This is a genomic window from Methanolobus sp. WCC1, assembly GCF_045690315.1.
Classification (GTDB): domain Archaea; phylum Halobacteriota; class Methanosarcinia; order Methanosarcinales; family Methanosarcinaceae; genus Methanolobus; species Methanolobus tindarius.
Window position 1 is genome coordinate 2,072,104 of sequence record NZ_CP146979.1, and the last position, 57,671, is coordinate 2,129,774.

General features: G+C 40.8%; 36 protein-coding genes (1 of these 36 running past the window's edge). 12 read left to right on the forward strand and 24 right to left on the reverse strand.

Annotation, left to right across the window (positions count from 1 at the left end; translation table 11 throughout):
• The first annotated feature begins 82 nt into the window (after window positions 1–82).
• Together V7O61_RS09930 and htpX are read left to right on the forward strand one after the other, a co-directional pair.
• A complete protein-coding gene (locus V7O61_RS09930; RefSeq protein WP_023846160.1) occupies window positions 83–2,920 on the forward strand; it encodes a methyl-accepting chemotaxis protein in 2,838 nt (945 codons plus the stop codon).
• 215 nt (window positions 2,921–3,135) lie between these two features.
• On the forward strand, window positions 3,136–3,996 hold the full coding sequence (gene htpX / locus V7O61_RS09935) for a zinc metalloprotease HtpX (RefSeq protein ID WP_407281929.1): 861 nt from the start codon (window positions 3,136–3,138) through the stop codon (window positions 3,994–3,996).
• 30 nt (window positions 3,997–4,026) lie between these two features.
• Here htpX and V7O61_RS09940 read toward each other — a convergent pair whose 3' ends face one another.
• Window positions 4,027–4,461: a DUF488 family protein gene (locus V7O61_RS09940; RefSeq protein ID WP_407281928.1), complete on the reverse strand. Its 435-nt coding sequence runs from the start codon at window positions 4,459–4,461 to the stop codon at window positions 4,027–4,029.
• Between the two features lie 352 nt (window positions 4,462–4,813).
• Between V7O61_RS09940 and aroA the strand changes: the two genes are divergently transcribed.
• Window positions 4,814–6,091: a 3-phosphoshikimate 1-carboxyvinyltransferase gene (aroA, locus tag V7O61_RS09945; RefSeq protein ID WP_288067980.1), complete on the forward strand. Its 1,278-nt coding sequence runs from the start codon at window positions 4,814–4,816 to the stop codon at window positions 6,089–6,091.
• A 120-nt stretch (window positions 6,092–6,211) separates the two neighbouring features.
• On the opposite strand, the gene V7O61_RS09950 is transcribed toward aroA, so the two are convergent.
• The 23 genes from V7O61_RS09950 to V7O61_RS10060 form a co-directional block, all read right to left on the reverse strand.
• Window positions 6,212–6,793, reverse strand: coding sequence for a hypothetical protein (locus V7O61_RS09950; protein ID WP_407281927.1), 582 nt, complete (start codon window positions 6,791–6,793; stop codon window positions 6,212–6,214).
• 46 nt (window positions 6,794–6,839) lie between these two features.
• Window positions 6,840–7,394 carry an XTP/dITP diphosphatase gene (locus tag V7O61_RS09955; protein WP_407281926.1) on the reverse strand — a complete coding sequence of 185 codons (555 nt, stop codon included), beginning with the start codon at window positions 7,392–7,394 and terminating at the stop codon, window positions 6,840–6,842.
• Window positions 7,387–7,959, reverse strand: a complete 573-nt coding sequence (locus V7O61_RS09960) for a Kae1-associated kinase Bud32 (RefSeq protein ID WP_407281925.1) — start codon at window positions 7,957–7,959, stop codon at window positions 7,387–7,389. Before V7O61_RS09960 ends, V7O61_RS09955 begins: the two co-directional genes overlap by 8 nt.
• Window positions 7,956–8,975 (reverse strand): bifunctional N(6)-L-threonylcarbamoyladenine synthase/serine/threonine protein kinase, encoded by a 1,020-nt coding sequence (locus tag V7O61_RS09965; RefSeq protein ID WP_288067986.1) that lies wholly within the window; start codon window positions 8,973–8,975, stop codon window positions 7,956–7,958. Before V7O61_RS09965 ends, V7O61_RS09960 begins: the two co-directional genes overlap by 4 nt.
• Window positions 8,976–9,013: 38 nt before the next feature.
• Window positions 9,014–13,345 (reverse strand): PGF-pre-PGF domain-containing protein, encoded by a 4,332-nt coding sequence (locus V7O61_RS09970; protein ID WP_407281924.1) that lies wholly within the window; start codon window positions 13,343–13,345, stop codon window positions 9,014–9,016.
• Between the two features lie 119 nt (window positions 13,346–13,464).
• Window positions 13,465–19,782, reverse strand: a complete 6,318-nt coding sequence (locus V7O61_RS09975; protein WP_407281922.1) for a putative Ig domain-containing protein — start codon at window positions 19,780–19,782, stop codon at window positions 13,465–13,467.
• A 214-nt stretch (window positions 19,783–19,996) separates the two neighbouring features.
• On the reverse strand, window positions 19,997–24,301 hold the full coding sequence (locus V7O61_RS09980) for a cobaltochelatase subunit CobN (protein ID WP_407281921.1): 4,305 nt from the start codon (window positions 24,299–24,301) through the stop codon (window positions 19,997–19,999).
• 323 nt (window positions 24,302–24,624) lie between these two features.
• A complete protein-coding gene (locus V7O61_RS09985; protein ID WP_407281920.1) occupies window positions 24,625–30,630 on the reverse strand; it encodes a cobaltochelatase subunit CobN in 6,006 nt (2,001 codons plus the stop codon).
• A 138-nt stretch (window positions 30,631–30,768) separates the two neighbouring features.
• Complete coding sequence (locus tag V7O61_RS09990; RefSeq protein ID WP_407281919.1) at window positions 30,769–36,987, reverse strand: cobaltochelatase subunit CobN; 6,219 nt, start codon at window positions 36,985–36,987, stop codon at window positions 30,769–30,771.
• Between the two features lie 116 nt (window positions 36,988–37,103).
• Window positions 37,104–37,496 (reverse strand): DUF2149 domain-containing protein, encoded by a 393-nt coding sequence (locus tag V7O61_RS09995; RefSeq protein WP_023846147.1) that lies wholly within the window; start codon window positions 37,494–37,496, stop codon window positions 37,104–37,106.
• Window positions 37,493–38,116, reverse strand: a complete 624-nt coding sequence (locus V7O61_RS10000; RefSeq protein WP_023846146.1) for a MotA/TolQ/ExbB proton channel family protein — start codon at window positions 38,114–38,116, stop codon at window positions 37,493–37,495. The genes V7O61_RS09995 and V7O61_RS10000 overlap by 4 nt, the downstream gene beginning before the upstream one ends.
• Before the next feature lie 2 nt (window positions 38,117–38,118).
• Window positions 38,119–38,793 carry a DUF2162 domain-containing protein gene (locus V7O61_RS10005; protein ID WP_023846145.1) on the reverse strand — a complete coding sequence of 225 codons (675 nt, stop codon included), beginning with the start codon at window positions 38,791–38,793 and terminating at the stop codon, window positions 38,119–38,121.
• Between the two features lie 461 nt (window positions 38,794–39,254).
• The gene (locus V7O61_RS10010; protein ID WP_023846144.1) at window positions 39,255–39,404 is read right to left on the reverse strand and encodes a 30S ribosomal protein S27ae; all 150 of its coding nucleotides are present in this window, start codon (window positions 39,402–39,404) and stop codon (window positions 39,255–39,257) included.
• 2 nt (window positions 39,405–39,406) lie between these two features.
• Window positions 39,407–39,751: a 30S ribosomal protein S24e gene (locus tag V7O61_RS10015; RefSeq protein WP_023846143.1), complete on the reverse strand. Its 345-nt coding sequence runs from the start codon at window positions 39,749–39,751 to the stop codon at window positions 39,407–39,409.
• Window positions 39,732–40,325: a GTP-dependent dephospho-CoA kinase family protein gene (locus tag V7O61_RS10020; protein WP_023846142.1), complete on the reverse strand. Its 594-nt coding sequence runs from the start codon at window positions 40,323–40,325 to the stop codon at window positions 39,732–39,734. The genes V7O61_RS10015 and V7O61_RS10020 overlap by 20 nt, the downstream gene beginning before the upstream one ends.
• Window positions 40,326–40,511, reverse strand: a complete 186-nt coding sequence (gene spt4, locus V7O61_RS10025; RefSeq protein ID WP_023846141.1) for a transcription elongation factor subunit Spt4 — start codon at window positions 40,509–40,511, stop codon at window positions 40,326–40,328.
• Window positions 40,512–40,531: 20 nt separating this feature from the next.
• Window positions 40,532–41,095, reverse strand: coding sequence for a DNA-directed RNA polymerase (locus V7O61_RS10030; RefSeq protein ID WP_023846140.1), 564 nt, complete (start codon window positions 41,093–41,095; stop codon window positions 40,532–40,534).
• A 69-nt stretch (window positions 41,096–41,164) separates the two neighbouring features.
• Window positions 41,165–41,533, reverse strand: a complete 369-nt coding sequence (locus V7O61_RS10035; protein ID WP_023846139.1) for a PIN domain-containing protein — start codon at window positions 41,531–41,533, stop codon at window positions 41,165–41,167.
• Window positions 41,530–42,756 carry a translation initiation factor IF-2 subunit gamma gene (locus V7O61_RS10040; protein ID WP_023846138.1) on the reverse strand — a complete coding sequence of 409 codons (1,227 nt, stop codon included), beginning with the start codon at window positions 42,754–42,756 and terminating at the stop codon, window positions 41,530–41,532. The genes V7O61_RS10035 and V7O61_RS10040 overlap by 4 nt, the downstream gene beginning before the upstream one ends.
• Window positions 42,757–42,990: 234 nt before the next feature.
• Entirely contained in the window at window positions 42,991–43,746 is a 756-nt protein-coding gene (locus V7O61_RS10045; RefSeq protein ID WP_023846137.1) for an ATPase domain-containing protein, read from the reverse strand.
• Between the two features lie 146 nt (window positions 43,747–43,892).
• On the reverse strand, window positions 43,893–45,050 hold the full coding sequence (locus V7O61_RS10050) for a formate--phosphoribosylaminoimidazolecarboxamide ligase family protein (RefSeq protein ID WP_023846136.1): 1,158 nt from the start codon (window positions 45,048–45,050) through the stop codon (window positions 43,893–43,895).
• Between the two features lie 85 nt (window positions 45,051–45,135).
• A complete protein-coding gene (locus tag V7O61_RS10055) occupies window positions 45,136–45,741 on the reverse strand; it encodes a stage II sporulation protein M (RefSeq protein WP_407281917.1) in 606 nt (201 codons plus the stop codon).
• Between the two features lie 3 nt (window positions 45,742–45,744).
• The gene (locus V7O61_RS10060; RefSeq protein WP_407281916.1) at window positions 45,745–46,593 is read right to left on the reverse strand and encodes a DUF63 family protein; all 849 of its coding nucleotides are present in this window, start codon (window positions 46,591–46,593) and stop codon (window positions 45,745–45,747) included.
• A gap of 237 nt (window positions 46,594–46,830) precedes the next feature.
• On the opposite strand from V7O61_RS10060, the gene V7O61_RS10065 reads away from it, so the two are divergent.
• From V7O61_RS10065 to V7O61_RS10105, 9 genes are all read left to right on the forward strand, one after another.
• On the forward strand, window positions 46,831–47,865 hold the full coding sequence (locus tag V7O61_RS10065; RefSeq protein ID WP_407281915.1) for an NAD(P)-dependent glycerol-1-phosphate dehydrogenase: 1,035 nt from the start codon (window positions 46,831–46,833) through the stop codon (window positions 47,863–47,865).
• A gap of 41 nt (window positions 47,866–47,906) precedes the next feature.
• Window positions 47,907–48,353: a UPF0179 family protein gene (locus V7O61_RS10070; RefSeq protein WP_023846132.1), complete on the forward strand. Its 447-nt coding sequence runs from the start codon at window positions 47,907–47,909 to the stop codon at window positions 48,351–48,353.
• Window positions 48,354–48,465: 112 nt separating this feature from the next.
• Window positions 48,466–49,089: a DUF2150 family protein gene (locus V7O61_RS10075; RefSeq protein WP_023846131.1), complete on the forward strand. Its 624-nt coding sequence runs from the start codon at window positions 48,466–48,468 to the stop codon at window positions 49,087–49,089.
• 109 nt (window positions 49,090–49,198) lie between these two features.
• Window positions 49,199–50,617: a coenzyme F430 synthase gene (gene cfbE, locus V7O61_RS10080; protein WP_407281914.1), complete on the forward strand. Its 1,419-nt coding sequence runs from the start codon at window positions 49,199–49,201 to the stop codon at window positions 50,615–50,617.
• 158 nt (window positions 50,618–50,775) lie between these two features.
• The gene (gene cfbD / locus V7O61_RS10085) at window positions 50,776–51,906 is read left to right on the forward strand and encodes a Ni-sirohydrochlorin a,c-diamide reductive cyclase catalytic subunit (RefSeq protein WP_407281913.1); all 1,131 of its coding nucleotides are present in this window, start codon (window positions 50,776–50,778) and stop codon (window positions 51,904–51,906) included.
• Window positions 51,903–52,697, forward strand: coding sequence for a Ni-sirohydrochlorin a,c-diamide reductive cyclase ATP-dependent reductase subunit (gene cfbC / locus V7O61_RS10090; RefSeq protein ID WP_407283406.1), 795 nt, complete (start codon window positions 51,903–51,905; stop codon window positions 52,695–52,697). Before cfbD ends, cfbC begins: the two co-directional genes overlap by 4 nt.
• 12 nt (window positions 52,698–52,709) lie before the next feature.
• On the forward strand, window positions 52,710–54,176 hold the full coding sequence (gene cfbB / locus V7O61_RS10095; RefSeq protein ID WP_407281912.1) for a Ni-sirohydrochlorin a,c-diamide synthase: 1,467 nt from the start codon (window positions 52,710–52,712) through the stop codon (window positions 54,174–54,176).
• Window positions 54,177–54,324: 148 nt separating this feature from the next.
• Window positions 54,325–55,998: an alpha-glucan family phosphorylase gene (gene glgP, locus V7O61_RS10100; protein ID WP_023846126.1), complete on the forward strand. Its 1,674-nt coding sequence runs from the start codon at window positions 54,325–54,327 to the stop codon at window positions 55,996–55,998.
• A 236-nt stretch (window positions 55,999–56,234) separates the two neighbouring features.
• Window positions 56,235–57,671 carry the 5' portion of an S-layer protein domain-containing protein gene (locus tag V7O61_RS10105; RefSeq protein WP_407281910.1) on the forward strand. Its footprint extends 5,874 nt past the window's final position, so only the first 1,437 of its 7,311 coding nucleotides appear in the window; the start codon lies at window positions 56,235–56,237; its stop codon lies beyond the right edge, outside the window.

A 57,671-nucleotide genomic window follows, 5' to 3' on the forward strand; every position in this document is an offset into this window, starting at 1 on the left:
AAAAGTATCTGTTCAAAATATACAGTATAAACAGTGATTCCCGCAATTCTACAGAATTTACCGGTAACAAGGTGACTATACCATGTTTGGCACAAATAAAGTGATTAAAGAGATTCCTGATGTGCTGGCTTCTATTAAAAATGGAAATACTGAAGCCAGAATACCTTTGCAAGGCAGTGATACAGATAAAGCCGCTGCTGAAGAACTAAATGCTTTTATTGATGAAGCAATCCAATGGAAAACTGCAGCATTGGAGCAGGAACAGATTAGAAGTGAAATGCAGGAGATTCTGGCTAAAGCGCTTGAAGGACATCTTGATGCACGTATTGGAACTGCAAAATCCTGTACTGATGCACAGGACATTACAGGATGCTTTAACAGCCTGATGGATGCTGTTGTGGAACCGCTTCTTGCCGCGTCCAAATACGTACAAAGGATATCAATGGGAGACATTCCACCTCGAATCGAGAGGGAATACAAAGGCACTTTCAATGATTTCAAGAATAACCTCAACCTCTGCGTGGATGCTATTAATGCCCTTATTGAGGATTCTGAAAAACTTGCCCAGGCAGGTATTGAAGGTGTTATGGATCTGCGTGCGGATTCATCCAGGCACGAAGGAGACTTCAAAAGAATTATAGAATCACAGAACACCCTCCTGGATTCAATCGCAGAACCACTTAATGAAGGAACAGACGTACTTCTGAAACTTGCAGTTAATGACTTTGAAACTGAAGCTACCGGACAATACAACGGAGTGTTCAAGGATAACATATATGCTGTAAATGAAGTGCGCAACAGGCTTCTCAACATCCAGCGCACCTTTGAATATATGGTTGCAGGAAATTTCAACGATCTTGATAAATACAAATCTGTTGGAAAACGCTCAGAAAATGACAAACTTCTTCCTTATACCATTGCAATGATGGAGAATGTGAAGGGAATGACTGATGAGTTCATTGAACTTGGACATGCTGCTGAAAATGGAAACCTTCGCTACAGAGCAAATGCGGATAATTTCAGGGGATTGTTCAATGAAGCAATAACCACAGTAAACCACGCATTTGATTCTGTTATTGATCCGCTGAACATGACAGCAGATTATATTGAACAGATATCAAAGGGAGAAATACCTGAAAAGATTACTGATGAATACCTGGGAGACTTCAATCACATAAAAGACAATATCAACGAATGCATCGATGGTCTTGGTGGTCTTGTAGAGAGTAATGAGATACTGCAGTTGATGGTCGATAATGATCATACGCGAAAGGTAGAGGGAGATTACCAGGGAATCTATGATGAAGTTGCGACTGCTACTAACGGTGTAAGGGACAGAATATTGACAGTCATGGGCGTTAACAAGAGGATAGCTCAGGGTGACCTGAGTGATCTTGAAGGACTCAAAGAAGTGGGTAAACGTTCAGAGAATGATGAGCTTATTCCATGTTATATTGCAATGATGAGCAATATTGAAAACCTGGGTAATGAATTTGTCAAACTTGGAAATGAAGCAAAGAATGGTAATCTTGAATACAGGTCTGATTCCTCACAATACAATGGTGCATACAAAGATGCAATTGATGCTGTGAATGAAGCAATCGATGCTCTTGTCACACCAATGAACGAAGCCATACGCCTGGTTAACGAATATAGTAAAGGTCTCCTTGGTGCAAGGTTTGAACTTGAGGCAAGAGGTGATTTCAAAGACTTTGCCGATGCCCTCAACATTTTTGGTGATAAGCTCCAGGGCCTGATTGAAGAGTCAAGTGAAGTTCTTGCAGCTATTTCAAATAATGATCTCTCAAAACCGCTTACCCTTGTTGCTGAAGGAGACGTCAGGAAACTGACAGACGGAATAGAAAATGCCAGAAGATCATTAAATAACGTGGTATCACTTGTACATAACAGTTCTATGAATGTGGCTTCCACTGCCGAGGAAATGTCTGCCTCCGTAGAAGAAATGACATCTTCTGCGTATCAGATAGAAGATACAGTTTCTGAGATAGCAAAAGGTGCTCAAAGCCAGGCCTCAAAAACAGAAGAGGTCTCAAGAGCCATGATAGATATGACGATGACAGTACAGGAAGTAGCTACTAATTCCAGTAAGGCTGCTGAAAATGCCAAGAGTTCAAATGAACTCATGGAAAACCTCAGGACTACTACAAAAGACCTGCTGCAGAAAATGGAAAATATTAAACACACTTCCGGCGAGTCATCTGATGTTATCATGGAGCTTGCAGGAAAATCCAAGCAGATTGGAGAAATTGTCAATCTGATAACCAATATTGCAGACCAGACAAACCTGCTTGCACTTAATGCTGCAATTGAAGCTGCACGTGCAGGAGAACATGGCAGAGGATTTGCCGTGGTTGCAGATGAAGTACGTAAACTTGCAGAGGATTCAGGTAATGCGGCAAAGCAGATATCAACACTTATAGCGGAAATACAGGAAGGAACTGATAATGCTGTTGTATCTATCCAGCAGGGTTCAGAAGAGGTTACAAATGGAGCAGAAGCTCTGAATACCGTTGCAATTGATATTGAACAGGTAGTTGAATCCGGCGGAATGATCGCAAATATGGTACAGGATATTGCTGCTGCCGCACAGGAACAATCAGCTTCCATTGAAGAAATAACCTCTTCTATTCAAGAGGTGAGTGCCATTTCAGAGGAATCGGCAGCCAGTACGCAGGAAGCTTCAGCGTCTGTCCAGGAACAGAATTCAACCATGCAGGAACTTTCAAGATCTGCAGACGAGCTGTCATGTCTTTCCAATGATATGAAATCGGTTGTTGACAAGTTCATCCTTGATGTAACTCTGGGTGTTGGCAGTGTAAGTTCTGCAAGTATTGCCTGTGCAGATGGAAGTGGAAACGAGGAACCTAAAGATCGTGATGAGAAACCCGCACTGGTCTGAAGTCCCAGGGATTTTGCCTTAAAAGGCAAATTTCCACTTTATTTTATTTATGTGTAATCCGGATTTATTCAAAAAAAGAGTTCTTTTGTACCTGTTTTCTGTTTTTTGTGAAATTATATCATAGGAAAAAGTATCCGGATGTAGAGATACCTTTTTATAGAAGAACAAACAACAATTTTGCACTTAGAAATGACATCATATCTAAGAGGAAAATTATGGGAAATATGCTAAAAACCACTTTATTACTGGCATCTCTTACCGGTTTACTGGTTATTGTAGGCCAGTTGCTTGGTGGAACATCAGGAATGATAATCGCATTCATATTTGCGATCATCATGAACTTTGGAAGCTACTGGTATAGTGATAAAATTGTCCTGAAAATGTATCATGCTCAGGAAGTCACTGCAGCCGAAGCTCCGCAATTATATGGAATTGTACAGAAACTTGCTATGCGTGCAGACCTGCCAATGCCAAAAGTATATATTGTGAACACTTCAATGCCAAATGCATTTGCAACAGGCAGAGATCCACAGCATGCCGCAGTCGCTGCAACCACCGGAATACTTGACCTGTTAGATGCAGAAGAGCTTGAAGGTGTACTGGCGCATGAACTTGCACACGTAAAACACAGAGACACGCTTATCAGTGCGGTTGCAGCAACCATTGCCGGTGTTATCACAATGATAGCAACCTGGGTCAAATGGGCAGCCATATTCGGCGGCTTTGGAGGAAGAGACAGCGAAGGTGGCGGGAATATTATAGGATTCCTTGCACTTGCTATCGTAGCACCAGTTGCAGCAACGGTTATCCAGCTTGCAATCTCAAGATCAAGGGAATTTTCAGCCGATGAGGAGGGAGCTCGTATCTCTCAGAAACCATGGGCTCTTGCCAGTGCCCTTGAGAAACTGGAATACGGAAGCAATAACTATCGTCCAAGAAGAAACGATGTGCAGGCATCTGAGACCACTGCACACATGTTCATCGTAAACCCGCTAAAAGGACACTCGCTGATGAACCTGTTCAGGACGCACCCAACTACGGAAGAACGTATCAGGCGTCTGCATGCAATGCAGTAATCGAAAAGATAGTATTAAATTAACATAGAGTTAGAAGTTAAAGAGGCTTGTCTGCCCCTGTTCAACAAGGTGGATAACCTCAATTCCTTTTTCTTCAAGCTTATTTGAAAGGTAGTGCCTGTGACAACCTTTTGGGCTTTTTTCAGCACACATAAGAACTATCCTCCCGTTTTCAGAATTCACCTTACTGATAAGAGAAATCAGTTTTTTCAGGCTGCTCTGGAATGCTTCTGTGTCCATATACTCCACATATGTGGTTTCACGCATGCCGCCAACGCCTTCACAATGATAATAAAGAATACTGTTCTTTGGAAGTATGTCTTCCAGTGATTCCCGATCATATACCTTGAAAGTTGACTGTGGATACTTTCTTATATCGACCAGATGAGTTATCCTGTTCTCTGCCAGCATGAAGATAAACTCATCAAGCTGTCGGTTTCCGTATCCTATGGTATAGCACTTCATTTTTAGCACCATGATGTGTAATGCACAATATATTATATGCCGATGTCCAATTATTAGTTCTGAGATTTTGCGGCATATAATAAAAAGAAAGCGGAAGAGATGACAAATTCATTCTATAACAGAAGCTGTTTTAAGTTATCTGAAACGATTTTTCTAACAAAAGAGGAACAGCAATTCTTATCACATCGATAAGAATATCATTAAGAAAGTCATCTTGTCACAGGAAGCTAGGGTAAAACTCATATTTACATTAAGCTAATTGAAATTAATATCTGAATATAGGAATACAGGGAATGAGATATTAAGATATTAACTATTACACTTATAGTAATCCGAGATCAAAGAGGATAAAATGAAAGTATCTGTCAGCACTTCAAAAGTAAATGGTGAAGTCTTCGCACCACCATCAAAAAGCTATACTCATCGTGCAATTACAATTGCCGCACTCTCCGATGACTGTGTGATTCACCGCCCCCTTATGTCAGCCGATACGCTTGCAAGTATCCGTGCATCAGAAGCATTAGGAGCAATTATTGAGAAATACGAGGATAGAATTCACGTAAAAGGAGTGAGTGGTAAGCCTCACGTGCCAAATAACGTTATTGATGTGGCAAACTCGGGAACAACACTGCGTTTTATGACAGCAGTATCAGCACTTACAACTGGAGTTACCGTACTTACAGGTGACAGTTCTATCAGAAACAGGCCAAACCAGCCCCTCCTTGATGTCCTCAATAAACTTGGCGTGGAGGCATATTCCACAAGAGGAAACGGCTGTGCACCTATTGTAGTGCGCGGAGGACTTAAAGGCGCCATTACTACAATTGATGGTTCCATCAGTTCACAGTTCATATCAGCACTTCTCATTGCCTGTCCACTGAACACACAGAGCACAACACTCTCCATCAAAGGTGAGATGAAATCAAGACCATATGTTGACGTTACAATGGAACTCATCGAACAGGCAGGTGCAGAGATCCTCGTTGAAGAAGGAAACACTATCAAATTCATCATTCCTGCAAACCAGAAGTACAACCTGAAAGAATACACAGTTCCGGGAGATTTCTCTTCAGCTTCATACCTGCTTGCAGCCGCCGCTGTAACAGGGTCAACTGTTACCGTGAAAAATCTCTTCCCATCAAAACAGGGAGATGTTGAAATTATCGATGTCCTCGAACGCATGGGTGCTAAAATATCCTGGGACAAAGAAAGCGGTGTAGCAGAGATAACAGGCAACGGCCTTAAGGCAACAGTATTCGACGCAGGTGCAACACCTGACCTTGTACCAACAATTGCAGTTCTGGCTGCATGTGCCGAAGGAACAACAGTTATCGAAAATGCGGAACATGTCCGTTACAAGGAGACCGACAGGCTGCACGCAATGGCACTTGAACTTACCAAGATGGGCATTTCAGTACGTGAAGAACCAGACCAGCTTATAATCACAGGCGGCACACTGAGAGGAGCCGACCTCCACGGATGGCATGACCACAGAATAATAATGGCACTCACCATTGCCGGAATGGTTGCCGGAGATACTGTTATAGATACTGCTGAAGCCGTGGACATTTCGTTCCCTAACTTCTTTGAGGTTATGAAAGAACTGGGTGCAGCAGTAGAACTTATCTGAGTTTCAGATTTTACTTACAAAACAGAATCAACATGACATTTTCATGTTGATCTGAACATTTTTCTATTTTTACAAAGCCCAATTTTAAATTATATGTAAATAAATAATACCTCACTAATTCTAAAAATGTGAAATTGTACATTTTCCATCGTCAAATACCAGTTCAAAATTAAAAGTACCTGATATCGGACCTCCAATCACGATTCCTGCAGACTCGGTATTTGCATCAGGCAGCCATAAACCGGTAGAATTATCCAGCTTGCCTTTTTTGAAAATGATGGTTTCACCATCAATGTGATACAGATTCCTGGCACCATTATCATACTGACAGATTATGGTGTTATTCTCAACAATCCATGAATTATCACTGAGATTACCATTTAAATTAGAGTCCGGATCCACGCCAAATGACAGAAAGCTGACATCGGGCAATGAAAGTTCAATGCTGCATATAGAACCTTCCAGCGAGTTCGTTTCCTGAACATTTCTGGCATATCCGTCCTGTATGGACACTATTTCCAGTACAGCAGAATTAATCTGCTTGCTGTCCTTAGCTCCTGAATAAACAGGAGCCATATTATTCCATGAGAAAGCCATAAGGAAAATAACAGCACCCGTTATGGCAAGATAGAATACCATCTTTAAAGGAACTGTGTCAATACCTCTGGTATCCCTAAAAAAAGAACTTTTTTTAACCCCCACGTTTTTCACATTCCTGTATTCTTAATCAAATTAACAAAATTGGCAGTTAGCTTTGAGAATCCAGCCACTCTACAAACTTATCCAGAGCACGCCTGCGGTGTGAAACTGTGTTCTTGAATTCATCACCAAGTTCTCCGAATGTTTTTCCATTGTAATCGAATATCGGATCATAGCCAAAACCACCTGTTCCAAGTTCCTCAAAAGCAATCTTACCTTCCACAGTTCCTGTAAATGTAAATGGTTCAGCTCCCGGTTCACAGTATCCTATCACCGACTTGAATACAGCAGACCTATCGGTTTCACCTTCCATGATTTTAAGAACCCTTGGGTTTCCAAGATTCTTTTCCACAAATGCAGAATAAGGTCCTGGAAAACCATTAAGCACATTGATGAAGAGTCCTGAGTCATCCACCATTACAGGAAGTCCGAGTTTATCAGATGCCCATCTGGCACCATAGGCTGCAATTGGTTCGAGGTCATCTTCCTGGAGTTCCGGGTAACCATCTGTATTCTGTATAACCTCAAAGCCCTTGGTGGCAAGTATATCCTTAACTTCCCTGAACTTACCCTTATTACCAGTAACAAAAACTATCTTACGCATATCTTCCCCTCTTCTCTATTTCTTTCACTCTTTCAAGCACTTCATCAGCCTGCCCGAATTCTTTCCTGTAGCCACGGCAGAATGCCTCTATAAGTTTTTCATGGCCTCTGTGCGTACTTTCAAACGTCCTGAAAAGGACATGCACATCAACACCACGTGCTTCGATACTGCCTTCAAAAAAGGATAAACCGAAATCAATCATGTAAATTTTATCGTTGAAAAGTATAAGATTGGACGTTGTCAAATCACCGTGTACAATTCCGGCTGAGTGCAATTCCGCAACAAGAACACCTATCTGCTCGCTGAGCTTCTCATCGATAACATGTTTCAATGCAACTCCATCGATGTACTGCATTTTTATTGTGGAATTCTCAATATCATAAATGATAGGAGTTGGAACACCGGCCCTTCTTGCTTCAGATATCAGCCTTGCTTCCGCTTTTGTCCTCTCCTTCCTGATGCGCTCATCAAGATCTTTCAGGCGATAGTTCTTCGGAACTCTTTCCTTGATAAGAACTCCTTCCTCAACCCTGACGACAGCCTCGGCACCATTGGTCAGATTCATGACTGCATCCCCTCCTCTAAATCCCTTGGAATCCATGTTACATCAACATCATCCGGCCTGAAGTTCGGATTTACATGTGAGTTCTCAACGTCAATCACATTGCCTGAATCATACATCAGGAGTCCGAGATAAGCTATCATGGCTCCGTTATCACCCATGAACCTCTTTTCAGGAACATAGAAATTGGCACCGCGTTCGTTACACATGATATCAAGCATTTCCCTGAGTCTCATGTTAGCACCGACACCGCCTGCAAGAAGCACTTCGTTCTTTCCTGTATGAGCAAGTGCACGTTCGGTAACCTCAACCACCATTGCAAAAGCGGTTTCCTGGAATGAATAACACACATCTTCCATGGAATTATCTTTGAGTGCTGCGGTTGCTGCAGTTGAGAGTCCTGAAAATGATAGGTCCATTCCTTTTACAACATAGGGAAGGGAAATGTAATTAGAGGCATTTCTGGCAAATTGCTCTATCTGTGGGCCACCAGGATGTCCAAGACCTGCACTGCGTGCAAATTTATCAAAAGCATTTCCAAGTCCGATATCAAGTGTCTCGCCAAATACCCTGTATCGCCCCATCCTGTAAGCCAGTACCTGTGAATTTGCACCACTTACATAGAGTGTAACCGGATCAGTTGCCGGTGTTTTCCAGCGGCCAACTTCAACATGGGCAAGACAGTGATTTACGCCTACAAGAGGAACATCAAGACTTATTGCAAGCATCCTGGCAGCAGTTGCCACAGTACGCAGACAAGCCCCAAGTCCCGGGCCCTGAGAGAATGAGATCGCATCGATATCTGATGCATCTAGTCCTTTCTGCTTTGCTTCCTCAAGTACTCCTTTTACCACATAGGAAGCATACTTTGCGTGGTGCTGGGCAGCTTCTCTTGGGTGTATTCCACCAGTAGGAGGTTTATACATATCGGAAACCTCCGCAATAACATCTTTCTCATTTACGATGGCAGCACTGAGGTTCCACGCAGTGCCCTCAATGCCAAGCACTGTTCCTTTCAACTTGATATCTCCGGCGCTAAATGGGATGGAGTTGAATATTAATTTTGCTGTTTCCTGATGAATACGAATGCAAATGTAAGTATCAACAATGTCAGAGTAGTGGAAAACGCTGGTGTGTCTTTATCCTCAGTATTGTTTTCCTCATAAAATACCGGTTCACCCTCTTCATCGTCGTCCGGTGATGCAGCTTCGGTTTGATGGTTTATTGTCTCCTGTTCTTCAGCTGAAATAACAGGAATATCTGCAGTTACAGCAAACGGCGAGAATCCCGGAGTACTTGCCTCAAAGTAATAATAATCTGCGTTTTCTCCTGTCTGCTCAGTCTCAAGTCTGCTCCAGACATCATCACTATAGCGATTAAGGGCAATAGTACCAATGTTAACATCATTATCATCAACCCAGTCTTTACTGACCATGAAACCTATTACCGGATCCTTGATGTTGCTTTCTGTAGCATAGCCGGTCTTTCCAACCCAGATATTCATGTTCTTGTATACTAAACCTGAAGCAGCTGTGTCCACAAGTGCAGATGTATTTTTCAAGATCTCTATTGTCACACTTATCTTACCTGCATTCTTCAGTGAGGTGTAGCGTACATAATCAATCTCATTCTGATCTTTAGTAAAATCATAATCTACAAGATCATCCTTTCCTGCATAGACTGAAAGTACATCCTTGAATTCAATGTTATCCACATCTTCACCAGTAGAACCACCTCCACCGCCTCCTCCTCCGCCACCGGAAGAAGTGCTTGTGGAGCTAGTACTTGTTGCAGCACTTGTTCTTACTGAGGTGTTATACCATTCACCGGTATTTTCTACATAGTCAACTGCACGAAGACTATAATTATAGAGAGTGCTGGCACTAAGTCCCGTATCTGCCATTTCAGAACCGGAATAATTTCCAAGAAGTGAACCGCTTCTCCATACTTCCACATGATCAGTATCATCTGAAGAGTTCCAGTCAAGTGTGATACTTGATGAAGTACTGGAATTTGAAACACTGCTTATTACAGGTGCTGTATTGTCCTCCAGTGGAGCATAAATGCTCAGGTGAGTTATATTTGTAGTAACTGTATGCGCTGTAGTATTGGCAATACTCCTGTAAGGAATCCATATTCCCTCATCAGGATCATACCAGCCAACTGTGAGTTTAGCTGTGTTATTTACACGATATGGATCATATCCAAGTGTCAGGGAAACGTTTCTGCCAAACTGGTATGAATAATTCAGGTCGAACTCATTGTAGACCCTTATATCAAGCACTGTACCGGTAAGATATGAACCATTTCCGGGTTGGGTACCTCTAATTGCAGAAGCAGAAATATTTCCGGGATTTGCGGATGTACCGCTTATGTTGAAATTGAACACCGGATTGCTCACATTGGTGTCAATTCCCGGAACTGTCACAGTAATCTGATCACCTGAACTGGTGTCGGTGGTCTGCCCTAAACTGAGATATACTGTGGTATTTGATACAAAGTACTCATTCTGGGAATTATTGTAAATTGCACTTACATTTACTGTATTTGTCCCGTTTAAAAGAGGAACATTACTTACATTGAACATTCCGTTAGAAACAGGCTCTGAATTATTTGTCAGGGCACCGTTAACATAAACAGAAACATTACTTGCAACTCCAACTGTTCCGTTTAGGGTAAAACTGTCATCAGGCAGATAGTAAATCGAACCTGATGCAGGGGAATCAATCTCTGCTGATTCGGTAAACACAGTAAAGTTTACAGTTGTCAAGTTCACGAAACCTGTTATATCCTCAGCATACACCGTGATATTGTGGGTATTTTCTGAAAGTACTGTGCTTGCATTCAGTGAATATCCGGACTGGCTTGTGGAATTTGTTCCGTTGTCAATCCTGTACCAGAAATCACACCACTTATTGTTGCTGGCATTTATCTGAACAATATTATCCTGTATCACTGAATTTTCCACCGGGCTCTGGACAGTGAGTATATTGTCCTCAATACTGACATAGAACCTCCATCCGTAATTCAGTTCTTCATCGAGATCAGTAAGCGCAGTAACGGACACATTGTGGAATCCTTCGGAATATGACTGGGACTGGTTCTGGACCTTGTATCCACCAAAAATAGCTTCCAGTGAATATGATACAGAGGAGCCGTCAATCTGCATTTCTATGGAACTTGAATTTATTCCGTCCACATGTGTCAGATTTATGTAAACATCAGTGCTTGCATTCGTTGTATAAGAATTGTGTTCAGGATACATGTAGATATTACTAAGCTCACCATAAGAAATTACAAGTGAGAAATTCTGCGGACCCTGTGGGACGTTTGTTCCGTTAACGATTATTGTATAAGTGCCTGCAACCGGTTCAAGAAGTTCAATACCTTCTACATTATTCACAGTATCGGGAGCATCGTTTCCATAATATGTGCCATCCGGAGCTTCCACAATAAGATCAAGATTATTAACCAGTTGCATCTCAACAAGAGAATCACCCGGATAATCCGTCCATACAAGTGTTACCCTCACCGGCCTGGAAGTGTGGAGTATATCATAACTCACATTCCAGGATTCACTGTAATTGAGAGGGATATAATCATAATATCTCATGACAACAGGAGAATGCGGATATATTGAGTTCTCAATGTCAACACGTCCCCATCCCTGGGAATAATCCGGTCTTCCACTGACCTCCTGATAATCCCCGGTCCCGTATTGTCCCGGTGTTATGTTGCATGCACCGTTTATTATTGTAGCTTTCAGCAATGAAGCGCTAGGACTACTGAGGTTTTCAACTTCAGTGTAATATTCCCTGACAAGGGCTGCTGAACCTGCTGTAATTGGTGTTGACATACTGGTCCCACCCATATACAGATAATTGCTGTTAATAAGACCCCAACCGGTTCCTGTGGCAACACTTGATCTGGTGGACGCAATAAATGTACCCGGAGCAACTACATCCGGTTTTATCCTGCCATCGTCAGTTGGGCCACGACTGCTGAAAGCAGCAATTCCGTCACTGTCCGATGCCATGTAATCATCGGATATCGGGGATGCAGGATAAAAATTAGGCCATGCAAGCCCCCATTTTGTATAAGGGGGTACTGAGAATGTAGCTCCTCTTTCATTTTCAGATGCACCCACTGTAAGACAGTTCTTGGCAGTTGCCGGTGAACCAATTGAATCAGGATCTATTACTCCATCTGAATCAGAATCAATTCCTTCATTTCCGGCTGAGAAAAGTATCAGCATATCCTGATGATCCCACATGAACTGGTCTACGGCTTCTGAATACTCTGTGTATAATCCTTTTGTGTCAGAACCCCAGCTATTAGTGTGTATCCTTGCACTTTCATTATAGGCCATCTGGAACAATTCCTCCAGGCCACCCGAAGGCAGGTACAATCCATCTGAAGTACTTCCCAAAGCCTGCATTACAAGTTTTGCTTCAGGCGCCATTCCTGCATACTGTCCTCCTGAAAGACTCCCGTTTCCAAGCACCGAACCTGAAACATGAGTCCCGTGCCCGGATGCAAGATCTGCAGCTCCGTCTTCTGCAATATCAAATATTGCAAGTATCCTTCCCCGCAGGTCAGCATGCATGGACTCATTATCAACTCCCACATCTATTCCTGTATCCGCAACCGCAATTACCTGCCCGCTTCCATTGAGCCCGTGTGTATCATGAACTACATCTGTAGTAATTATTCCTGTAGCAATGTCATTGTCAAAAGTCGGCTGGACATATTCTTCTATCCAGCTTATTCCTGAGATAACGGCTATAGAATCAATCTGAGAATCTGATACCTGAACCCTGATTGTTTTTCCGTAGCCACCAAGAACCTCAACTCCGAGAGATTCGAGTGATTCAACTACATTTACATATTCATCTGCAGAAAAAAGAGAAATATAATATATCTTGTTTTCTTCAGTTTCAGCTGAATATAATCCTTGTTCTAAGCTACTACCTGATTCAATTTCCGGGTCGTATTTGTAGGTGGACTTGTATTCACCTATCCATTTTACAAAAGCCAGTTCATTAACCTGAGCCATTGAACTTGCATTCATCCTGACAACAAATGCATTATTCGGAACATATGTGTAAAGCTCTGCACCTGTTGAGATTATGTCCTGTTTCCATTGATCTCTTACAGGACCGGAAAACTGTACAATGTAATATGCATAGGTATTTTCAGAAGAAACAGAATTCAGTGAAAGAAAAGCATAATTGTCCTCATCCGTATATGTAGTGTTTACGTGCCCGGCTTTTAAAAAAAGCGTATCACTGTTTGTCAGATAAGAATTATTTGTCCCTGCAGATGCAGAAAATGATGTAATAAGAAGTATCAGGACTAAACTTGTCAGGATCGTGTTTTTACTGCGCATAAGCTATCCTCAGGTAATATTCAGAATAAAGAGATATAGCCATAAATATATTTATATGTACTGTACAATAAAATATATAGGCATATTTAGAAACAGGTCAGGTAAATAAAAAAATAAAATTACTGCTTCCTTCTGAGGAAGCAGACAAATACAAGAATCAAGCAGGAAATGAAGCCTGAAAGTGCATTCAAACTGGTCTCCGGTTCGATTTCTGTTGAAATACCAGATTCATGTTCGCTAACATCACTCACAGAAGATTGTGTTTCAATTTCATCCAGAGTACTCTCAAGCATCATAGTTTCGCCTGTAATCACAAATGAAGAGAATCCTGATGTGCTGGCCTCGAAGTACAGGTAGTTATCATCAGAGTCAGTCTGCCAGGTTGAGAGTTTGCTCCAGCCTCCATCATACCTGTTAAGGACTATAGAATCCGGATCAATATCATTTTCATCTATCCATTCTCTGTCAACCCTGAATCCAATAACAGGATTTGCAATATTATCTTCAGTTGCATACCCTACCTTTCCAACCCAGATGTTTATGTTCCTGTAAATTTCTCCTGAAGGAAGTGAGCTGACAAATGCCGACTTGTCTACCAGCACCTCTATGGTCGCGGAGATAGTTCCTGAATTTTTAAGTGACTCATAACTGACATACCGGATATCGTTACCATCCCTGTAGAATTCAAAAATAACATCACCTGTTCCTACAAACACAGAGCTGACATCCTTTACTGCGATGTTCTCGTACTCTTCACCGGAGGTGCCACCACCGCCTCCTCCTCCGCCACCGCCGGCGGCAGAGCTTGTAGTAACCACACTGGTTGTAGCATTAGTTACTGTGATTGAAACATTGAGATAGTCGTAATAGTGACTGTCAGTAACTGTGAAATTAGCATAATAGTTTCCAGTCTGGTTTACTGATGGTGTCCAGTTAAACAAAAGACTTGTAGCATTAAACTCTGCTCCATCAGGCAAACTTTCGTTTGAATACACAAGAGTATCATTGTCAATATCAGTTGCATTCAGGGTAAACTGAAGAGCAGTGGATACCTGAACGGTCTGTGATGCTGCTGACTGGAACTGCGGAGGAGCATTCACATCTAACACTTCAATGTTGATAGTTTCAGAATCTTTAAGACCATTTGAAACAGCAGTGAAATTAATGCTGTAATTTCCTGCATCTGTGTAACCTGTTGTCCATTCAAACATTCCTGTGACAGTATCAAATACCGCATCATCCGGCAAGCCGCTTGCAGAATAGACAATTGAGTCTCCGTCTGCATCTGTTGCTGAGACAGTAAATGTTAGAGTTTCATTCTCATTTACAGGCTTGTTACCGATGCTTGCAAGTTCAGGTGGCCTGTCAACATTATTCACAGTAATTATCATTGACTGTAAATCTGTTGAACCTGTGGTTGTCGCTGTAAATTCAATGTGATATGTACCTGAATCATTATAACCTGTCATCCAATAGAATTCACCGGACTCATCATCAAAAGACGAATTAGCCGGAAGAGTGGATGCAGAGTAGCCTACATCATCACCATCAGGATCATTTCCAGCAACTATGAACTCAACAATTTCACTTTCATTTACCGTGACATCCTCAATGGTATCAAGTTCCACAGACCTGTCAACATTGAGAACCGTAATTGTGATGGTTTCTGAATCAGTGAGAATGTTTGACATAGCAATGAATGTCACATCATAGGAACCCGCTGCATCGTAATCCGGTGTCCAGGTAAACTGTCTGCTTGCAGCATTAAAGCTTGCATCGCCTGGTACATCCTCTGCCATATATGTAATAGAATTGCCGTCGGGGTCGCTTGCAGATATAGTAAAGCTTATAGGCTCATTTTCGTTGACTGATACGTCACCTATTGAACTTAATACAGGTGCCCTGTCGACATTATTTACTGTGATTGTAATAGTTTCAGTATCTTCAAGACCATTGGCAGATGCTGTGAATTCAACGGTGTATTCTTTCGAATCGTCATAAGAAGGAGTCCATATGAATTCACCACTTGATGTGTCAAAAGTTGAACCCTGTGGAAGAATGCTGGCTGAATAGATTACATCATCTTCATCAGGATCTATTGCAGATATTGTAAATGCAAGGGTTTCATTCTCATCAATTGTTTTACTGCCTATTGGATTAAGAACCGGTGGCCTGTCAACGTTACCAACATAGATGGTGATAGTTTCTGAATCTTCAAGACCGTTAGAAGATGCTATGAACTCAACAGCATAGTTTCCTGATGTACCATAACCCGGTGTCCAGGCAAACTGGCCGTTTGCCGTATTAAAAGTAGCTCCTGTGGGCAGGTCGTTGACAGAATATGTAACTGATTCACCGTCCGGATCTGCTGCGGATATTGTAAATGTGAGGGTTTCGTTCTCATCAATTGTTTTACTGCCTATTGGGTTGAGAACTGGTGCTCTGTCTAAATTATTTACTGTGATAGTCATTGTCTGCGAATCAGTAAGACCATTTGAAGTGGCAATGAACTCTACAGAGTGAGCACCTGAATCAAAATAACCGGGAGTCCAGGAGAACTCACCTGACTCTGGATCAAGAGTGGAACCTGATGGTATATCAGGAGATGAATAGCTTACTGAGCCACCATCCGGATCAGTGGCTGAAACCGTGAAAACCAGATTGCTGTTTTCATCAACCGTTCTGTCGATGATAGAATCTAATTCAGGAGGCCTGTCAACATTATTTACGGTAATTATCATTGTTTGCGAGTCTGTTGTCCCGTTTGATGTGGCAGTAAACCCAATCTCATATATACCGGAATCAGTGTAACCTGTCATCCAGGAGAATTCACCAGAATCAGCATCCAGTGAAGAGTTGGCCGGAAGAACTGATGCTGAATAAGTTACCTTATCCCCATCGGGATCACTTCCTGTAATCTGGAAAGCAACAAGTTCTGTTTCATTTACCGTAACATCATCAACCGGATTCAGTTCCACAGGCCTGTCAACATTGAGAACTGTAATTGTGATAGTTTCAGAATCATTGAGAGCATTTGAGCTGGCAATAAACTCTACATTATAGGAACCTTCATCATTGTAATCAGGAGTCCAGGTAAACTCACCGGAATCTGAATTAAGAATTGAACCTGAAGGTTTATCCGGAGATGAATAAGTTACATCATCACCGTCCGGGTCTGTTGCTGATATCGTAAAAGTCAGAGTATTATTCTCACTAACTGTTTTATCGACAATAGTATCAAATACCGGTGCCCTGTCAACATTATTTACTGTGATAGTTATAGTCTGAGAATCTGTAAGACCATTTGATGTGGCTATAAATTCCACATCATAAGTACCGGACTGGTTGTATGAAGGTGCCCATGCAAATTCACCGGAGTCTGAATCAAGTGTAGCTCCTGCTGGCATATCATTTGCGGAATATGTTATTGTTGACGGTCTGTCAGGATCAATCGCAGAAATTGTAAAGGCCAGTGGCTCGTTTTCATCAATTTCCTTATTTCCTGTTGCTACAAAAACAGGCTCCCTGTCAACATTCAGAACCGTAATTGTAATCGTTTCCGAATCATTAATTCCATTTGCACTTGCAATGAATTCTATATTGTAACTTCCTGATTCATCATATTGTGGAGTCCAGCTGAAATCCCCGCTACCTGTATCAAAAACAGCATCTTCTGGCAATCCGTTTGCATAATATGTTACAGTATCATTGTCATCATCAGTTGCATGGATACTGAAAACAAGTGGACTGTTTTCATTAACCGTTTTGTCACCTATAGATGACAGCACAGGTGCTCTGTCAAGGTTAATTACATTTATTGTGACAATTTCCGAATCAACTTCAATGTTGTCTGTTACATTGAATTCAACCACGTATGAACTGGCATCATCAAAACCGGGAGTCCAGGTAAAAGTATTACCATTAAGAACACCGAAACTTGCGTTAGTACCGAAAGTAAGTGTGTCATTGTCAGCATCTGTTGCTGAAAGTTCAAGTGTCAGAGGATATGTTTCACTGACAGTTGTGCTTCCGGCGATAGCTGAAAGAACAGGAGCAGTGTTCGAGCTTTCAGCATCAACTGAGAAATTCCATGAATATGAGAAATCCTGTCCTGTTTCTGTTGTGGCTGATACGGATACATTGTATTCACCGGTTGCATATGATGAAGCAGTTTGATATTCTATTTCATATCCATCTGTAATCGGAGTGGAAACAAATGTTACCGGAATATCATTTATCTTCATAACAATAGAAACAGGATCAACTCCCTGCGGATGCACAACATCTGTGGAAACCGCAGTGTTCTCGCTGTCAGCCAGTATGCCCGGAGCCGGGAATTCATTGTTATCACAGGTGAAAGAAGCTACCAGTGCAAAGGGCTGCGGACCATATGGCACATAATAGGCATCGACAGCAAATGTGTACTCTCCCTCTGATGTACTATCAAGTTCGATGTCTTCAACATTATTGACATGATCAGGACCGTCGTTGCCATAATATGAATTTGAAGAGTCTGTGATTGTCAAATCAAGATCGTTTACAAGTGATTTACCCGCACTTGCAGAAGCAGGGTAATCTGTCCATACAAGAGTTGCTCTTAATGGTTCTCCACTTTCAATGTAATCATAGGTATGAGTCCATAGCCCACCCATGCTAAGTGATTCACCATCGGAATATGCAATTACTTCCGGATAATCATTTATTACGGAATTTGCGACGTCAACACGTCCCCATCCCTGGGAATTATCAGGTCTTCCGTATATTTCCTGGGTACTACCTTCACCATATTGACCCGGAGTCATGTCAATTGCACCGTTAATAAGAGTAGCTTTGAGCAGTGCAGCACTTGGACTGGATATATGTTCCATTTCAGTGTAGTACTCTCTGACAAGAGCAGCGGAACCTGCAACAAGTGGTGTTGCCATACTCGTTCCACCCATGTATGCATAATTATCATCAATAAGTCCCCAGTCATACCAGCTTATGTAACTGGATCTCGTGGATGCTATGTATGTACCGGGAGCTACAACATCAGGTTTTATTCTTCCATCGTCTGTAGGACCCCTGCTACTAAAAGCTGCAATACCTTCTATGTTGTCTGCTTTTGTATCCTCATATATAGGAAGTGCAAAAGAACTACCATAAGCAGAGATCATCTCAGGCCTGTAATTCTCTGATGCACCTACTGCGATACAATTCTTAGAAGTTGCCGGAGGCGAGGTGGAGTTAATATCTATCACACCATTTTTGTCAGAATCCGTTCCTGAATTGCCTGCTGAGAATAATATTAGCATGTCAGGATGTTCCCACATGAATTCATCAACTGTCCTGGAAGGAGTAATATAATCCCCAAGACTTGTCTCATAACCCCAGCTGTTTGTATGTATCCTTGCCCCCAGATCGTATGCATCCTGGAAAATATCGTCGAGATTTGAATAAGTAATATTCATACCTCCACTGGTACCATTCTGGACAGCTTCAAAAACTAATTCTGCTTCAGGTGCCATTCCTTTATACTGGCCACCTGACATTGATCCGTTACCAAGTACAGAACCTGCAACATGAGTTCCGTGTCCTCCATTATACCAGGCTGATGCATTATCAGCTGCACCGTCGCCGAAATAGTCAATTATACTTATTATCCTTCCTGCAAAATCAGGATGCATTGTACTGTCGTCCACACCTGTATCCAATCCGGTATCGCACACAGCAACAATTTGTCCGCTTCCATTAAGCCCGATGTCGTTGTGTACTGTGTCCACATTCATTATTCCTGCTGCCACATCGTTGAAGAGAACAACTTCAGAGTATTCCTCTATCCAGCTTATTCCGTTTATTGATGCAAGTGAATCTAAATGGTTTTCAGGTACGACAATAATCAATATCCTGCCAGAACTGCTGATAATATCCCCATTAATATCATTGATTTCCCGGGCGATTTCATCAGAGTCTGCCGATTCAAAAAGAAATACGTTTAATTTTATCGTTTCAATCTGGTTTTCATTTATCGATAATTGGTTCTCGTTTGTTTCCAGACTAAAATCATACTTATACTCTGGTAAATATTCCCCGACCCAGCGCACAAATTCCAGAGATTCAACCTCAACCAGAATAGTATCATTCATTTTCAGCACAAATGTATTGTCAGGAATGTAATCCAGAATTACAGCACCTGTGGCTTCTGCCGCATCTTTCCACTCTGGCTGCACAATACCATCAAATTGAACCAGATAATATTTGTAAGAACTACCAGAAAGTTCGCTAGCAGAATTAACACTCATTGTATTCGGTTCAGTGTAATTGGCATCTGTTTCCAGATCAGTATCAATATGACCTGTTTTGAGAAAGATTATGTTGTCGTCATTGTTTGCCGAAGCAAGAGATGTAAAAAACAATAAAATTATGAAGATGAATGCAATTTTTTTCCTATCCGTCATGTATTCATTTCCTGTTTTTGTGCTGGGTATAAAGAACACTCGTAGAAATATTTACGAAAATATGTATTTGGTAAATATATTCAAACAAACTTCTATATAAAATACAACGACTATGAAAAAAATAGTATATTTATGAATTATATATAAAGTGCATGCGGCATTGCATACATAATAAATAAAATAGAAGGCACTTAGTAAAAAGTGCCAAATGTCCTTAGAATTTTCTTCTTCTCCAGAATCCCAGATAGATAACTCCAACGGTTCCGACAACGAATATCGATGCAAGTATATCTGAACTGGTGAAGGAAGGAGTATTTGAAACCTCCACATTATCGACAGATTCCTGCGTCATTTCATAGCCTTCAATGTAGTTATCCGGAGTGGACATCGAACTGTCCTGAACAGGTGTTTCTGAGTCAAGTCCTGCTCCTCCTGAATCTGCCATTGTAGACTGATTGGACGAACCTGAACCACTTGCCATTGCTCTTTGGACAGAGTTGAGTGAATTATCTTTCCTCTTCAGAGAACTTGTGTCAGTTGGTTGCTGCACCTTGAATTCGTCCCTCTTTGTCGCATCATACATCTGCTGCATGTATCGTTCCTGAACTGAAAAGCTGACTGAACCCATGTTACCCTGAACAAAGTCATCCAGAAGTGGATTACCGCACGTGTGATGGCAGCATGTTGCTCCGTAGTCCGCAACAGAATTCAAATACTCATTTACAAGGTCATTGACAATATCGTTTGAGAAATCAACATATCCCTTACGATAAGCTTCCAGCATCCTGCCGGTCATTGACTGATAGGCTCCAGGGTTGTTTGCATTGAAGAACTCCCTCATTTCGGCATTAATGTATGTGTTATACACGGTTTCCCACATACTGTCATCAACAAGCTCAGGGTTAGTTACTTCCCATCCCCAGAGATTGTCCACGAATTCAGCCATCATTCTTGCACCGGCATAATCATACTCCATCATGCCTTCTATCCATTTATCGTTGAGATATCTGGAACGCATATTTGTGGTCAGATACTGTTCCATTGTAACCATTCCACTATTAGCAGAATCCCTGGTATCTGAAACATACATTTCCGGAGTCTTACCGGATACATACCTGGTTGCAAGATTGAGTCCTCCGAAGTACTGATAGAAATCATCATTGTCCAGAGTATCATAGAGGTTAGATGAATCAGAATGCACCGAAGCATCAACATTCATAAGGTTCTGTTTGAGAAGATCTGAACATTTCTGACCCCAGAGTTCCGTACCATAGGCGTATCCCATTTTACTAAGATAAAGTTCTCCTATCTGGGCTTCATCATCCCATGTGCCACTGGCTTCTATGGCATTGGCAATACCTATCTCATAAGTTCCATCCATTACAGCAAAACAACGCATTGTTGATAACTGGTCAGCAGTCTCATTATCATAGCCTGCTTCTATCAATGCCTGTCTGATTGAGAGTGTACTTTCGTTCACATAGTTGGTATAGTTGCCAGCCGGAGCAGTATTTGCAATTCTTACAGCCTCATCTATCATCTGGATCTTGTCAGGGAAGGCATCCCTCATTCCTGCTGTCGCATAAACGATATCGATACGAGGTCTTCCGGGATATTCACCATAACTTGGCATAAGTTCGGACTCGTTCATCGGCACAAGATCTATTACTTGTTTGGAAGTACTGTCCCAAACTGGTTTTACTCCAAGCATGTACAGCATTTCAGCTTCAAGAGTACCGTGGTCCCTTATGAATTCCACACCGAATCTTGAGAAGGATACTTTTTCCGGATACTCTCCATATTTGTTGTAGTAATCCACCAGCAGATCCTCTGCAAGTCTGGAACCAAGGTCCCATGTTGTTGGGGATGGATAAAGTCTGGAATCCACTCCATAGAAATTACGGCCCGTTGGTACGGAATCCGTATTCTGAATTGGATCTCTTCCAGGTCCAGGTGGAATAAAGCCTGCATTCAGGGCATCCAGAACCCTGTCAAGTTCATTAGCCGAGGCAAGAAGGTTATCCCTGTGTATGATTCCATTTTCAAGTAGAGCAGTAACTGCTGAATCATTATAACCATATACCATATCCTGTGCCTGTGTGGAATCTGTGTTGTTGGAAACAACTTCCCATACAAGCCAGTCGACCTTTGTATCGTTGAATGGTATTCCAAGTGGATACTCATTTGTATCTGAATAGAAAGTACTGAGCATCAGATTTTCAAAACCGCTTCCAAGCATTGATCTTACCATTACAGACATCTGGTCATCTACCGGACCACTTTCATTCATAGGTGGAACTTCTCCGAGTATATGGAAACCATATGGTATGTTCTCCTCTGAAATCTCTTCCAGATATTCATGGAGCACATTCTTTACAAAAACCTGGAACAGAGTATCATTATTCCTGTAGAGCTCAACCATGCTCTCATTCACATCGAGATCATTATCCAGATTAAGTTCCACCATCTGGTCAAGTATTGTTTCCCTGTAGCCTTTCCTAACTTCTTCTGTTATTGCAGGGTCATAGTACACCTGGATATTTCCTGCAATATCAGCCATATCACCATGAAGACCTCCGCGTTCCAGAGTTGGTGTGAGGTGGTCTATTATCAAAGCGTTTCCACGATATTCTGCTGTTAGTCCTTCACCAACGTTTGCTACGATATATGGATAGATGTTAGGCAAATCCTGTAGAAGAAGTGGTGCCCAGTCTGCTGTCCTGTTCATACCGTATGCAAGTCCCGGAAGCCATTCATGTGTACCGTGGGTACCAAGATGAATAATTGCATCCGGGTTCCAGTCCTTGTTAAGCCATAGATAGAATGCGATGTACTGGTGTGTAGGCGGAACAACGGAACTGTGATACAGTACGTTATCATTCTGAGTAGAACCACGTGCAGGCTGTGGCATTAACCATACATTTCCGCACTGGACTACCGGGATTACAATGTATTTACCGGTTTCATTTTCCCACATCATGAGTTTTTTCTCATCAGGGAAATCATCTGCCCATGGTTCTCCCCATTCATTAATTACGTCATCCTGAAGGTTTTGTGGAAGCTCATTTTCAAACCATTCTTTGTATTCATCCATTGGTATGAGTTGAATTCCCCACTCTGTACGGTTGTTTACCATTTCCTCAAGAACACCCGGTGCCCAGGAACCTGTATTTATTCCCTGCTCCATGATCATATCCTGAAGAACTGTTTTGTTCTCCGGAACATTGCTCAGAGAATATTCACTGTCGTTCATTTTGTTAAGCAGGTTCATCATACTGGACATGGTATCCAGGTAACTTGCTCCTATGTTGTCCTTACCGGATGGATAGTTGTAATAGATGATACCAACCTTTTTGTCTGCATTATCCATGCGTTTGAGTGATGTCCATTTGATAGCACGGTTGGTCATCCAATCGATTTGTGCATCATTTGGTTCGTACTCATAAACACCGTATTTAATCTGATTACTTTGTCCAAGTACAATATATTCAAAAATACCGTCAATGTTCGGACTGACTGTTTTCCTTACAGCTTCTTCATTAGAGATTCCTCTGTTAGCATCTGCAGGATCTCCTGAATCCGGATCTGCAACCATACCTTTGAGAACAGGAACATCAAGATTTTTCAGCTCTGTAAGTCCGTATCCTTCATATGTACTGACATCCATTCCAAAGCTTTTAAGAGAAATCATACACTGGACCAATGGTTCCCCGTTTTCATCACAATAGTATCCGCTTACATTCAGGAATGTGTCAAAACCTGCTATAACATTACATCCCTTGCTTTCCAGATCATGTATCAAGGCATCGACAACTTGGGTATTTCCATCTTTGTAATCAGATTTATGGAACCATACACCAACAGTAGGCTTGGATGGGTCATAGATGTAATGTTCTCCATTGGATTCGTTTTGATACCAGTCCAGATATTCGTTTGTAGTGTCAAACCAGTAAATATCAGTATCCGGATGGTAAAGTCCCTGTGGAAGTGTTATAGGTGAAGAACATTCCCAACTATCCGTAAGTGTTGACTTGTTGCCATAGTTTTTTGCAAGATATATTATGAAATTCTCTGCATTAAGTCTCAGGAATTCTTCTTTCATTCCAATATTGAAGAAGTATTTCTCATCGTCACTTCCGTAGGGTTCATCCCCAGTGAAAACATAATCAAATAGAGAAGTGTCAATGTACGTACATATGTTCACAAGAGTCGTTCCGTTAGCCTTTGCTTTCTCCAGCTCATCGGAGAATTCGTTGTACCTATCTGTCCATAGCATGTAGGTGAAAATTACATCCTGATTACTCAGGTCAATGCTTGATAGGTTATTCATTGTTGTGAAATATTGAACATTTATGCTTTCATTGTAGAGATTTGCAGTTTTAGCATACTCTATAACTTCTGCATCATCATAGGTAATGAGAGTGATATTCACATAATTTTCATTCGCCGATACGACCGTTGTTAACGATAATAACAACAGTATACTTGCCAATAATATGGATGATATTTTTGTTTTCATATTATCCCCCGAAATATTCCTGAACAGGCAAAAACTCCATAATTTCGCCGTGTTCGGATTCTAATTTAACTCGAAAAACCTATTGAAACATGATTTCATCTATTCATGTGTAGAATCATGTACCAACATGTAAACTAACATATTGTTTTTTCGAACCACCGTATGTATAATGTTACTATATATTAACTCAAAATTGTTGAACAAATAATTCAACAATACATATGTGAGCTTTAAAACTAAAACATGAAAACCATATAAACGTTTCGTTTTAAACAAATAAAAAAAGAAAAAGACGCTTTCATTAGAAAGCGTAAAAAAGTCTCTTAGAATTTCCTTCTCTTCCAGAATCCCAGATATATAGCCCCAAGAGCTCCAAGAGTGAACACCGATGCCAGAATATCCGAACTTGAGAATGTTGGACTATTCACACTATTGTCGCTATTAACATTCTCCTGTGTCATCTCATATCCTTCAACGTAGTTATCAGGAGTTGACTTTCCGGAATCCTGCACAGGTGTATCCGGATCAATTCCAGCTCCTCCTGAATCTGCCATCATTGTCTGGTTGGATGAACCGGAACCTGCTGCCATGGCTCTTTGTACTGAGTTCAGAGAGTTGTCCTGTGTTTTTAATGAACTGGTATCAGTCTGTTGCTGTACTTTGAATTCATCCCTGAGGGTAGCGTCATACATCAATTGCCTATATGCATCCTGCATTTCCGAAGTGAGACCTGCATCCTGCATTAACCCATCTGTAAAATCAGCAAGCTTCATATTACCACATGTATGATGACAACAAGTAACTCCATTTTCAACCACTGATTTGACATATTCATTGACAAGATTATTCAATGTATCTGGATCTGAAGGAGTCCAGCTTCCTTTCCTGATGTTTTCAATCATTCTGGCAGTCATAGACTGGTACTGGTATGCATTCTCTTTCAGGAAATCATCAACACCAATATTCTGTGAATCCTGGATATATGTTTCATATATCTTGTCCCAATCAGAATCTGTCACAAGATCTGGAGTCGTTGCTTCCCAACCCCACATATACTCAACTGTTTTCATTAGTTCCCTAGCACCAGCATAATCAAATTCCATCATTCCATTTACCCAGTTTGGATTAAGATATCTTGCTGCCAGCTCTCTACTAAAAGCTTCTTCAAGAGTAATAACTTCAGGATTATCTACACTTGTATAGTCTGCAATGAATAATGAAACATCACCACCAAGTGACCTGATAGCCAGACCAAGACCACCAAGGTACTGGTAAACATCATCGTTATCAATAAGACCATAGAGGTTTGATGAATCACTGTGCATTGCTACATCTACATCTGCAAGATTGAGCTTAAACACATCTTCATAGTTGTCGCCCCATACTTCTGCCCCATAGATATTTGACATTCTGGAGAGAAACAGATCAGCAAGCTCAGTTGAATTTTCCCATGTATCACTGGCTTCTGCTGCTGATGATACACCTGTACCATAAGTACCTTCAGCCTCACTGAATATCCTTGACCTTGATATATAGTGTGCAATGGTTTCATTATATCCTAATTCAAGCATGGCATCCTCAATTGCAACTGAATTGGTGTACACATAGTTATCTTCTCCTTCCCAAGAACGATCTGCAACTGTACGAACCGCATTATCCAGGAGTTCAAGCTGGAATGGGAAAGTGTCACGATAAAGTCCTGAAGGCACAATCACAACATCAATCCTTGGATGACCAAGTTCTTCCAAAGAAGTTACAGTAAAGTCTCCACTGAGTCTGCCGGAATTTCTTACTGGTTTGACACCAAGAAGTTCGTATATCTGTGCCTCCATCAAACCTTCGTGACGCATGGTTTCCACAGACCACAGAACAAAGGCAACCTTATTTGGATATTCTCCATTCTCTTCATAATATGATTCAAGCCATGCCTTCATGACTGCACTTCCCTGATCCTGTGTTTCCTGATCAGGTATCAGTCTCTGGTCGAAACTATAGAAGTTGTTTCCAGTTGGTAATGCGCTTGGGTTGCGAATCGGATCATTTCCTGGCGCAGGTTCAATGTACCCAGCATTAAGAGCTTTAAGTGTCTGGTTAATCTCACGGGTTGTCTGCTCCAGATTATCTGCATATTCGAGTGCAAGTTCTAAATCTTCTGTAATACTTGTGTAATTCTGACCAAGAACTGCAAATTGAGCATCTGAAACATTTACCCCATTGATCAATGTTGCATTCAGAAGCAATGTAGCATCATCATTTGCTTTTTCTTCCCGTTCTTCCTGCGTGCCTTCTGAAAGTACATCATAGATATGATCTGTGAAGTCATCACCAAGCATTGATTTTACCATTGAGACTAGCTTGAAGTCTTCAGGTGCTACACCGAATATGTGTAAGCCGTATGGAATTAGTTCATCCTGTAGTTCATGCAGATATACGTGTAAAGTTGTATCCACGAAGCTCTCAAACTCAGCATCCGACATTGCAGTCAGATTTTCGGTGGAAACGCCCAGATCCTCACCCATTGAAAGGTTATCATATAGCTGTATGGTAGTACTACGGTAGAGTGCTGCCATATCTGCATCACCATCATCTACTGCTTCAAGGTACTCATGGATCTTGTCATGCATAGTCTGAAGTTCACCGTAAAGTCCGGCTTCAATTATCGGAGGAGTAAGGTGATCGATTATGACTGCATTACCACGGCGTTTTGCCTGTGTACCTTCCCCTACATTGTCCATGATGTATGGATAAATAATAGGAGTTTCAGCAGCCATTATAGATGGATAATCATATCTCCATAGTCCCACTTCCTTACCAGGAAGCCATTCCTGAGTACCATGTGTACCAAAGTGTATCATTGCATCTGCATCATAATCATTGTTGATCCAGAAGTATGTTGCAAGGTACTGGTGTGTTGGTGGTATGGATTCATTGTGGTAAATGAGTGACTCATCGGAAAGTCCGGCCCTTGTTGGCTGTGGGATGAAATTGATGTTACCAAGCTGAATTGTTGGTATGACAAAATACTCACCACTGGCATTTTCATATGTCATGATATCGCCGGGAGCTTCTCCCCATGTTTCCTCAACCTCTTCACGAACGCTTTCCGGAAGTTCGTTGTAATACTGGAGATAGTCGTCTACAGGCATCATTGTTACATAACCGGATTCTATGACCTTTTCAAGTTCACCAGGTGCCCATGATCCAACATTCCTGCTGGTTATGAACAGGTCAATAAACTTGCTTCCATTAGGAATTGTGTTGTTTCCAAGGTCATATCCCGCTTCTTTCATACTTTCCAGAAGCAATGTAAAACTTGGACCTATATCCAGATAGCTGGCACCAATATTGTTCTTACCACCTTCGTGGTTGTAATAAATGATGCTTACCTTCTTGTCAGAATTATCCATTTCACCGAGCTCTGCCCATGCAATAGCCCTGTCACAGATCCATTCAATCTGCTCATCTATTGGGTTATAATAGTCATTTCCAGTCTCCTCGTCTGTATCAAGACCAGCTAACCATATGTAATCAATACGACCTTCTATTTCAGGATATGCAACCTGATAATAGAGAGATGAAGGGGTTAAACCATGTGAACTGTTAACATACTCTGAAGTTGACTGATATTGATCGTATGTTCCTTTTATAATTGGAACATTGTATTCAGTGAAAATTTCTTGTCCATATTCAAGATCAAAATTTATGTAGAACCCTTTTAATGCAATTATGGATTGTACAAGGACACTGCCATTTAATGTATAATAATCCGCATCCTTATTGCCGTCTTCATCATCATCCAAAAATGCCTCTTCTGTTGAATAGATAACATTACAACCTTTTGATTCGATGTATCTTATGAGTGCATCATCAGCAGTATTAGCAAGGGAATTATCATTTATTTCATGGTTAGCAATTCCTATGGTAGGTTCGTCAGGGTCATAAATATGCCCGCCATCTGTCCTTGTAGAATACCAATCGATATACTCTTCACAATTTGCGAATATTGTTGGAAATGCATCCGGATGATAAATTCCTGTATTTGGAATATCCGGTTCAGATACGGGATTACATTCAATGTAAATTTGTTCAAAGTTTACTCCTGTATATCGAATCCAGCTTTCCATATTGGAAGTTCCACCTTCATCAAAGTAATCCTGCATCATACTGTGATTATCCATATCTATTGTACCGATACCTTCACTGTATGCATCCATTCCAAATGTTCCTATTTCCGTACCACTATTCTGAGCTTCAATAAGTGCTTCTTTGAAAAGAGGAATCTGTTCAGAGCCTATCATATAAAGAATAATTACATCCTGATCTGAAAAATCAGTTACATTGGTGGCTTCTTCACCATCCATCAAAGTGACGTTGAAACGTTCAGCGATAATTTCTCTTTCAGCTACCACTGTTCTAAGATCATTCAGCCTGGTGTTGGAATTGAGTATAAAGGTAACATTGACCTTTTCCTGCAAAATCATTGGTTCAGACACACTTTCATTTTCCAATAATCCACTGAAATTTTGTCCCATGAACGTGAGCATGTTTTTCATATTTTCTTCATTACCCTGTACCCAATACCTCTCAATATCTGTATATTCATCAGAATACAAGTCTATGTTAGGTAATGTGATGTTGGTGGAAAGGTTGTAGCCTATAATATTTGAACCACCTTTTTTAGCGGAACTTATACTTGATGTCCAGTCTTCAACTGTGGATTCGTTCTGTGATTCGATGAAGATCATTCCGTAGTTCGAAAAATCAAACCCTTCAGGAACCTGAACAGAAGGTGTGAAGATAGTAATATTCAGGTTCTCGGAGATATTCGTACTGGTTGCTGCGTTCATCAATGATTCTTCATTAAAGTCTGTACCTAGTACGAACACCAATTCGCTGAAATTCACCTCACTGCCACCTAAAATAGCAACCTTCAACTGTGTAGGTGAATATTTTGCAAGGTGTAGTATCAGTTCTTCTGCATTTTCAAGGCCTTCTCCTTCAGTTCCCATATTGCTGTAATAGGTAGCTAAAAGATCACTTGTACTACCATTTGAATAATAATCAAAATATGAGGGTGGAATGTAGCTGGAACTCATAGGATCAATACTGTAAAGCGATGCTCCAAGGTCATGTGCAGCTTTCAGGCTTTCATTGACTGTGACATTATTGGTAACTTTACTATAGAACTTCTGACAGAAAATAACATCCTGTTTTTCAAGGAATCCGCTCTCGGCAGCATCAATAAGTTCCTGAGTAATAGCCTTAGTATCACTATCATAGTATGGAATGAAAGTATATTCTATAAGAACACTGTAGTCATTTGTCTGGCTTGCAAGTTTTATTGCATCGCTTTCACTGTAACCGATGTAAGCAATTTTTGTGTTCATTGTAAGATGAACAAGTAGATTTTCTGCATTTTCAAGGCCTTCTCCTTCAGTTCCCATATTGCTGTAATAGGTAGCTAAAAGATCACTGGTACTACCATTTGAATAATAATCAAAATATGAAGGTGGAATGTAGCTGGAACTCATTGGATCGATGCTATAAAGAGAAGTACCAAGGTCATGTGCAGCTTTCAGGCTTTCATTGACTGTGACATTATTGGTAACTTTACTATAGAACTTCTGACAGAAAATAACATCCTGTTTTTCAAGGAATCCGCTTTCGGCAGCATCAATCAGTTCCTGAGTAATAGCCTTAGTATCACTATCATAGTATGGAATGAAAGTATATTCTATAAGATCACTGTAGTCATTTGTCTGGCTTGCCATCTTGATTGCATCGCTCTCACTGTAACCAATGTAGGCCAAGTCTTTGTGCATTGTAAGATAAATTAACAGATTTTCTGCATTTTCAAGTCCTTCGCCTTCTGTTCCCATGTTGCTGTAATAATTTGCAACGATATCTTCAGTGCTACCATCAGAATAATAATCAAAATAAGAAGGAGGAATGTAACTGGAACTCATAGGATCAATGCTGTAAATGTCCGCACCATTATCATGAGCTGCTTTTAGACTTGCATTTACTGTGTCATTGTTAGTAACTAAACTATAGAACTTCTGACAGAAAATAACGTCCTGTGTTTCAAGGAAACCACTTTCGGCAGCATCAATAAGTTCCTGGCTTAATCCAGAATCATAGTAAGGGATGAAGGTGTATTCAATAAGATCATTATAGTCATTTGTCTGACTGGCTAATTTTATTGCGTCACTTTCACTGTAACCAATATATGTTAATTTTACTTTCGGCTCTCCTGCAGCAGCAACACTTGTTAGTGCTGCCATCAACAATATACTTAATACCAATATCGATTTTATTTTTATTTGCATGTTATCCCCCGATAACGTGTGATGACACTCCCAATTCTTGCTTGGTGGCTTGTTGGGAGTGTCTGAATTTTCTCTCGTGCTATACCCTGTTTAATTATACAATTGTAAAAGCAGGCGCATAAAAGCGCCTGAAAGTTCTTAGAATTGTCTTCTCCTCCAGAATCCCAGATATATGGCACCTACGATTCCCACAACAAACACTGATGCAAGAATGTCAGAACTTGAGAATGTCGAAGTGTTCGCACTCTCGGCATCATTTACCACTTCCTGCGTCATTTCATAGCCTTCGACATAGTTATCAGGAGTTGATTTAGGAGCATTATCAACAGGTTTTGCAGAATTTACTCCGGCTCCTCCTGATTCAGACATTGAAGTCTGGTTAGATGTACCACTAGCCATTGATCTTTGGATGGAATTTAGAGAATTATCCTGTTTTTTCAATGAACCCGCATCAGTCTGTTGCTGTGTCAAAAATTCATCTCTCAAAGTAGCTTCATACATCGCTTGTCTGTATGCTTGCTGCATTTCAGGAGTGAGTCCAGCTGCCTGCATTAACCCATCTGTAAAATCAGCAAGCTGCATGTTACCACATGTGTGATGGCAACAGGTTACACCGTCATTAACAACAGATTCGACATAGTCCTTCACAAGGCTCTGGATAACCTCATCAGAGGCATCCCAGTAATCTTTTCTTGCTGCCTCCAGCATTCTTGCTGCCATGGATTGTTTTGCCCATGGGTTTTCCTGATCAAACCATTCATCCAGACCGAGATCATACTTATCCTGAACGTAGATATCATAGAATTCATTCCACATGTCGTCCGTGACCTCATCCGGAAGCATCACCGTCAGTCCCCAGAAGTCCTCAAGCATCCTGTCAAGCTCACCAGCACCTATGTAACCGTGGCCCATCATACCTCTGATATATTCTGGATTCCAGTACTGTGAACGCAGTTCTCGTGAAAGATACTTCCCAAGAGTCTCAGTAGCAGCCAGGTTAGGATCTTTCAGGTTCACTATGAACATCTCAGGCGTATATCCGGATATGTTTCTCACAGCCATGCCGAATCCTCCGAAGAATTCATACGTATGATCAAAAATTACACTGCTGCTTCCACGTCCGGAATTACCACTGCGGCTAAACAGGACTGCTTCTGTATTTGCAAGAACATTCCTGAAAACTTCAGTATCTTTCAATGCCCATATGTTATCACCGTATATGTATCCAAGAGAATCTATATAGAGATTAGCAAGTTTCTCTTCATCATCCCAACTGCCACTGGCATCTACAGCATTAGTTAAGCCACCAATTCCCCAGCTTCCGTCGTCGGGACCAAAAAGCCTACACATAGAAAGTTCTTTGGCTTCTGCAGGGTCATAGTTGCCTGTATCCATAAGAGCATCATATATCAGGTCAGAATGGTCCTTGACGTAGTTTTCATATGTGGAGGCATCTTCCTGAGCAGCCAGCCTCACAGCTCTGTCCATGAGTTGTACCTGCCATTTCCAGTTGTCACGGTATACACCTGTCATGGTGACCACAACATCGATTCTGGGCCTGCCAAGATTTGCTTCATCAATTATCTCAACGCCCTCTACCTTGCCGGAAGAACCCCAAACTGGTTTGACCCCCAGCATGTACATAATCTCAGATTCCATTACACCTTTATGTCTCATGGATTCTGAAGACCAAAGAACAAATCCTACCTTTTCAGGATATTTACCTTCATGGTTTTCTTTCCATTCTTCAAGGAACTCATCAACAAGCTCTTTACCCATGTCCCAGGATTCCTTTGTTGGGACAACATTCGGATTGAATGCGTAGAAATTCTTTCCTGTAGGTAATACTTCATCAGGACTTCTGGTAGGATCATCTCCCAGTGCTGATGCTATGTATTTACCATCCAGTGCATTTATCATACTTTGGAGTTCAGCATCCGTAGATTCATGAATAGCATTCGCATACCCTATTGCATTATAGAGATCTTCTACAACTGTCATTTGATTATCGGACATACGCCTTATCAATACTATCTGACAGTCATGTTCAAGTGAAAAAGTTTCATTTGAATATGTTGTACCTGAAACTTCACCAATTAATGATTTAGTGACCATAGCATTTTCGTTGTCAAAGATCATTGAAAGGTCAACATTATTGCTACTATTATCATACATCACAGTGTTTGCAGTATCAACATACCATTTTTCACTAATGCTACTCTGATAAATTGAAGATACAACATAATCTCCATCGGACAGGTTTGTAAAAATATAATTGCCCTCAGAATCGCTTATGCTTATATCTATAGCTTCACCATCTTTTAGAAGCACAACTGTCGAATCAGACCTTACTGTAATCCCACTCATTCCAGGATAAGAAACCTGTCCATATATACTACCGCTACCTGTTTCACTATTATGTGGGTTGTCGTCCAGCATTTCAATGACATATTCAAGTTCATGGTTATATGTACCAGTTTCATTTATCGAAAGATTTAGCTGGATACCAGACACTAAATTTCCATTTTTGATAGTAATATAGTCTTTTCCTGTTAACCATCCATCTGAAACCTGTTTTAATGCATATACTGTGTACTTTCCATCTTTTATGAATGAAATATCATATACTCCTGATTCATTGGAAACGGAATCGGCATAGTACTGGCCGGAGGAATAGTCAATATTGAAATTATCAATTACTACATCCATAGGATCTGTTCCATTAACAAGAACATCCTCCAGCAATTCATCAAGTACATTGGGGGAATGGGATGAACTCAAGTCATCAGGGTCATCACAAAGACCAGTTACATTAATATGCTCTCTGAAATCCTTCCCCAGCATTGATTTCACCATTGCAATAAGTCCTTCATCACTCATATCTTCACCAAGAATATGGAGACCATAAGGCATGTACGAATCTGCTATATCATGCAAATAATCATGCACAGGGCCATAAAGGATGAAATTATCAAATGATTCATTTTCCATTGCATACAGGTCTTCAGGAGAGGTGCCCAATTCCTGCTCAAAATCAAGTTCCTCGTAATAATCAATAATTGATTCTTTGTATTTTTGTTTCAGTGAACCTTCAGCCTCTTCATAATTGTGCATTGTATCGTGAAGAAGTGTAAGATTACCGTATAATCCAGAATTTACAATAGGAGCCGTAAGATGGTCAACCATTACAGCATTACCTCTTCTTTTTGCAGTAATTCCTTCTCCGACACCACCAACATCATAAAGATATACCACTGGAATATCCTGTATCAGTATAGCAGGCCAGCATTCTTTGGATGAAAGTCCTACACTTTTACCTGCAAGCCACTCTTGCGTACCATGACGTCCAAAGTGGACAACAGCATCTGTATCATATCCACCTTCTTCAACTTCTTCGTTCAGCCAGAGATAAAATGCAATGTAATTATGTGATGGCGGAACTGACTGATTATGATACAGCATACTGTCATCGTTAGTGAGACCCCTTGTAGGTTGTGGCGCAATAAGGACGTTGCCGACCTCTATCTTTGGGAACACAAAGTACTGTCCGGTCTCATTTTCATAGACCATTCCTTCCCCTGGAGCTTCACCCCATGTGTCAATCACGCTTTGACGTGCATCAGGTTCCAGTTCATCAAACCAATTAAGATAGGTTTCTACTGGAAGAAGTTCTACTTCATAGTTCTCGACCATTTTATTTAATTCTCCAGGAGCCCATGTTCCTATATTCCTTCCTTGTTGAAGAACAAGATCAGTGAACTCTGACCTGTTTAATTGCATGCCATCCAAATCATAACCACTTTCGTTCATGGCCATTAGCAAATTAGGGATACTAGGTGCGACATCGAGGTTCGCTGCCACCATAGCTTCTTGTTTCCCGTGATTATAGTAAATTATAGCCACTTTCTTATCCTTATTTTCAATACGCTGCAAGTCCATCCATCGAACAGTTCGGTTAACCATCCATTTCATCTGATAGTCAATAGGTTGGAAAGTCCAGGCATCCATTTCTTCATTGTATACCTTTCCGCCGATAACAATAGATTCAATTTCACCACCAATTTCCATGATAGGTATTTGATACTGGAATCTACCATCCTGACCAGTTGCAGATTCTTCCCATTCTTCGATAGTACCCTGATATTGGATCCCGTTAATGACCGGTACGTTCATTTGCTGAAGAGCCTCTGTGTGGAATACAGAAGAGGACATACTTGAAACTCCCATTCCGATATCAATGAATGAATCGACTTTCCATTCGTCTTCAGCTTTGAAATACTGCTCTGCATCTTCCATGTCATATATGGTTCCCGGTCTGAATGTAGGAATTACATTTACTCCCCTTGATTCCAACTCTTCAATGAGTCCTTCAGTAACACCATCGCACATATCACCATCGTGGCTTGCAAAGAAAATTACTCCAACGGTATAATTTGCAGGATTGTATACATGGTGTGTACCTTCATCATCAGAATACCATTCGAGATATGACTCCAGATTTTCAAATATTTCATATCCGGCATCCGGATGAACAATTCCATTAGTTGGAGTTATTGAGGGTTTTTCTATTCTAACAGGACCATTATACTCCTCGTAAGATTTGGAAAGATCGACTACTGACAAATATGTTATCAGGCGGACAATGTTGTTATCATATTGTTCCATCCAGTAGTCTTCAAGATATGGATGTTTTGTGTGGTTAACATAATTTATGTTATCAAAATCCTCCAGACCATAGTTGTGATCATAGACAAAGGTTCCAGGATTGGCTTCATTTATCATTTCATGTATCTGGGATTCAAGGTTTGCACCTAGGAAACTCATTCCACCTTTCCATGTAACAAAAACAGTGTCATACTTATTCATTGTAATGTTTTCATCAAAAGGTGTATACATAATTTCCACGTTGTTCTCACGTCCACTGCTGTATACATCAACCCAATCATCCATACCCATATCTTCAACGGCTTTTTTTACCATGAATGCCTCTTCGTCACCTATGACAAGGAAAAGTATTTTATGAGTACGATTGACATCCGGTAGATTAGTTGTTATCAGATTTATTCGTCTTTCAATGTTACTTCCTTGTGAATTACTTACTTTGAGTTTCACATTAAAGAATCCGACACTATCATATGTATGTACAGGATTTTGCTCTGTTGAATTTTCACCGTCACCAAAGTCCCAGTACCATGAAGTTGCATTCTCTGAAAGATCATTGAATTGTACGGTTAATGGACAATCTCCGTACGTCTCGTTCACGGAGAAGTTAGCAACAGGGGGATATAGACTTGTTTTTTCTTTCAGCAGAATGACGGTTGTAAATGGCAGCAGTTCTTCTGGTGCGTTCCTGACCTTCCTGAAAGTCTGCCCTGTAATTACAGACCTGTCCAATAAGCTCGTAAGATAGGTCATTTCATCTTCATCCACACCCATGCTTGATGTATTGAGATATGCAAAACGATCTCCATTGACACTTATTTCCAATTCTGCCTTGCGCCATCTGTCTGACTCGTTAATACCAATAAGCGTATAGTTCCCGTTTGGAATATCATCTAATTTATAGTATCCATCAACATCACTTGTAGTATTGGCAACAAGTTCATCGGTCACTGAATTGAATAGCAGAACAGTAGTAAATGGCAGCAGTTCTTCTGGTGCGTTCCTGACCTTCCTGAAAGTCTGCCCTGTAATTACAGACCTGTCCAATAAGCTCGTAAGATAGGTCATTTCATTTTCATCCACACCCATGCTTGATGTATTGAGATATTCGAAACGATCTCCGTTGACGCTTATTTCCATTTCTGCCTTGCGCCATCTGTCTGACTCGTTAATACCAATAAGCGTATAGTTCCCGTTTGGAATATCATCTAATGTATAGTATCCATCAACATCACTTGTAGTATTGGCAACAAGTTCATCGGTCACTGAATTGAATAGCAGAACAGTAGTAAATGGCAGCAGTTCTTCTGGTGCGTTCCTGACCTTCCTGAAAGTCTGCCCTGTAATTACAGACCTGTCCAATAAGCTCGTAAGATAGGTCATTTCATCTTCATCCACACCCATGCTTGATGTATTGAGATATTCAAAACGATCTCCATTGACACTTATTTCCAATTCTGCCTTGCGCCATCTGTCTGACTCGTTAATGCCAATAAGCGTATAGTTCCCGTTTGGAATATCATCTAATGTATAGTATCCATCCACGTCACTCGTAGTATTGGCAACGAGTTCCATATTGTCATAACTTCCAGCCGATACAACTGCTGTTAATGATGCAAACAACAGTATACATCCTAAAAATGTCAATATTTTACCAAAACTTGTATTATTCATACCAATTGCTTCTTTTTTCATCACATCGACCACCATCTTATATGTTCAATTTACTTTGTGTACACCACCCATAGCATAACCAAATAAATATTATTTAAGTTAAAACAACTCCACTTGTTTTATTGTTAGAAAAAAAATTAATCGGAAGTAGTGGTTTCTACCTCCTCTGCACCTTCCTCTTCTTCAGGTACGTAAACAACTCTTCCATCAGCTAATTTATAGGCAGTGCCCAGCGCTTCACCCTGACCACCACCAATCTGATCGGTCATATTCAGAACCTCAATGGGTTTGCCTTCTTCCTTAATAATAATCTGCATGTCTTTTTGACCAGGGTTTTTTACAAGAGTGATATCCTCTGTAGGATTGAGAAGCTCAGGCATCTGGTAGGACATAACAAGTGCTACAAGTAATGCAACTGAGAAAACCATGGCAATATCAAAGAGGTTGGCAACCCCGGTTAAGGGGTTCTGCTCATCCTCATTGTTTATGAGTCCTGTTCGTCTGTGCCTTCTTACACTCCTCTTTGTCACTCTCCAACCTCCAGGGTGTCAAGAATGTAATCAATATCTGCCATGTCCTGCCAGTACCATCTTTTCCTGACCTGAGTGAGAACGTAACCGATTGTACCTGCAAAAAGTCCGATTACAGTTGTTGCAAACGCAATCATAAGATTGTTTGCAAGCTGCTCGATGTCGCCCTGTGAAAGGCCGATTAGTGCAGGACCCAGTGGGATAAGTGTTCCCATAAGACCAAGCATTGGTGAGATTGTTGCAACAATCCTTGTCTGTTCCAGCCTTTTTGCCATCCTTATCTCATATTCCTGAGAAAGCCATTCAATGGCAGGTAACATGTTCTTTTCAAGGTGACCAGCTGCGGATTCTGCAAAGCTCATAACCATGAAATTCTGCTTAATATTGCGAAGTGCCTTTGCTGCCTTATCATATTGTTGAGAACTTACATGTTCCCTGACAGCACTGCAGCAAAGTTCAAGGTTTTCAATATCTCTGTGCCTTTTTGCATACTCTGAGAGGAATTCCCCTATAAGCATCAAAGAAAATACCACAAGCAATATCAGGATAATAATTACCGGATACAGCAATGATGCTGAAAATGTGTATAATATACCAAACAACGTAGAAGTAGCATCCATTTTTATTGACCTCTTATGCTATTGAGTGCATAGCCTCCAATTATGAATATAGATAATATCAACAGAGGAACTATCTCGAAATCTCCACCACAGTTTAGTGCCATGCTGAGTTTTTTTGCCTTGATATAAGCAGGAACTATCATTGCTCCGAGAAGATAGAAAAGCCCCAGGAACATCATTGCAGTTCCAAGATCTTCAGGTGTACGTTTCATCATCCTGAAGACGAATGTTGATGATATTACTGAAATGAAAAATACAAGTCCTACAATAACTCCAACCTTCCATCCGCTTATTTCAAGAGTTGAAGCCAGTATCATACATGATACGAAAAGAGCTGTAAGACATACAGGACAGGGGACTGAAATTACAAGGAAAGTCTTCTTTGAAACATCATGACCGCAGTTCCATTTTTTTTGTGTATAAATGCCTGCACCAATAAGAACCAGTGCAATGAAAACGTGCAATGTCATTCCAAGGCTTGCAATACCTTCAAGATATGACTGATCCACCATTTCTACAAGACTTCCAAGTATAACAGAGATAAGGAAATAACCACTTGCAAGTATTAGAACATCTTTTTTCTTTACCGTCGAAAAGCCACATCCAACTCCGGTCTTTAAACCGAAGATGAAGATGCCTATCAGTATGCCGATTACGGCCGCATATACGTAGCTCATAATATCCCCCTGCTAATAGATTGTATGTATCAACAATTTCCTAAGTATCATATTTTATTCAATAAATTGTATCTACAATATAATGATGCAACTTATTGTTAACTTAATTTTTGTTTGTTTAGAGACTAATATATGCAAACATAGTACTTAGTATTAAACCTTTCGGATTGTTCTTACAAAAAAAGGATAGCAAGAGCTACAAAAATTCTTGATGTACCACCGAGTAATGTATAATAAAAATAAAATAAATTAATACATATTATATAGCTTGAAAATGACTGTTCCCATACAAGTAAAAATAAGAAAAAAATTAGTGTAAAACATTAAACGCAAGAATATTTGATCATTCAGGAAAAATAAAAACTTACATATACACAGTATATCTACTGTACACAAAAAATAAGAAAATTAAAAGAATAAACAAAATAAAGCAACCCATTGGGTTGCTGAAAAGAATAATATTATTTCTTGAACTCAGTGTATCCACACTTACCGCATGAACGTCTGTCCTTGTGCTCTGCAAGGAAAACTCCCTCACCGCAGCGTGGGCAGGACTGGTGTGTGCGCTCAATGGAATCGCCGCTTACTTTATAGTAGTCTTTTACTGCCATGATTATTCCTCTGTGGTTTCTTCAGCTGCTTCCTCAGCAGGAGCTTCTTCTTCCTCAACTACTTCAGGCTCAGGGAGCTTGTTCCTTTCAAGAACATATGCTTCCTCTACCTGTTTCATGCGAGCTGCATCTTCATAGATCTTGACGTATACATTCATTTCCTGTTTACCGAACTCATTGTTCATCTTCTGTACAATGACAAGTTCCAGTGGTACATTGAGCATAGCTGCGAGTTTAGCTTTAACATCGTTTCTTGATGGTGTTGCACCATCGAATGTAACTGCAAGGTTTAATTCACGCCTGTTAAGGAGCGCATTATTTTTTTCTTTAATGATTTTGATATCCATTCAGTTTCCTCCGAATAGTTTCTATTTCCTGATTAGTGAAGCTCTGTCCGTCAAGTATTGCCGTTAACAGATCCTCCATTTGTTCCTTTTTATCTGATGTTATCTTAACAAGTACAACACCTTCGTCCGGCTGTCCGTAAAGAACAGCTGAACCTTCCGGTGCCATAAGAATTGCAGGTACAGCCGCAAGGTCCTCCTCGCCGCGCACAAATATCCTGACATGTTCATCTGATTTCAGCGCATTTCCTACGGCATCTATCAAATCTTCGGTTATGACCCCTGCTGGATTGTCAACGGATATTTCGGTGAACCCCTTATGCTTGGTACCCACCACGACCCGATCTGAAGCCGGACCGCGTTTTGTTCGGTCATCCACTACAAGGATGTCCGGAATTATTCCATGATTGAGCAAGTGGAAGGTAGTAACATCACCCACGGATATAAGTTTTGTGGGACTACCAAGATCCACTGAAAGTTTTTCAATGGTATCGGCGCCTTTACCTCTGTAAAGACATCCAAAACTTTCCCGAAAACGAGGACGTAATGTTTCGGGCAAAGTAAGCTCAAGGCCCAATTAGCGCACCTTCAATGCATATCTGTCCGGGACTTTCACATCAATTTTCTTTGCAATTTCAGAGCGTTCCGGATCTATGATAATTACCATACCACTCCAGTCAGCACTGAGATTGCTTGAACCACAAATAGGACATGTCTGACCATTAATGATTCTGTGGCATTCCCTACAAACCTGTTCACTCATCTAAAGCACTCCGGTTTTGTTTACTCTTTCTCAGCGGAAGGCCTTCTGGCATCTTCCAGCCATTCGAACTTACCCAGGGAATGCTGACGCATTGTCAGTCCAATCTTACTTTCCCTTGGTTCTCTTTCATTGATACTCACAGCAACGATACGTGCCCTGATCTTATCACCTTCAGAAAGTGCCCTGCCACCATTCTTGCTGACAAGCCTGCCATTCTTTCCGTCATATGACATGAAATCATCAGTAACCTGACTTACGTGCAGGAGGCCATCCATTGCTCCAATACTTACAAAAGCACCAAAGTCAACGGTCTCGACAACTTCACCCTCAATAACTTCCTGGATAGTTGGCACAAAGACGATTGCATCAAAGTTTACATCGTAGTATACTGCACCGTCACCTACAAGGATATGACCTTCACCGATTTCATTTATCTGTGTGATAGCAACGATAGCACCAATTTCCTTGTCTATTCTGCCCTCAAGCTTGTGTTTCAGAGCATTCTTGACATTCTCGTTAACATCCTTGCCTAAAAGATCTGGTGCAACACGAATAGTATCGGCAAGCTTCATCTTTTTATACATATGAAAAACTCCAATAATCCTGTATAATTATATAACAACTTATATGATTTTAAACTGACCTATCATGACCTATGATACAATCTCAAGCCTGTTTTTCTGACGCAGGCAGATAACCGGGATATTTTCCTGTTCAAGTCTTCTTCTGAGCCCTATATCATTGGTCAGTACTGCAGCATCAAGGTCCATGGCCATTTCCAGAATGACATCATCAGCATGCCCATCTGCACGGATGGTCTCACACCTCTGTGCCATTGACCTGGCAACTTTTGCTGCAATCCTGTCCTGTCCTTTAAGATTTTTGATCAGGTTGTCCAGTTCAGTGATAACAGCCGTTGGAACGAGATGGACATCAAATCCAAGACGTTTCAGCTCTTCAAAAATATCTACTTTGAACTGGACGGGGATCATTAACGCATTAGTATCAATAATTACCTTCAATCCTTGATAACTCCTACACCAATCAGTCTCCAGCGTGAGCCTACACGTCTGCTTATAGCAACCATGGACTCTCCTTCAGCACAGACAGGTCTTTTCAGCTTGACTTCTGCAATGTCCTTACGTGCACTGGTAACTACACCAACTGTGGTTGCTGTGCCTACATTCAGCATCAATGGCTCACTGGTCTTTATAGGTCCGATAACTTCTTCATCGGAAACTCCTACGACCCTCTCAAGCAGGTGAAGTTCAAGTTTGAGGTCATCACGGGTTGGTGGCAAAGTTCCAGGGAGACCTGCTACCTGTCCTGTAAGTGAATCACTCTTTGTAAGTGTAGGATCAAGTGTTGTGCCTACTGCAAGCAATCCTCCGGGAGTTGCTTCTTCAACATTGTCCTTTCCGGCAACTACAAGTGAGACCTTTGTAACAATTGGTTCCCATCTGGTCATACCATCACTCTCAACCTTTCTACCTGGCTTGACCTCTAGTTCATCACCCGGATGCAGTATGCCTTCTGTAAGCGTACCGCCTATGACACCACCTGTTATTTTCTTGATTGGTGTTCCTGGCTTGTTGATATCAAATGATCTTGCAATAAGCATGTGAGGTGGCTTGTCTATCTTATGAACTGGTGTAGGGATCTTCTCTTCCATTGTCATGATAAGAGCATCGACATTTATGTTCTGCTGTGCGGATATTGGCACAATTGGTGCATCCTCAGCAACTGTTCCCTTCACAAATTCCTTAATCTGGTGATAGTGTTCGATGACCTTTTCCTTCGGTACTAGGTCTATCTTGTTCTGCACGATAACAATGTTCTTGATTCCGATGATGTTCAGTGCCATCAGGTGTTCCTTTGTCTGTGGTTGCGGACATGTTTCGTTTGCCGCAATAACAAGAATAGCACCGTCCATAATAGCTGCACCGGACAGCATAGTAGCCATCAGTGTCTCGTGACCTGGAGCATCTACAAAAGATACGGTTCTTAGCTCTTCGGATGCTTCTCCGCATCCCGGACAGGTCTTCTCTACAGTATAACACTGAGGTTCCGGACAATTTGGACACTTCCTGAAAGTGGTGTCTGCATAGCCCAGTCTGATAGATATTCCACGCTTCATCTCTTCGCTATGGGTATCTGTCCACACTCCTGACAGCGCGCTGACAAGTGTGGTTTTTCCATGGTCGACATGTCCTACCATGCCGATATTAACACAAGGTTGACTCAATTTTTGATTTCCCTCCCGGTTGGGCAATATTTTAAAAGTGTAATAATTTCAGTATAAGTTTTAACGGATTACCTGTTTAGATTTGTGGTCTATCATTCGATTAATCATATTTAAATGATTTCGAACAGACCAGAAAATGCAAATACCTGTTGGTATGGCAAACCATGCCTTATTCTTTTAATAAGGTATATAATTTACTATAATTTAAATCCGGAACAGAAGAAAGACGACCGATCAAATCAAAGAATTGATCGCATCATTTACTATCTCATCCCTCTGGAAAATCTTCTCAATCTTTATACCCTGATTACTTATTTTGTAATTAAGAGGTTCCAGTGAGAGATAAGTACACCTCATTTTAGGTATATACATTTGCCGCATGCCTTTTCCTGTAACACTATCTTTGATAACACTTAGCTCAATATTACCAAAAGAAGTGTGCTGCGCGATAGCCAGTTTTTGTCCGCTCTCTTCCTGGCCTATCAAAAAAAGAGTTGTGCATTTTTTATCAAAAAGGATATCATTTATAGTAAAGAACTTATCCGCAAACTCTTCCATATCATGGTAAAGAGAGAGCATATCCAGATTATCAATAACCACAATTTCCGTGTCCTCGGGAATATCCTGAACACTCTGCACACAGTCTTTTTCCAGAAATCCGATTCCACTTCCATGTCTTGCAGCATTGTAGATCTTATTTGTCCTGGTTTCAAAGGATTTGTTAATTTGCAGAGTCCCTTTTTCAATGCATGAACTGAAATCTATCCCAATGCTCTGAGCCTGTTCAAGAAAACTTTCTACATTGACCTGGGTAAGCATAAGTACGCATTTTTTCCCATCCTGACATGACCTGTAAAGGAAATGGGTTGCAAGGATACTTTTACCAGAACCAGGAGGACCACTCACCAGGATGCCCTGTTGTGCAGGATAACCACCTTCGAGTATTTCATCAAGTTCTTTTATGCCCGTAGGAACTCTGTCAATCTGCATGTGAATTGTATTATGCAAATAATTATATAAAAAGACTATTATTACTTTCCGTATATTATTATTCTCAAAAGCAATAAATAAAAATAAGTCCGGCCAGGTTAGCCGGAACCCGCCAGAATAAACCCTGACCGGGCTAAAAGATAAAATTATGTGATAATCTTATCAAGCTGGTCTGTCTCAATTGCTCTTCTTATTTCAAAGGCAACACGGCGACCTGTACTCATTGGCTTTCTCCATGTTGTATTTCCATAGGGGTGACCAACTGACATGTGGACATTTGTTCCACCGCCAACACGTGGTGCTACATCATATATGTAGAAGTTAAGATCCTTATCAACACATGTCTGGAGACAGAACGGACCGATTACTCCAGGGTCATAGTGCTTCTTTGCAGCATCAATGTATTTCTGGGAAAGCTCAAAGACCTTCTCAAGAAGTGATTCCCTGAGGGTTGCTGAGTTATGACCACAAACTGTATATTCAGGCGTAAGCTGGTGTTCTGCAAGTGTCATCTGCTGTGGTGCTGGAAGACGTACGTGTCCGTCAAGACTTGTTTCAAAACGCCAGTCAATACCAAGAATCTCAAGCTGGCTCATCTCGGTCTCAACTGGTGAGTAGAACATATCAAAGTTAAAAACTGGACCGATTACATAACGCTCAATTCTTGCGTTGTCAAGTGCATCCTGGGTGATGACACCCTGTTTGAGCAGTGACTGTGCCTTCTGCTGGTATTCTTCATAGGTCCCTGCTGTGAAGAAACCTCTTTCAAGCTTCTTTACTGCGTGAGGAAGCTTTACCATTACAAGTTCCTCAATATCCTGTGGATCGTTGATCCTTTCAGGGAATGGCAGGCCTGCCTTCTCAAGGAGCCAGTAATAGTCGCGTTCCATACCCCTCTCTTCACTGCGGAGCATGTTCCTACTTCCGACAAGAGGTACTTTGAAATCGTTCTCTACTTCATCGATACCACAGTATGATGTGAATGAACGGTTAGGAATGAAAAGCACATTTTCTTCTATGAGTTTCTTCTGGACATCTGCACTTGTGGTTTCACTGAACTTATTCAGCATAATGTGCTCGTCCACAATACCACGGACAACCTTACCATTGCTGTCTCTCTGTGACTTGAAATAATCAGTATAGGTTTTCTCACGTCCCTGCTGGCAAACAGCAAAAGTCCTGAAATCCTCTTCAATTGCCCCGTCAAAGATATCAAGTGCTGAATGTGACGCCACAGCACCGATCTTGACCTTATCTAAATCATAATCTTCAATGATCTCTGAGATCTCTTTTCTGTCAATCATTATTTACCCTCGATTTTGCCCAGACATTGTATTTGGTGTTAATAAACCTGTTTACGCCTGTAGTATATAAATGACTAAATTAAGTTCAAATCCCGCTTACCATGTAGATAACCACGGGTGTTATGAAAGTCTCTATCACTGCTGCAAGGAATATAAGTGGGAACAGCCAGTGGAGATAAAATTTAATTCCCCTGATAATTTCAGCTTTAAGGTCAACAGGTTCAGAGCGCAGAGCCTGAAACGCTGTGTATCCTATTTTCATACCTACCGCAGAAGAGATTATCAACATTGGAACCTCGATAATCCCATGAGGTGTAAGACCTGCAATCACAAAAAGAGCTCCATTCTCTGCAGTCTGATAATGTGCAAATATGCCAATGACAAAACCATTTAACACAAGGAATCCCAGAGGAACGATACCAAGAGCAAAACCCAAAAGGACCGAGAAGAACATTTTCACGGCATTGTTCACAAAAATAAGCAGCATTATTTCAATTGCTGAAAGGCCCTGGAGCATTTCTGCAAGTTCCTCGAGTCCGCCCAGAGAATCAAGTGCATAGGAAGGATTTGTGGCATAATATACATAGCCTACGATAGCTGATATTAAAAATGCTACAAAACTAAAGAGCACAAATGGTTTTAACTCATTGATATATGTCCTGAATATCTCTCTTACATTTTCATCGTGCATTGATCATACTCCAAATGCCATTCTGATTGTATTCCTGCAGGCAGGAGATAATCCAAGGACTATAATCACAAGTTTCAGGAATGTCTTTAATGTCTCAGATTCCTCGTCCTCATCAAAATGATTATCCAGTACATATAATACCGGAATGAATATAGATAGTTTTAACGGATACATCACAAAAGCAGTCCCTGTAAGGTCTATCAGGTATGATGGAACAACATGCTTTTCGTAGTATCCCAAAAAGTCAATTCCTGCAATGGTAGAAGATGCATCCATCAGGTGGACCCATAGAATAGCGATATTGACCTTGCTTTTGAGAAGGTCAAAATCTATGCGGTCAAATATCGCTTTTAATAATATTACTATCAGACTGGCTGCACCAAGAACAAAGATAGGGACCCATGGACGAGTCAGATCTTCCAGGTAGAAAAGTATTGAAAGATTAACTGCAAACCAGGCAAGTCCGAATCCGGCAAATAGCTGTCTGTAGTCACCTGTTCCTTTTAATTTGACAATCCACCTGGAAAGTACCAGGAAGAACACTGTAATGGCAAATACCACAAAATAGATGTTTGGAGTTATGAATAAATAACTCAAAGGATGCGTGAGTATTCCCGTATCTTCTAAAACTCTCATCGAAGAGCCTGCGAGGATAAAAGGAATCACGGATACTGTAAACCTGTCATTAATCTCGATATCCAGTTTTTTCAACAGCTTTACAACGCCGAAAATACAAATTCCCAGCACTATTGCCCATGTGATAGTATTAACGATATTGTAGCCACTATCATGCAGTATCGGGTCTATATAATATTCGTTAATGAATTGGGTAACTTTATCTATGAATGGCATTATAATCACAGCAGTAACATAATATAGGAATATCCTAATACAACTAACATTTAATAGTTTATGGGAAATGTAGAGTGTATCAAAAGATTTTTCCTGCTTAAAGGGCAGGTCATCTGGAGACCTGTACTCATTTGATATTATTTATTATCTCTGCAACGAATTTCCACATAACTAAATAAGCTATACAGTTTCTGGCAGGTATATTAAGTGATTCCCACACAAGGCAAAAAAAAATGGATGCAGTTACCAAGAGATGTTGTTGTCGGTCCTGATGTTATTTATGATCTGAAGGATGTATGTAATGACCTCAAACTCAATGAAGGAGCCTTTATTGTTACGGGACATAATACTAAAAGGATAGCTGGAGATGTTGTACATGATATCCTTAATGACTGTGGCTATGACCCTTCAATAGCTTCTTCAAAAGAAGCTTCCATGACAGAGGTCAACAAAATTGTAGAACTGGCAACGGAAGCAAATTCCAGATATCTTATTGGTGTTGGAAGTGGTAAATCCATTGATGTTGCAAAACTTGCAGCCACAAAACTTGACCTGCCGTTTATAAGTGTACCAACTGCTGCATCACATGATGGAATCGTCTCTTCCAGGGCCTCTATACATGATAAAGGTAAAAAAGCTTCAATTGAAGTAAATGCACCAATGGCAGTGGTGGCAGATACAAGTATCATAGCAAAAGCCCCATACCGTTTACTTGCAGCAGGATGCGGCGATATAATTTCTAATTATACTGCTGTCCTTGACTGGGAAATGGCTCACAGGCTTAGAAACGAACCATTCAGTGAATATGCAGCAACACTCTCCAGAATGACGGCACAGATTCTGATGGATTCTCCGGAGGACATCAAACCGGAACTTGAAAGTTCTGTAAGGATTGTTGTAAAGGCGCTTGTATCCAGCGGAGTTGCAATGAGCATTGCAGGTTCTTCCAGACCTGCGTCAGGCTCAGAACACATGTTCAGTCATGCACTCGATATGGTTGCACCTAATTCCGCCCTGCACGGAGAACAATGTGGCGTGGGAACAATAATGATGATGTATCTGCATGGTGGTGACTGGAAGAAGATAAAGGAATGCCTGGAGATAATCGGAGCTCCTACAACTGCCAGTGAACTCGGGATAGAAGATAGATATATATTAGAGGCGCTTCTTGTTGCACATGAGATACGTCCGGAAAGATACACGATACTCGGTACAGGTCTGACTCCTGAAGCTGCCGAGAAAGTCGCACGCTTAACAAAAGTTATTTCATAATTACTGTAAAATATCCTAATCAGTAAAATCAAGGTGATTATATGACAAATGATACTACCATTACACTTATAGGCTCAAGGCTTGCAAAAGAAGGCGAAGACTTCGTATTTATGGGTGAGTCCCGCGAGTGCAAAAAATGCAAGCTCAGGAGAACATGTATGAATCTGGAGCCTGGTAGAAAGTATCGTGTTGCAAAGATAAGAGGTGACACAGTTCATGAGTGTTTCATACACGAGGGCGGAGTACTTACCGTTGATGTCGAAACTTCACCAATAGTTGCAGCAATTGAATCACGCAAGGCTGTTGTAGGTTCAAAAGTAAGCTACGAACTTCCAAAATGTAAGGAGTTTGATGACAGCGTATATGATATCCTTTATCCTGAAGGTCTTAAAGAAGGGGACAAATGTACTGTCATTAAAGTACTTGGCCCAATGGAAGAGGGAATGGTGTCCGGATGCTCTCTTAAGAAGGTGGAACTGAAACTATAGTTCCGTTGCGAACATCTTTTATATAAAAAGGAAATCGTAAGTGTAAGTAAAATTTCGAATAACAACTATAACTAACTATTATAATAAATTAATATCACATAGAGGTAATTGAATGTCAGGGACGGAAGGTGATGTATTCCATCAGGACTTTTATACAGCGGAACGCTGGAACAACTGGGTCAACCAGGTAAAGGAATGTGATTTCAAATTCGATGAATCCGATGAGCCACAGGGAAAAGAAGGTGCAATCTTCGTAAATATGGAAGATGACATCATCCTTGCATGTCTCAAAATAATTGCAAAGTGCGAGAACGGGCAGATCTCACCGGAAACTGCAATGCTCTCCATCGCAGATATCAGGGATATAGCTCTTGCAGAGATTGATCCAATATCTGAAGATGCGGACATGATGATCGAATCACTCCAGACATCCCTCATGGGAAGCTTTGCAGCATGCGAAGCATACCTGAGTGGAGATTATGACGAAAACGCAGAGATATCTGATCTCGTTAAGGTAGCTCTTGAAGCTGAAAGCTCTGATGACATAGAGATTGCTATTGGCACTGTTGCAGAGATAGGTGCCCTTGTTCTCAGCGGAAAGGAGCTTACTGAAAAGGTCATGGAAGAAGTTCCATACGGACTTGTTGCTGAATGGCTTGATGGAATTGACTCAATAGCAGCCGCGATGGTAGGCTCTGACAGTTATAAGAATGATGAAGAAGACGATGAGAGTTGAGGATTTTAAACTCTCTACTCTCATATTTCCTACATTACATTCTTGATCTGACTAAAAACAATCGTTTTCTTTTGTTCTTTTTATACTTACTATGCCTTCAATTGATAATATGGATCTTTCCAAAATAGGATTTCAGGACGCTTCAGGAATTATTGTCCTTGACCTTACACATGCAGGAATTATTATTGCTACAAAACTTGCAGAGATGAGTTATCCTGTTACCGCAGTTGATGTTTACAAAACAGTTGATGAAAAAGTGCTTCAGGAACTGGAAGAGAAGTATGGTATAAAAGTATCAAAGGAACCAATATCAATTAATGATAATGACCTTGTGATAAGTCCTGCACATCTTGACCCAGAATATCCTGTACTTAGTGAAGCCAGAAAAAAAGGCATAACAATACTTACTCACCATCAGGCAGTTGGCAACATATTGTCCATAAAAGGATGGCCTGAGAGAGGAACTGTCATAGAAATCACCGGTTCAAAAGCTAAAACCAGTTCAGCATCCCTGCTCGCCGAAATGCTTTCGCAGAAAATGAAAGTTGTGCTTCACACATCCAGAGGTCTGGAATTGTGGAAAAAGGGACAATGCAGAATATTAAACTTAGGACTTAGCATTGCACCGGGAAGTATTCTGCTTGCAATCGACAAACTGGGAGAACTTGAAGTTTCAGCAGACTGCTACATTTTTGAGGTTTCCATCGGTCTGACAGGTTTTGCAGATATAGGAATCATTACAACGCTTGAGCCGGATTATCCTATTGCTGCATCAACTTCAAATTCCAGCGATGCAAAAATGAACGTTCTTTCCTATGCCAATTCAGAAGAGATATTTTTCCTTAATATCAAAGACAGGAAAACTCAGGAAATGGCAAATAAATATGGAAGAACGGTTTTCACATTTGGAGATTCGGAATATTCCGGCGCTGATTACAAAAATGCAGACATTGCGGCTGATATTGTTAGTGAAAGCGACAATTCCAGTGTTATATTCAGGAATGAAAATGGGATTTTCTCAGCTAAGTTATCTGAGAAATATAATTCAAAATCATATGCAACAGCTTTTGCAGTATCAACATCAGTTGCTTTGAATCTGGGAATTTCCGAACAGGATATTATAAAAGTCATTTGTTCTTTTGAAGGACTTCAGGGAAGAATGCAGGAAAAAGAACTTTCTGGCAGAGTGCTCATTGATAATTCTAACTCAGGCATGGATATTAAATCTGCAGAGCGCTCGCTTGACTATGCTTTGACCAAGCTTGGGAACAGGAAGTCAGGTATTATAATGGTGTTGGGAGAAGAAGCTGCACAGGTATGTGAAGGCCTTCCACCGGAACAGGTTTCTGAGTTTGCTATTCGGCGCAGTGATGAACTTTCAAAGCTGATACTTGTCGGAGAAAGGATGCAGAATATTGGGAATGGCAGTTTCACATATGCCAGCGGACTTGAAGAAGGACTTGAAATTGCTGCATCAATGGCCTCTGAGAAAGACATCATCCTATCATGTGTGAAATGCTTCAGGTGAGAGTTACCCACCTTTAGTTTATTGACTATGATTAGTCCTTTTATACAATAAGGATATAGATAGTGCAGAAAAACCGACTTGTAATAAGTATACTATTTATTACGAAATTACAAAATTATAATAATTTACAAGAATCAACCAAGTTTATCGGGATAAATATGGCTGAAAAAGATATTTCTATAATACACCCACGGCCCAGTTCTATTGTGGCTGCTTTATACACACTGCGAGACCTGAATGTTGATGTTGCAATACTTCATGGTCCACCAGGATGCTCATTTAAACATGCAAGGCTGCTTGAGGAAGACGGCATACATGTTGTAACAACAGCCCTTGATGAAAATGGCTTTGTTTTCGGTGGACGTGATGAGCTTTCATCCCTGCTTACAAAAGTTAACGAAATGTTTAATCCTAAACTCATTGGAGTTGTTGGGACATGTGTCAGTATGATCATTGGCGAGGAATTAAGCGAGCCTGTTAAGGACGCAAATCTTGACGTGCCTGTGATAGGTGTGGAAGTACATGCAGGATACCCGAATAATACCAAAGGTGTTCTTATTGCACTTGAATCTGCATGTGATGCAGGAGTAATTACTGATGAGGAACTTGACAGGCAGAAAGTCCTGCTTACAGAAGCAACCAATGTTGAGAAACGCCATGGTGCAGCAAGTAAGGAATATCTTGTCCCATCCCGTGGTGATCTGAAATACAAGGTTGCTGAAAAGGTAATCAATTACCTGAAAGAAGGAAAGAAATGCCTGACGATCATGAACGCAAAGAAGGAAACGGGTTACATGTTCGCAGATATTACCGTTGCCATCAACGAAGTAGCTGAGCAGCTTGGTGTTGCAGAGAACGTCATCAACATGGCAAATATTGATGATACACTTGGTCTGCCACGTGTACGCCAGCATGCAACATATATTGTGAATGATTTCAAGGAAAAAGGAATTGAAATCCACGAGATTATCGGCGGTATGGACGAGTACCCTATAGCAGGTGAAAAGGTCAGTAAACTTATTGCTGAAAAATACAGTGACTTTGACTTTGCCGTCATTACCGGCGTGCCCCATGCCATTCCAATGGACAATCTCCGGAATATGGATGTAATCTCCGTGACAAACGGGCCAAGACAGGTATTCCCACTAAAAGACATGGGACACTCAAATGTTATTGTGGAAATTGATCTGCATCCAAAGACACTTGGTGTAAGCAACATCGTTGAGTCTGAGTTTGGTGCAACAATGCGTGAAGTTGTAAAGGATATGCAAAACACGGAGGAAGCCTGATGGAACAGAAAAGAATAGCCATTTACGGTAAAGGCGGGATTGGAAAATCCAGCACCGCTTCCAATGTTGCAGCAGCCTGTGCCGATGAAGGATTCAAAGTTATGATCATCGGATGTGATCCAAAGAGTGATTCATCCATTACACTTCTTGGCGGTAAAAGAATTCCAACAATTCTTGACCTTCTCAGGCAGAAGATCGATGTCAGGGAAGAAGACATTGTACACGAAGGTTACAAGGGCGTAAAATGCGTTGAAGTCGGCGGACCTGAGCCTGGAATTGGCTGTGCAGGACGTGGAATCATTGTTGCCATACAGAAACTCAGACAGATGTGCAAATCCATTGATGATATGGATCTCATAATCTATGATGTTCCAGGGGATATCGTGTGTGGCGGATTTGTTGCACCAATACGCAAAGGACTTGTAAATGAGGCTTACATCCTCACATCCGGAGAATACATGCCGCTTTATGCTGCAAACAATATCTGCAAGGGACTTGCCAAGATTGACACACCACTTTCCGGAATAATCTGTAATTCCAGAAGTGTTACAAGGGAAGAGGAAATCGTGAGGAAGTTCTCGGAGGAAATTGGCAGCAAGCTCATGGCATTTATTCCAAAGGAGCAGATAGTTCAGGACTGTGAAAGAGATGGATATTCCGTGCTTGAAAAAGCTCCGGATTCACCTGTTGCAAGTGTCTATCGTGAGCTTGCACATGCTATTATGTCCAACAACAGTTCAGTGCTTCCTTCATCACTTGAGGATGAAAGACTGCGTGAACTTACACGTTAAGGTTTGATGAAAATGTCTGACACTCCCCAGCCTTCCGGGAAAAGAGAAATCCCAAGAATACTCCTGTCAGCAGGAAGCTCATCCTCAGGTAAAACTACAATCACTATTGGCCTGCTTGCAGCACTTACTGAAGCCGGATATAAGGTTCAACCCTACAAGGTGGGGCTTGATTATATTGACCCAAGCTATTATACTGAAATTACCGGCCGCAGGGCTCGCAATATTGATGGTTTCCTGATGGATGAAGAGGGTGTCAGGGATGTTTTCATTCACGGTGTCGAAGTTGGTGAGGATGCAGACATTGCTATTATCGAAGGTGTCCGTGGTCTTTATGAGGGCTTTGACAGCTTTACCGATACAGGCAGTACTGCACAGATAGCTAAGATTCTGAAATGTTCTGTAATCCTTATTATCAATGCAAGGAGCATTACCCGCTCAGCAGCTGCTCTTGTGAATGGTTTCAAGGACTTTGATAAAGACGTTAATATTGTTGGTGTGATTCTCAACAATATAGGTGGTCCGAGGCACACTAAAAAAGCCACAGAAGCTATCGAGCATTATACTGGCATTCCGGTAATTGGTGTAATACACCGCAATAATTCCATGAAGATCTCCATGAGACACCTTGGTCTTGTTCCTGCAATTGAGGAACGCCGCCGTGCTGATAATTACGATGAGAGAATCGAATTTATCAAAAACAAAATCAAGGATGGAATCCAGATAGACAGGCTTCTGGAAATGGCACATGCTGCTCCGGCTTTAGAACGTCCTTCGAAAACCGTTTTTACTCCACGCGAGATGGAAACTGAACGTCCGGTTATTGGTGTTGCCCTTGATGAGGCTTTTAATTTCTATTATCACGACAATCTTGAACTGCTTGAAATGGCAGGAGCGGAGATCAAATACTTTAGTCCGATACATGACAGCAAATTACCGGATGTTGACGGACTCTACCTTGGTGGCGGATATCCCGAACTTTTCGCCGCCGAACTTGAGGAAAACGTAACCATGCGTGAGGATATCCTTGATGCATCACGCTCCGGCATGCCAATCTATGCAGAATGCGGTGGCCTGATGTACCTGACCGAGAAACTCAGTACAGGGGTGAAAGGCAAAGGAGCGCATCACATGGCAGAGATGCCGGAATCCACACATGAAATGGTTGGAGCACTGCCCGGACACACTCTAATGGGACACAAGCGTGTTGTCAGTTACAATATTGGTGAACTTGCAATGGATTCTGTTATTGGTATAACAGGAAATTCTTTCCGTGGTCATGAGTTCCATCACTCCGAAGTTACAGAGATTCCAATGGATTCAAAATTTGCCATCAAACTTTCCCGTGGAACCGGCATAATTGATGGCTGGGACGGACTTACTGTTGATAATACACTTGGATGCTATGCACATCTGGTTGCAAGCTCTTACAGGGAATTTGCAGGTAGTTTTGTGGATTTTGTGATGAAAAATAAGATGTGAAAAAGTTTTCATAATCTGATTTTATTTTTCCGGGTCTTTTTTCAATATTACTATATTCTCCTTATAAATCCCATCAAAAAGTATTTTATTCTTTCAGGTAATTTTATATAAATATTAATTTTATCAATTTATTTGGAAGGTTGGCAACATGGATAATTTCATTGGGTCTAAAAAACGCAAGATAGCTTATTTTTCAATGGAGATCGGACTTCGCTGTGGAATGCCCACATATAGTGGTGGTCTTGGGATACTTGCAGGTGACACAATAAGGGCAAGTGCGGATCTTGGTCTTCCGTTTATTGCTGTTACTCTTATCAACAAAAGAGGATACTTCATTCAGAAACTTGACTCTGAAGGAAGGCAGACAGAGCATCCACACAATTGGGATCCTTCAGACTATATGCAGTCCCTCCCTTACGAAGTGACTGTCAATATACAAGGAAAAGAAGTAAAAGTCAGGTCCTGGCTTTATGTTCATCACAGTCTCACCGAGGAAACAGTTCCAGTATTATTCCTTGATACGGACATAGAAGGTAACTCTGTAGAAGACCGTCAGATAACCGATAGTCTCTACGGTGGAGACCGCAGGTATCGTCTCAAACAGGAGATAATACTGGGAATCGGCGGCGTCAGGATGCTTAGAAAACTAGGTTGTTCTATTCAGAAGTACCACATGAATGAAGGACACTCCAGTTTACTGACTCTGGAACTGTTGAAAGAGAACGATATGAATGCCTCAAAAGTCAAAGAACTTTGTGTATTCACAACTCATACACCTATTGAAAGTGGACATGATGTGTTCTCACATGATCTTGTCAGGGAACTTGTCAGCCAGAATTCGGATTTTGAGATTTTGAAGAAATACGGTGGTGAACATCAGCTGAATATGACACTGCTTGGGCTGAATTTATCCAATTATGTGAATGGAGTAGCCAAAAGACACAGGCAGATATCAGAAAAAATGTTCCCGGGATACAAGTTCAGCTCAATCACAAACGGAGTACACTCTTACACATGGGTGGGACCTCACATGAAAGAGCTTTATAATAAATATCTTCCATGCTGGGCAAACGAACCAGAACTGCTTGTAAGAGCCCGGAGCATTCCGGATAATGAGATATTAAAAGCTCACAGAAAAGCAAAAAAGGATCTCCTGGACTATGTAAACAAAGAATGTGGCACGAATATGGATTGTGACACTCTGACGATTGGTTTTGCCAGAAGAGTTACCGAATACAAGAGACCTACATTAATATTTTCTGATCTGAACCGGCTTCGCAAGGTTAACGAAGCAGGAAAAATACAACTGATTTTCTCAGGAAAAGCCCACCCAAGAGATCTTATGGGAAAATTACTCATCGAAAGAATTTACGGGTACATGCGAGAGCTTAAAGGTGAGATAGAGATAGCTTATATTGAGAATTACAATATGGACATATCCATGAAGCTCGTCTCTGGTGTGGATGTCTGGCTGAATACTCCCAAGAAACCTCTTGAAGCCTCAGGCACCAGCGGTATGAAAGCAGCTCACAACGGTGTTGTGAATTTCAGTGTCCTTGATGGCTGGTGGATAGAAGGCTGTGTGGAAGGTATCACAGGTTATTCTATTGGTCCGAAGCTTGAGGCCGATAAGACTCCTGAACAGGTTGAGATGATGGAGCTTGATGACCTCTATTATAAGCTGGAGTACATCATGATACCTACATATTATAAGAGAAAGGATGAATGGGCAAAAATGATGAGCAATTCCATTGAGATGTTATCCTATTACTTCAATAGCCACAGGATGATGCTTCATTACGTTACCGAAGCCTATCTGTGAATTTAATTAACCATCTCCGCCTGAACTATTTGTGTCCTGCAGGATAGGGCAGGATTTATTATTTTTCTTTTTATCTACTTGATATAAACTAACCTTTTATAAGACATACTAAATTAATTACACTTATATACCAATAATATATTAAGAGTAAATGGGTTATTGATATGAGGCACCATTATTTTAAAACGTTGTTGGTTATGTATATATGTATTTCCTTTGTGCTTGCTGGAAATGCGATGGCTGAAACTATTACAGTGGATTTGTCAGGAGATGGAGATTATACTTCTATTCAGGATGCTATTGACAATTCAGATTCTGGGGATTCCATAATAGTTGAGTCTGGAACTTATACAGAGAATCTATTGGTGAATAAATCTATTTCTATTCAATCGGAATCCGGGAATCCTGATAATACTGTAATCATGGCTGCTGACCAGGAAGACGATGTGATTCATGTGACTGCAGACAATGTGACTATATGCGGTTTTAATATTACTAGAGAAAATGTTGTCATTGAAGATAGTGTACCAGATTATGCATATTCAGGAATATTTCTTGATAGAGTCTCCAACAGCTCGATAATTGACAACAGGTTATCATATAGCCATCAGGGTGTATTTCTTGAATATTCAACGGGTAATATCTTGTCTAATAATACTGTGCATTCAACTTACGCTTCTATTGGCACATTTGAATCAAGTGAAAATACTTTGATTAGCAATAATGCTTTTTTTAGTTTCATAGGTATTGATGTGTCAGCAGGTGGTCACAATTTATTGATCAATAATAACATTGAATATTGTGATAAGCAAGGTATTGATATTGACTCTGAACATTATACCACAGCTACGAGTAATAACATAAGTTTTTGTGACAATGGTATTAGAGTTAGTGTTGTAGACAACAGTATTTTTACAGATAATATTATTGTTTCAAACAATTGCAGTTTTGACCTGTACTATTCAGAGAATCTTACTATAAGTGGAAATAATGCATCAAACAATGTTCATAATGGTTTCTACATATATGGTTGCCGTTATAGTACAATAAAAAATAATATCATTTCTAATAACTCCGAATTTGGCATGATCATTGATTCTTTTTCTAACTTTAATTTGATTTATAACAATTATTTATCTAACACTAACAATGCAAAGGATGCATGTTCAAACACATGGAATATCACCAAAACAGCTGGTACTAACATAGTCGGAGGTCCATATCTCGGCGGCAATTTCTGGGCAAATCCTAATGGAACTGGATTTAGCCAGATAAATGCTGACAATAATAAAGATGGAATATGCGATACCGAGTATGCCATTGGAGGAAAAAGTATTGATAAATTACCTTTGTCTTCATATCAAAGTTCTACTATCATTGTAGATTGTGGAGGCAGTGGTGACTATACTTCTATTCAGGATGCCATTAACAATTCAACTTCCGGCAATTCTATCGTTGTTAAGTCGGGAACATATACGGAGAATATACTAATTGATAAACCACTATCTATAGCATCTGACTCTGGAAATCCGGATACTGTTACTATAAAGCCAATTGATAATCAAAGTTATACAATATGTATCAATTCAAATGATGTTGTACTGAAAGGTTTTACTGTAACTGGTGCAGACTTTTCTAAAGCAGTATTTCTTTATGAGTCATCGAGTTGTCTG

Coding starts and splice junctions, on each gene's coding strand:
- V7O61_RS09930 (WP_023846160.1), top strand. CDS start 83: ATGTTTGGCACAAATAAAGTGATTAAAGAGATTCCTGATGTGCTGGCT.
- htpX (WP_407281929.1), top strand. CDS start 3,136: ATGGGAAATATGCTAAAAACCACTTTATTACTGGCATCTCTTACCGGT.
- V7O61_RS09940 (WP_407281928.1), bottom strand. CDS start 4,461: ATGAAGTGCTATACCATAGGATACGGAAACCGACAGCTTGATGAGTTT.
- aroA (WP_288067980.1), top strand. CDS start 4,814: ATGAAAGTATCTGTCAGCACTTCAAAAGTAAATGGTGAAGTCTTCGCA.
- V7O61_RS09955 (WP_407281926.1), bottom strand. CDS start 7,394: ATGCGTAAGATAGTTTTTGTTACTGGTAATAAGGGTAAGTTCAGGGAA.
- V7O61_RS09960 (WP_407281925.1), bottom strand. CDS start 7,959: ATGAATCTGACCAATGGTGCCGAGGCTGTCGTCAGGGTTGAGGAAGGA.
- V7O61_RS09970 (WP_407281924.1), bottom strand. CDS start 13,345: ATGCGCAGTAAAAACACGATCCTGACAAGTTTAGTCCTGATACTTCTT.
- V7O61_RS09975 (WP_407281922.1), bottom strand. CDS start 19,782: ATGACGGATAGGAAAAAAATTGCATTCATCTTCATAATTTTATTGTTT.
- V7O61_RS09980 (WP_407281921.1), bottom strand. CDS start 24,301: ATGAAAACAAAAATATCATCCATATTATTGGCAAGTATACTGTTGTTA.
- V7O61_RS09985 (WP_407281920.1), bottom strand. CDS start 30,630: ATGCAAATAAAAATAAAATCGATATTGGTATTAAGTATATTGTTGATG.
- V7O61_RS09990 (WP_407281919.1), bottom strand. CDS start 36,987: ATGAAAAAAGAAGCAATTGGTATGAATAATACAAGTTTTGGTAAAATA.
- V7O61_RS10000 (WP_023846146.1), bottom strand. CDS start 38,116: ATGGATGCTACTTCTACGTTGTTTGGTATATTATACACATTTTCAGCA.
- V7O61_RS10005 (WP_023846145.1), bottom strand. CDS start 38,793: ATGAGCTACGTATATGCGGCCGTAATCGGCATACTGATAGGCATCTTC.
- V7O61_RS10010 (WP_023846144.1), bottom strand. CDS start 39,404: ATGGCAGTAAAAGACTACTATAAAGTAAGCGGCGATTCCATTGAGCGC.
- V7O61_RS10015 (WP_023846143.1), bottom strand. CDS start 39,751: ATGGATATCAAAATCATTAAAGAAAAAAATAATGCGCTCCTTAACAGG.
- spt4 (WP_023846141.1), bottom strand. CDS start 40,511: ATGAGTGAACAGGTTTGTAGGGAATGCCACAGAATCATTAATGGTCAG.
- V7O61_RS10030 (WP_023846140.1), bottom strand. CDS start 41,095: ATGTATAAAAAGATGAAGCTTGCCGATACTATTCGTGTTGCACCAGAT.
- V7O61_RS10045 (WP_023846137.1), bottom strand. CDS start 43,746: ATGCAGATTGACAGAGTTCCTACGGGCATAAAAGAACTTGATGAAATA.
- V7O61_RS10050 (WP_023846136.1), bottom strand. CDS start 45,050: ATGATTGACAGAAAAGAGATCTCAGAGATCATTGAAGATTATGATTTA.
- V7O61_RS10055 (WP_407281917.1), bottom strand. CDS start 45,741: ATGCACGATGAAAATGTAAGAGAGATATTCAGGACATATATCAATGAG.
- V7O61_RS10060 (WP_407281916.1), bottom strand. CDS start 46,593: ATGCCATTCATAGATAAAGTTACCCAATTCATTAACGAATATTATATA.
- V7O61_RS10065 (WP_407281915.1), top strand. CDS start 46,831: ATGCAGTTACCAAGAGATGTTGTTGTCGGTCCTGATGTTATTTATGAT.
- V7O61_RS10070 (WP_023846132.1), top strand. CDS start 47,907: ATGACAAATGATACTACCATTACACTTATAGGCTCAAGGCTTGCAAAA.
- V7O61_RS10075 (WP_023846131.1), top strand. CDS start 48,466: ATGTCAGGGACGGAAGGTGATGTATTCCATCAGGACTTTTATACAGCG.
- cfbE (WP_407281914.1), top strand. CDS start 49,199: ATGGATCTTTCCAAAATAGGATTTCAGGACGCTTCAGGAATTATTGTC.
- cfbD (WP_407281913.1), top strand. CDS start 50,776: ATGGCTGAAAAAGATATTTCTATAATACACCCACGGCCCAGTTCTATT.
- cfbB (WP_407281912.1), top strand. CDS start 52,710: ATGTCTGACACTCCCCAGCCTTCCGGGAAAAGAGAAATCCCAAGAATA.
- glgP (WP_023846126.1), top strand. CDS start 54,325: ATGGATAATTTCATTGGGTCTAAAAAACGCAAGATAGCTTATTTTTCA.